The organism is Achromobacter insuavis (assembly GCF_902859645.1).
In the GTDB taxonomy this organism is placed as follows: Bacteria; Pseudomonadota; Gammaproteobacteria; order Burkholderiales; family Burkholderiaceae_B; genus Achromobacter; species Achromobacter insuavis.
In genome coordinates this window covers 56937-114607 of sequence record NZ_CADIJR010000008.1, presented here as the reverse complement: position 1 = coordinate 114607, position 57671 = coordinate 56937, and the positions used below count along the sequence as shown (strand labels likewise).

The 57671-nt window shown below is 67.2% G+C and carries 49 protein-coding genes and 1 tRNA gene (2 of these 50 cut by a window edge); 23 read left to right on the top strand and 27 right to left on the bottom strand.

Features of this window, described 5'->3' with window-relative positions; all coding sequences use genetic code 11:
* Positions 1-971, bottom strand: the 5' portion of a protein-coding gene (locus tag H0523_RS07160; protein WP_156349962.1) for an ABC transporter substrate-binding protein. It extends 253 nt beyond the left edge of the window; 971 of the gene's 1224 nt are visible here — the first part of the coding sequence; the start codon lies at positions 969-971; the stop codon falls past the left edge of the window.
* Positions 972-1109: 138 nt separating this feature from the next.
* Here H0523_RS07160 and H0523_RS07155 point away from each other — a divergent pair, with 138 nt between their 5' ends.
* On the top strand, positions 1110-1886 hold the full coding sequence (locus tag H0523_RS07155; protein WP_231689910.1) for a Crp/Fnr family transcriptional regulator: 777 nt from the start codon (positions 1110-1112) through the stop codon (positions 1884-1886).
* A gap of 12 nt (positions 1887-1898) precedes the next feature.
* Here H0523_RS07155 and H0523_RS07150 read toward each other — a convergent pair whose 3' ends face one another.
* The 6 genes from H0523_RS07150 to H0523_RS07125 all read right to left on the bottom strand — a co-directional run bounded on the left by H0523_RS07150 (position 1899) and on the right by H0523_RS07125 (position 7872).
* Positions 1899-2585, bottom strand: a complete 687-nt coding sequence (locus tag H0523_RS07150) for an RES family NAD+ phosphorylase (RefSeq protein ID WP_054429101.1) — start codon at positions 2583-2585, stop codon at positions 1899-1901.
* A complete protein-coding gene (locus H0523_RS07145) occupies positions 2578-3252 on the bottom strand; it encodes a hypothetical protein (protein ID WP_054429102.1) in 675 nt (224 codons plus the stop codon). Before H0523_RS07145 ends, H0523_RS07150 begins: the two co-directional genes overlap by 8 nt.
* 146 nt (positions 3253-3398) lie before the next feature.
* A complete protein-coding gene (locus tag H0523_RS07140; RefSeq protein WP_082404322.1) occupies positions 3399-4064 on the bottom strand; it encodes a hypothetical protein in 666 nt (221 codons plus the stop codon).
* 119 nt (positions 4065-4183) lie between these two features.
* Entirely contained in the window at positions 4184-5245 is a 1062-nt protein-coding gene (locus tag H0523_RS07135; protein WP_054429103.1) for an RNA methyltransferase, read from the bottom strand.
* 58 nt (positions 5246-5303) lie between these two features.
* Positions 5304-6359: a DUF72 domain-containing protein gene (locus H0523_RS07130; RefSeq protein ID WP_054429104.1), complete on the bottom strand. Its 1056-nt coding sequence runs from the start codon at positions 6357-6359 to the stop codon at positions 5304-5306.
* A gap of 52 nt (positions 6360-6411) precedes the next feature.
* Positions 6412-7872, bottom strand: a complete 1461-nt coding sequence (locus tag H0523_RS07125) for an amidase (protein ID WP_054429105.1) — start codon at positions 7870-7872, stop codon at positions 6412-6414.
* A 108-nt stretch (positions 7873-7980) separates the two neighbouring features.
* On the opposite strand from H0523_RS07125, the gene H0523_RS07120 reads away from it, so the two are divergent.
* The 3 genes from H0523_RS07120 (at position 7981) to H0523_RS07110 (ending at position 10660) form a co-directional block, all read left to right on the top strand.
* The gene (locus H0523_RS07120; RefSeq protein WP_054429106.1) at positions 7981-8601 is read left to right on the top strand and encodes a TetR/AcrR family transcriptional regulator; all 621 of its coding nucleotides are present in this window, start codon (positions 7981-7983) and stop codon (positions 8599-8601) included.
* Between the two features lie 116 nt (positions 8602-8717).
* Positions 8718-9800 carry a hypothetical protein gene (locus tag H0523_RS07115; protein WP_054429107.1) on the top strand — a complete coding sequence of 361 codons (1083 nt, stop codon included), beginning with the start codon at positions 8718-8720 and terminating at the stop codon, positions 9798-9800.
* Positions 9788-10660: a nucleotidyl transferase AbiEii/AbiGii toxin family protein gene (locus H0523_RS07110; RefSeq protein WP_180180044.1), complete on the top strand. Its 873-nt coding sequence runs from the start codon at positions 9788-9790 to the stop codon at positions 10658-10660. The genes H0523_RS07115 and H0523_RS07110 overlap by 13 nt, the downstream gene beginning before the upstream one ends.
* Positions 10661-10837: 177 nt before the next feature.
* Here the strand turns inward: H0523_RS07110 and H0523_RS07105 are convergent.
* From H0523_RS07105 to H0523_RS07085, 5 genes are all read right to left on the bottom strand, one after another.
* Positions 10838-10911 (bottom strand) — tRNA-Gly (locus H0523_RS07105).
* Positions 10912-10989: 78 nt separating this feature from the next.
* Complete coding sequence (locus tag H0523_RS07100; RefSeq protein WP_054429108.1) at positions 10990-11976, bottom strand: Bug family tripartite tricarboxylate transporter substrate binding protein; 987 nt, start codon at positions 11974-11976, stop codon at positions 10990-10992.
* A gap of 66 nt (positions 11977-12042) precedes the next feature.
* Complete coding sequence (locus H0523_RS07095) at positions 12043-13005, bottom strand: hydroxymethylglutaryl-CoA lyase (RefSeq protein ID WP_054429109.1); 963 nt, start codon at positions 13003-13005, stop codon at positions 12043-12045.
* Positions 13006-13045: 40 nt separating this feature from the next.
* Positions 13046-14239, bottom strand: coding sequence for a CaiB/BaiF CoA transferase family protein (locus H0523_RS07090; RefSeq protein ID WP_054429269.1), 1194 nt, complete (start codon positions 14237-14239; stop codon positions 13046-13048).
* A 157-nt stretch (positions 14240-14396) separates the two neighbouring features.
* The gene (locus H0523_RS07085; RefSeq protein WP_054429110.1) at positions 14397-15308 is read right to left on the bottom strand and encodes a LysR family transcriptional regulator; all 912 of its coding nucleotides are present in this window, start codon (positions 15306-15308) and stop codon (positions 14397-14399) included.
* A gap of 178 nt (positions 15309-15486) precedes the next feature.
* Here H0523_RS07085 and trmB point away from each other — a divergent pair, with 178 nt between their 5' ends.
* The 6 genes from trmB to lysM all read left to right on the top strand — a co-directional run bounded on the left by trmB (position 15487) and on the right by lysM (position 25173).
* Positions 15487-16257 (top strand): tRNA (guanosine(46)-N7)-methyltransferase TrmB, encoded by a 771-nt coding sequence (gene trmB / locus H0523_RS07080; protein ID WP_156333443.1) that lies wholly within the window; start codon positions 15487-15489, stop codon positions 16255-16257.
* Positions 16257-17198 (top strand): prolyl aminopeptidase, encoded by a 942-nt coding sequence (pip, locus tag H0523_RS07075; RefSeq protein WP_054429112.1) that lies wholly within the window; start codon positions 16257-16259, stop codon positions 17196-17198. The genes trmB and pip overlap by 1 nt, the downstream gene beginning before the upstream one ends.
* Before the next feature lie 12 nt (positions 17199-17210).
* The gene (gene thiS, locus H0523_RS07070) at positions 17211-17411 is read left to right on the top strand and encodes a sulfur carrier protein ThiS (RefSeq protein ID WP_006391536.1); all 201 of its coding nucleotides are present in this window, start codon (positions 17211-17213) and stop codon (positions 17409-17411) included.
* 295 nt (positions 17412-17706) lie between these two features.
* Positions 17707-18810 (top strand): AraC-like ligand-binding domain-containing protein, encoded by a 1104-nt coding sequence (locus tag H0523_RS07065; protein WP_054429113.1) that lies wholly within the window; start codon positions 17707-17709, stop codon positions 18808-18810.
* A 187-nt stretch (positions 18811-18997) separates the two neighbouring features.
* On the top strand, positions 18998-24478 hold the full coding sequence (locus H0523_RS07060) for an autotransporter domain-containing protein (RefSeq protein ID WP_054429114.1): 5481 nt from the start codon (positions 18998-19000) through the stop codon (positions 24476-24478).
* Between the two features lie 248 nt (positions 24479-24726).
* Positions 24727-25173: a peptidoglycan-binding protein LysM gene (gene lysM / locus H0523_RS07055; RefSeq protein ID WP_025138165.1), complete on the top strand. Its 447-nt coding sequence runs from the start codon at positions 24727-24729 to the stop codon at positions 25171-25173.
* A 176-nt stretch (positions 25174-25349) separates the two neighbouring features.
* On the opposite strand, the gene ffh is transcribed toward lysM, so the two are convergent.
* Entirely contained in the window at positions 25350-26756 is a 1407-nt protein-coding gene (gene ffh, locus H0523_RS07050; RefSeq protein WP_049076369.1) for a signal recognition particle protein, read from the bottom strand.
* A 106-nt stretch (positions 26757-26862) separates the two neighbouring features.
* Between ffh and H0523_RS07045 the strand changes: the two genes are divergently transcribed.
* The 4 genes from H0523_RS07045 (at position 26863) to H0523_RS07030 (ending at position 29297) form a co-directional block, all read left to right on the top strand.
* Positions 26863-27705 (top strand): cytochrome C assembly family protein, encoded by an 843-nt coding sequence (locus H0523_RS07045; protein WP_054429115.1) that lies wholly within the window; start codon positions 26863-26865, stop codon positions 27703-27705.
* 1 nt (position 27706) lies between these two features.
* Positions 27707-27973, top strand: coding sequence for a PP0621 family protein (locus H0523_RS07040; protein WP_054429116.1), 267 nt, complete (start codon positions 27707-27709; stop codon positions 27971-27973).
* A 107-nt stretch (positions 27974-28080) separates the two neighbouring features.
* Positions 28081-28659, top strand: coding sequence for a 1,6-anhydro-N-acetylmuramyl-L-alanine amidase AmpD (gene ampD, locus H0523_RS07035; RefSeq protein ID WP_054429117.1), 579 nt, complete (start codon positions 28081-28083; stop codon positions 28657-28659).
* Between the two features lie 17 nt (positions 28660-28676).
* Positions 28677-29297, top strand: coding sequence for a glutathione S-transferase family protein (locus H0523_RS07030; RefSeq protein WP_054429118.1), 621 nt, complete (start codon positions 28677-28679; stop codon positions 29295-29297).
* A gap of 58 nt (positions 29298-29355) precedes the next feature.
* On the opposite strand, the gene H0523_RS07025 is transcribed toward H0523_RS07030, so the two are convergent.
* The 6 genes from H0523_RS07025 to H0523_RS07000 all read right to left on the bottom strand — a co-directional run bounded on the left by H0523_RS07025 (position 29356) and on the right by H0523_RS07000 (position 36316).
* A complete protein-coding gene (locus H0523_RS07025) occupies positions 29356-29907 on the bottom strand; it encodes a hypothetical protein (protein WP_054429119.1) in 552 nt (183 codons plus the stop codon).
* A gap of 43 nt (positions 29908-29950) precedes the next feature.
* Positions 29951-30487, bottom strand: coding sequence for a hypothetical protein (locus tag H0523_RS07020; protein WP_054429120.1), 537 nt, complete (start codon positions 30485-30487; stop codon positions 29951-29953).
* A 38-nt stretch (positions 30488-30525) separates the two neighbouring features.
* Positions 30526-32547: a hypothetical protein gene (locus tag H0523_RS07015; protein WP_156349963.1), complete on the bottom strand. Its 2022-nt coding sequence runs from the start codon at positions 32545-32547 to the stop codon at positions 30526-30528.
* A gap of 189 nt (positions 32548-32736) precedes the next feature.
* A complete protein-coding gene (locus tag H0523_RS07010) occupies positions 32737-33696 on the bottom strand; it encodes a tripartite tricarboxylate transporter substrate binding protein (RefSeq protein WP_054429121.1) in 960 nt (319 codons plus the stop codon).
* Between the two features lie 107 nt (positions 33697-33803).
* A complete protein-coding gene (locus tag H0523_RS07005) occupies positions 33804-34835 on the bottom strand; it encodes an NAD-dependent epimerase/dehydratase family protein (protein ID WP_054429122.1) in 1032 nt (343 codons plus the stop codon).
* Positions 34836-34840: 5 nt separating this feature from the next.
* Complete coding sequence (locus H0523_RS07000) at positions 34841-36316, bottom strand: aldehyde dehydrogenase (RefSeq protein ID WP_054429123.1); 1476 nt, start codon at positions 36314-36316, stop codon at positions 34841-34843.
* 96 nt (positions 36317-36412) lie between these two features.
* Between H0523_RS07000 and H0523_RS06995 the strand changes: the two genes are divergently transcribed.
* The gene (locus tag H0523_RS06995) at positions 36413-37348 is read left to right on the top strand and encodes a LysR family transcriptional regulator (protein ID WP_082385687.1); all 936 of its coding nucleotides are present in this window, start codon (positions 36413-36415) and stop codon (positions 37346-37348) included.
* Between the two features lie 30 nt (positions 37349-37378).
* On the opposite strand, the gene H0523_RS06990 is transcribed toward H0523_RS06995, so the two are convergent.
* The 8 genes from H0523_RS06990 to H0523_RS06955 all read right to left on the bottom strand — a co-directional run bounded on the left by H0523_RS06990 (position 37379) and on the right by H0523_RS06955 (position 49078).
* Positions 37379-38737: a TolC family outer membrane protein gene (locus tag H0523_RS06990; protein WP_054429125.1), complete on the bottom strand. Its 1359-nt coding sequence runs from the start codon at positions 38735-38737 to the stop codon at positions 37379-37381.
* Positions 38734-40086, bottom strand: coding sequence for an HlyD family type I secretion periplasmic adaptor subunit (locus tag H0523_RS06985; protein ID WP_054429126.1), 1353 nt, complete (start codon positions 40084-40086; stop codon positions 38734-38736). The genes H0523_RS06990 and H0523_RS06985 overlap by 4 nt, the downstream gene beginning before the upstream one ends.
* On the bottom strand, positions 40083-41972 hold the full coding sequence (locus H0523_RS06980; protein WP_054429127.1) for a type I secretion system permease/ATPase: 1890 nt from the start codon (positions 41970-41972) through the stop codon (positions 40083-40085). The genes H0523_RS06985 and H0523_RS06980 overlap by 4 nt, the downstream gene beginning before the upstream one ends.
* A 130-nt stretch (positions 41973-42102) precedes the next feature.
* Entirely contained in the window at positions 42103-42711 is a 609-nt protein-coding gene (locus H0523_RS06975) for a heme acquisition protein HasA (RefSeq protein WP_054429128.1), read from the bottom strand.
* Positions 42712-42849: 138 nt separating this feature from the next.
* Positions 42850-46074 (bottom strand): TonB-dependent hemoglobin/transferrin/lactoferrin family receptor, encoded by a 3225-nt coding sequence (locus tag H0523_RS06970; protein WP_231689911.1) that lies wholly within the window; start codon positions 46072-46074, stop codon positions 42850-42852.
* 346 nt (positions 46075-46420) lie between these two features.
* Positions 46421-47440 (bottom strand): FecR family protein, encoded by a 1020-nt coding sequence (locus H0523_RS06965; protein ID WP_054429130.1) that lies wholly within the window; start codon positions 47438-47440, stop codon positions 46421-46423.
* An 85-nt stretch (positions 47441-47525) separates the two neighbouring features.
* Positions 47526-48035 (bottom strand): RNA polymerase sigma factor, encoded by a 510-nt coding sequence (locus H0523_RS06960; protein ID WP_054429131.1) that lies wholly within the window; start codon positions 48033-48035, stop codon positions 47526-47528.
* A gap of 212 nt (positions 48036-48247) precedes the next feature.
* On the bottom strand, positions 48248-49078 hold the full coding sequence (locus H0523_RS06955; protein ID WP_054429132.1) for an IclR family transcriptional regulator: 831 nt from the start codon (positions 49076-49078) through the stop codon (positions 48248-48250).
* 320 nt (positions 49079-49398) lie between these two features.
* Here H0523_RS06955 and H0523_RS06950 point away from each other — a divergent pair, with 320 nt between their 5' ends.
* The 8 genes from H0523_RS06950 to H0523_RS06915 all read left to right on the top strand — a co-directional run.
* Entirely contained in the window at positions 49399-50415 is a 1017-nt protein-coding gene (locus H0523_RS06950; protein WP_054429133.1) for a 2-dehydro-3-deoxygalactonokinase, read from the top strand.
* Complete coding sequence (locus H0523_RS06945; RefSeq protein WP_054429134.1) at positions 50412-51065, top strand: 2-dehydro-3-deoxy-6-phosphogalactonate aldolase; 654 nt, start codon at positions 50412-50414, stop codon at positions 51063-51065. Before H0523_RS06950 ends, H0523_RS06945 begins: the two co-directional genes overlap by 4 nt.
* A complete protein-coding gene (gene dgoD / locus H0523_RS06940) occupies positions 51062-52210 on the top strand; it encodes a galactonate dehydratase (RefSeq protein WP_006391563.1) in 1149 nt (382 codons plus the stop codon). The genes H0523_RS06945 and dgoD overlap by 4 nt, the downstream gene beginning before the upstream one ends.
* Positions 52211-52242: 32 nt before the next feature.
* A complete protein-coding gene (locus tag H0523_RS06935) occupies positions 52243-53634 on the top strand; it encodes an MFS transporter (RefSeq protein WP_054429135.1) in 1392 nt (463 codons plus the stop codon).
* A 235-nt stretch (positions 53635-53869) separates the two neighbouring features.
* The gene (locus tag H0523_RS06930) at positions 53870-54580 is read left to right on the top strand and encodes an ABC transporter ATP-binding protein (RefSeq protein ID WP_054429136.1); all 711 of its coding nucleotides are present in this window, start codon (positions 53870-53872) and stop codon (positions 54578-54580) included.
* Positions 54577-55965 carry an ABC transporter permease subunit gene (locus H0523_RS06925; RefSeq protein ID WP_054429137.1) on the top strand — a complete coding sequence of 463 codons (1389 nt, stop codon included), beginning with the start codon at positions 54577-54579 and terminating at the stop codon, positions 55963-55965. Before H0523_RS06930 ends, H0523_RS06925 begins: the two co-directional genes overlap by 4 nt.
* A 10-nt stretch (positions 55966-55975) precedes the next feature.
* Positions 55976-57436 (top strand): ABC transporter permease subunit, encoded by a 1461-nt coding sequence (locus tag H0523_RS06920; RefSeq protein ID WP_054429138.1) that lies wholly within the window; start codon positions 55976-55978, stop codon positions 57434-57436.
* A 39-nt stretch (positions 57437-57475) separates the two neighbouring features.
* Positions 57476-57671 carry the start of a TonB-dependent receptor gene (locus H0523_RS06915; RefSeq protein WP_054429139.1) on the top strand. 1988 nt of this gene lie beyond the right edge of the window, so the window shows 196 of its 2184 coding nt (coding positions 1-196); its start codon is at positions 57476-57478; its stop codon lies beyond the right edge, outside the window.

Here is a 57671-nt window from a genome sequence, read left to right as displayed (position 1 = left end):
GCGCGCAGGTACTGGATGGCCGCCGAGTAATCGGCCGCCTGCAGCGACGACGGCATGGCGTTGCGCCGTTCGTAGAACTTCTGCGCCCAGGCCCGCGTCTCGTCCGACGCATTCCAATACCAGCTGTCGGTCAGGTACATGCCCTTCGCCGTCTCCAGGCCCATGGCGTGGATGTCGTTGATGAACATGATCATGCCGGCCAGCCGCATCGTCCGGGTCAGGCCGAACTCGTTGGCCGCCTTGATCGCGTTGGTCGCGTCCGCGCCGGCATTGGCCAGCGCCAGGATCTCGGCCTTGCTGGCCTGCGCCTGCAGCAGGAACGACGAGAAATCGCTGGTCGACAGCGGATGCTTGACCGACCCGACCACCTTGCCGCCGCCCGCCTCGACCACCTTGGTGGTGTCGGCCTGCAACGCATGGCCGAAGGCGTAATCGGCCGTCAGGATGTACCAGCTCTTGCCGCCCGCCTTCACCACCGCCGCGCCCGTGCCGCGCGCCTGCGCCACGGTGTCATAGGCGTAGTTCAGCGTATACGGCGTGCACTGCTCGTTGGTCAGGGCCGGCGCGCCCGCGCCCACCACGATGATCGGTTTCTTCTTGTCGGCGGCCACCTTCGACATCGCCAGCGCCGTGCTGGAATTGGTGCCGCCGATCAGCAGGTCCAGGCCGCGCTGGTCGAACCACTCGCGCGCCTTGGCCGAGGCGATGTCCGCCTTGTTCTGGTGATCCGCCGTCAACAACTCGATCTTCTTGCCATTGATATCGCCGCCCATCTCCTCGATGGCCATCTTGATGGCCTCGGCGCCGCCGGGACCGTCCGGCCCCGAATAGACGCCCGACATGTCGGTAATGAAGCCGATCCGGATCACGTCGTCGGAAATCTGCGCCCGGGCCGCGCCCGCGTGCAGCAGCGCGCCGGCGATGGCGCCGGCCAGGACAGCGCGCGAAAACCTGCGTGGCATTGACAACATACCTGTCTCCTCTTATGGTTTTTTGGCTCTGGGGCCCCGAATATTCTCGGACCGGCCCCCAATGCGGACAGTCATCATGTTGACAAAGCGCCCTAGGGTTTACCTGGGCGCGATCATCACGGCGAAACGGGGAAGACCATGCGAGCACCGGCGGGCGGCACTGGCCACGAAACAGCCAGCCCCAGGCGGCGGCCCAAGCAGGATCCGGTGGACCGGATGCTGGCCGTCGTGCCCTGGTACAACGGCCTGCCGCGCCTGGAACGCGAGGTGGTCCGCGCCGAGTTGCGCGTGGTCACATTGCAGGCGGGCGAACGCCTGTTCCGCGAGGGTTCGAAATCGCTGGGCTGGTATGGCGTGGTGGACGGCCTGGTGAAATGGTCGTCGCGCGGCTCGGACGGCCGGTCGCTGTCGCTGGCCGGCTTCAGCACCGGCAGCTGGTTCGGCGAGGCCACCATGATCCGCCGCGAACCGTTCGAGTACGAAGTGGTGGCGCTGCGCCCCAGCCAGGTGGTGATCCTGCCGCGCGACACCTGCGAACGCCTCTGGAACCACAACATCGAATTCACCAAGGCGCTGATGACGCACCTGGCGCAGCGCGTGAACTGGCTGATGGCCTGCTATACCGGCAACGTGCTGCTGGACGTCGACACCACCGTCGCCCGCGCCGTCGCCGCGCAATTGAACGCCGAACAGCATGCCGGCACCAACGGCCGGCTCAGGATCTCGCAGGAGGAGATCGCCAGCCTGTGCGGCGTGTCGCGCCAGCGCTGCAACACCGCCCTGACCCGGCTGGCGCGGGAAGGCGTATTGCAGACGCATTACGGCGGCATGACGATCCTGGACCGCGAAGCGCTGTACCGGCATGCGAAGCTGAACCGGGAACCGGCGGATCATCCGGCGGACATGCCGGCGTAGGACCGGGATCCTTCAGTTTTTCCCCGACACGAGGTTCACACCTATTTTTTCAGCAAGGTTCAACACATCGTCATAGGCATTTTCATCCTTCAGCAAGCTGCGAGAGGGCCCGGTCTGACTCAGCACGTCGGCAGCGATACGATCTCCGAACAACATCGCTGCCTGTGCGCTGTCATCCTGCCTTGAAGTCCAACACAGGCCCTGCACATCAGGGCACCTTGCATGAATGGCCTGGGCCCATTTTCGCGTGGTAGGGTATCGATCCTTCTCGGTATCGATCAGTTGCCTGCGCGAAATTCCCAATTTTCGCAGCGCTTTTCCACGCAAATCGGCCAACACGAGATCAACGCCCGGCTGGACCTGGGAATGCATGTGCCCCTCAAGCTTCGTTTTGTCATAGCTCTTGAACCCTGGCGCGAACGAAACGTCGTGGAACACGGTTTCCATCGCCGCGCAGTCGAACGAGCTTCCGCCGTAAAGCGTCGGGATCCGCCTGCCTTGAGCATCCATGATCGGGCTGAATCGCGCATTGCCTTTGACACCGGGGTTGAACTCGGCGCCCGCGTACTTGGCCTGATGGATCCGATGCAACGTCATGCCCTGCGGCCACGTCATCCTTGAGACATGCAGTGCTGGCACGGGCGACGGCGTAATGTCAGCAGGCGGAATCGGTGACGATTTTCCAGCTTGTTCAGCCATGCACAATCCCTTCCTGTTCGTCCGCGGCCGCGGCGATAACGCGGTCCGGTTGCTTTGCAAGCACATCCTGTGGACGCGCGCCGCCGAGAAAGCTGTTGGCCGAGGCAAACCAATAAGCCAGGCCCCAGCTGTCTTTCGAACCACCAAGAACCTTGATCACAGCAGCCATGGCCTTGAGTGGCCGATAGCCTGTGTCGGGGTCCAACCCGTAGTCAGGAAAGTAATCAACGCCCAGATGCCGGATCGCGAAAATCAGGCCGTCACGCTTCCACTTGTTGGGCTGAGCGCTGGGATTGCTGGAACTGAAGCCTGCCAGATCGGCGATCTCCGCAGCCGTCAGCCAATTGCCCTCTCGAAGCACGGCGATGCGGGCTTTCGCCAACATCGCCGCCTCTTTGAGTTGAACGGGTGTGGGTGGCGCCTTGGGCACCAAAACTTCAACCAGCGATTCGAGGGTTTCGCGTTCGTGCCGAATGACATTCAGATTGACCAGTTGAACAAAGCGGGCCAACGTTTCGGCAATCATGCCGGCCTCTTTCGCGGATGCGTGCTCCAACCCGATGGCGACGACCTGGTCGGCCTGAACGCGCTTCAGCCGCTGGCCAACTTCCTCGGGAGAGCCCGTCATCACATCAAGCAGGTCTGCCTGTGTGCGGATCGGGGTCATGGCAACCTCATGGTTATGATAGATATAAAAATCATCATAACCAGTATAACCACTCACCACCATCCCACGCCTATTGAAGGGGTGCTTCCGTCCTCTGCCGTCGCGTGCCCTAGCCCATCTAGCAAACATAAGCGCGGCATCCTTCGTCAGACTGACAATTGGTCATCGAAGTTAAACGCAAGCTGTAGGTGAGCGCGACGTAACCGAAACGATCTCCAAGGGCCTGGCGCGAAGTCTTCAGGGATGGGAACTGGAATATGCCTGAGACGGGCTGCCAGCTCTCTGGCATTCGCACAACAGCGATAGGCATAGGAGCGAGATATCCGCAGGTGATCAGCAACACGGGACATCTGGTTGTCGAGCTGACGCAGAAGGTACACGTAGGCGGCCGCCAGTGAGCCGTGCCCCTGCAGGTCGCACTCTACTTCCGTGTCGGTCTCTTGCTCGAGCAATTCACGCAACGGATCGCGTCCTTCATTGCTGACAAGCAGATAGGCCACAGGATGGAGATCTCCGCTGTGGTCGCCCCCGACGGGTGAATGGTCGAGCCGCACAGCGTGTCGGACAGTTTGCTCGGTGTAGCGAACCAACTGTTGGTAGAGATGGCTCAACAGTCTTTCTTGACAAGCCTCGTCCAACATATCCAAGCACTCACTGCTGCTCGTCTGCAGGCGTGATGCCAAGATCCAGGCTTCACTGACGACATCGTCGAATTGACATTCGCCTCGAGTATGACGTGCGATTCGCTGAAGGTCTGCCCTGCGATGGTCGATGAATAGCTGAAAGGCAACGCCGTCGGGAACTTGAAACATGCTTCACCCAGTGCACCACCGGTCTGGATACCGAAAGCTGGCTATTCTGCCCACGCGGGGGGCAAAGCGCCTTGAGCGCACGCCCCTGTTTTTCAAATGTCAGACGCAATACCGCCTCATCACCGAACCGCGGCCTTCAGCCTTCCACTGTGTATGCGGCGCAGCTCCACCACCTGTTCCGCCCCCACCGCGCGGGCCCGCAGCTGGCCGCAGCCGCCGTCCACGTCCTGCCCGGCGCTGTTGCGGATCTTGGTCAGCACCCCGCGGCGATGCAGGATGCGCACGATCTCGCGGATGCGTTCGGTCTCGGGACGCTGGTAGTCATCGCCCTCGAGGCTGTTGAAGGGAATCACGTTGAGCACGCCGAACTTGCCCTTGAGCAGGCGCGGAATCGCGTCCAGCTCATCGTCGCCGTCGTTGATGCCCTTGAGCAAGGTCCACTGGTACTGGATCGGGTAGCCGGTGTCGCGGGCGTACTTTTCACCCAGTTCCACCAAGGCCTCCGGCGCGATCTTCGGCGCGCGCGGCAGCAGGTGCTCGCGCAGCTCGGCCCGTGTCGTATGCAGCGACAGCGCCAGCGCGGGCTTGACGGATTGCCGCGGCAACGCGTCGAACACGCGCGGATCGCCCACGGTGGAGAACACCAGGTTCTTGTGGCCGATATTGCCGTCGGTGCCGAGCAGATTGATGGCCTCGAGCACGTTGTCGAGGTTGTGCGCCGGTTCGCCCATACCCATGAAAACGACCTTCTTCACCGCGCGCAAGCGCCGCGCCAGCACCACCTGGGCCAGGATCTCCATGCTGGCGACCTGACGGATCAGGCCGCTCTTGCCCGTCATGCAGAAACGACAGCCCACGGCGCAGCCGACCTGGGTCGACACACAGAGCCCGTCGCGCGGCAGCAGCACGCTTTCCACCATCTGCCCGTCGGCCAGGTCGACCAGCAGGCGCGAGCCGTCATGTCCGGCGTGTTCGGAGCGCACCCGCGCCAGCCCGTCCAGTTCCGCCGCGAGGGCCGGCAGGGCCTCGCGCACCGCCAGCGGCAGGAAGTTGTCGAAACGCCGCCGCCAGGTGTCGCTGTCGAATGCCTGCCCGGTCAGCCAGGCGCGCATGACCCGCCCGCGATGAGTCGGCTGGGCGCCCAGGGAGGCGAGACGTTGTTGGAAATCGGAGTAGCGCATGGGGAGCGGATTTTACCGCGCCCGGCACCGGCGCCCGGCATGCCGAGCCGGGCTGGCCCTACGCCGCGATGGCCTGGGCCAGTTTCTGGATGGACAGCGGCGCACAGCCCTCGGCATCGTTGCTGATCGTCACGTAGGCCGGCTGGCCCGCGCCCGTGATGCCGCGGATCGTGCGCGCCAGCGCCGTGCGCGTGGCGAGATCCTCGCTGACAATGGCATTGAACGGATCGTGCTTCTTCTGCGCGTCGGCATAGCCATAGGCGCCGAAGACACGGTTCAGGTTCCAGCGGCAGACCAGCGGCCCCGGCCATAGCGCGCGCAGCACCGGCAGTTGCGCGTCGATCGGCGGCATCTTGCCATGCAGGCCCAGGCAGAAAGTGGCCCCATGCGCCCTGAGCGTGTCAACCAGCGCCTGACCCAGCAGTTCCGGGTCCCGCACTTCCACGGCGACGATCACGGCATCATGCCCGGACAAGGCCTCCCGGACAGCCGCCAGCAGGCGATCCAGTTTCTCGAACAGCGATGCCGAGCGGCTCAGCATGCCCAGCGGCAGCGGGCTCAGCTGGAACACCAGGACGCCGAGCTTGGCGCCCAGGCCCTCAAGCGCCGGGCGCACGAATTCCTGGACAGCCACCGACGGATCGAGGAAAAGCGGGTTGGCCTCGCGCGTCCTGCCTGCTTCGCCACGCACCTGGGCGTCGGTAACGCTGGCGGGACATTTGACGACGAAACGGAAATCGTCATCGACCTGCCCCGCGTAGGCGGCGTACTGGCTCGCCGTCAACGGCTGCCAGAAAGTGCGGTCCACGCAAACCGTGCGCAACAGCGGATGCCGATGATAGGCGCCCAGGCCGTGTCGGGATAGCGTGCTCGAATCGTATTCACCGTCCCAGACCAGCCCTTCCCAACCCGGGTATGACCAGGTGGAGACGCCAAAGCGCAATTGGGCCGGCAACTGCTGGGCGAGCGCGCGCCATTCCTCTCCTGCGGGAGCGGGAAGCACCCTGGCCATGCTCCGCAGGGCGGAAAGGTCGGGAGCGGCCCGAGGCGCTGCGGGATCCGGCACGTTGGCCGACGGCACGGGCAGCGCATCGCCGAAAAGATCGTCTTGCATACTTGTGGTTCTGGCACGGGAATGGGCTATAGGGTACTTGAATCACGCCGGTTCACGCGTGCACCGTCGACGCCCACACGCCTGGTTCCCGCCCCGCCCACGGCAGGCTGCGCTCCAACTGGCCGGCCACCTGGAACAGCACATCCTCGCGGCCGGCCGGCGCCACGAACTGCATGCCAATCGGCAGGCCGGTCGCGGCGTCCTGAAACAACGGCACCGACATGGCCGGCAACCCGGCGGCGTTGAACACCGGCGTGAACGGCGAACTGCCGAAGACGCGGTCGGTCCACTGGTGGCCGTCCATCGTTTCGGCGCCGGCGGCATAGGTCCCCAACACCGGCGCCAGGTCGGGCAGCGTGGGGGTCAACAGCAGGTCGTAGCGCGAGAAGAACGCCGCCACGCTGCGGGTCACGGCATTGCGCAGATCGAGGGCATGGACCATCTCGATGGCGCCGATCCCGCGCCCCGTTCGATAGACCGCGAGCGTCTGCGGCTCCAGGGTTGCCAGGTCGGGCTGGCGCCCCATGGCGCCCGCGATTCCGTCGATCCATGTGGCGATATTGGCGGACCACAGCACCGAGCTGGCATGCACGAACGCCTCCCAGCTGACGCCCAGCGGCGCCTCGGCCTCTTCGACCTCGTGGCCGAGCGAGGCACACAGCCGCACCGCCTCGGCAAGGCGCTCCAGGACGCAGGCCTGGGTGCGCTGGCCTCCCCAGGCCTGCGGCATGACACCGATACGCAGCTTGCCGGGTTCGATGCCGACTTGCGCCAGGTAACGGCCAACCGGCGGCGCAATTGCGTACGGCTCGCCACCGGCCGCGCCCTGCACCGCGTCGAGCAGCGCGGCGCTGTCACGCACCGAACGGCTGACGCCAAGCTGGGCCGCCAGGCCGTTGATGGCCTCTTCCAGCGCGAGGCCATTGGATACGCGGCCGCGCGTCGGCTTGAGCCCGAACACGCCGGAAGCCGCCGAGGGAATGCGGATCGAGCCGGCCGCGTCGGTGGCATGGGCCAACGGCACGATGCCAGCGGCAACCGCCGCCGCGGCGCCACCGCTCGATCCGCCCGCGCCGTGGGCCACGTTCCACGGGTTGCGCGTCGGGCCGCACAGCGTGGATTCTGTCGTGCCGCTCCAGGCGAACTCGGGCGTGGCGGTTCGCCCCAGGGTCACCAGCCCGGCCTCGCGAAAGCGCCGCATCAGCAGCGAATCGGCTGCGGCCGTGAAGCCTTGCGCCAGCCTGCTGCCGAACTCGTTTTTCCTGCCGGCCATCGCGACACCCACATCCTTGATCAGGAAAGGGACGCCCGCGAGGGGCGAATTGCTTTCCCGCGCGGGGGCAACGTCGGCAAGGTCCGGCGACCAGCTTTCGATCACCGCATTGATCTTCGGATTGATCTGTGCGCACGCTTGCAGCGCCGTGTCAGCGAGCTCCCGCGGACTCATCTCGCCATGCGCGATGAGGCTGCCAAGCCCGATCGCGTCGTACTGCACGTACTCTGAGAGCTTCATTACTGTTTCCTATCGACCAGGGGTGGCATAGAATCGCCACTGAGTGATACTGATCAGTATCAACAAAATCCGAATGATGATACCGATCGGTATCGTCGTCAAGAACCCATGAAAAGAAAACAGAGCGACAACCAGAACGAGGCCGTGCCCGCTCCCGCGCCCGCGCCGCGTGAACGCGTGCTCGCGGCGGCCGGCGAGCTGTTCTACAACGAAGGCATCCGGGCGACCGGCGTCGAGGCCATCGCCGCCCGCGGCAACACGACGAAGATGGCGATCTACCGCCATTTCCAATCAAAGGATGTGCTGGTGACCGAATGGCTGCGCCAGGTGATCGACGACTATTGGCGCGCGCTCGATGCCATCGAAGCCGCGCATCCGGACGATCCCCGCGCGCAGATCCTCGGATGGGTCACCTATTTTTCGGACGAGGCGCGCGCCTGGTCGCACCGCGGCTGCGCGTTCATCAACTCGATCGCGGAACTGCCCGATCCGGAACATCCCGGCCGCAAACTGATCGAGGAACACAAGGTGCGGCAATGGCGGCGGCTGGCCAGCCTGTGCGAGCGGGCGGGCCTGGCGTCGCCTGAAGAGACGGCGAGCGAACTCACGTTCCTGTTCGAGGGTGCGCAGGTGTCCGCGCAGAACCGGTCAGTCCGCGACGCCGACCGGCAGTTGCGGCGGATCGTCGAGGCCGTCATCGCACGGCAGGGTACGGTCGATCGTCGGTGAATGGAGCGGGTGAAGAGGATAATTTCACTTTATGAAAGAGTTTCAGCAAAAGTTGAAACAACCAATAATAATGAAATCATGCCGACGATTTTCAATAAATATGGTATTTTCAGCAAATGATGAAAGATACTAATCCAATGAAAGCGTCGGAAGCCCGGGCGGGTGAGGCGCTGCGCTTGGTGCTTGAAAAAATCCCGATCCTTCAGATAGAAGGCATCGAAGCCGAAGCCTTATCCGGCGGCGATTGGGAGCCGGACTTGACCGCTCGGCTGCTCGTCAACGGCCAACGGCACCTACTTATCTGCGAATACAAATCGAACGGGCAACCGCGGCATGCCCGGTCCGCGTTGCTGGAGCTACGGAACTACATTGCGGAGCGAGCTCCCGAGGCGACGCCTGTCTTCATTGCTCCCTACCTCTCACCTGCGGTGAGGCGATTGTGCGAAGAGAAGGACGTCAGCTATCTCGACCTGGAGGGCAACGCCCGGATCGCTTTTGGTGGCGTGTTCATCGAGCGCCTGATGGCGGACAAACCGGCGGCCGAACAGCGCGAACTCAAATCGCTGTTCAGGCCAAGATCGGCTCAGGTTCTGCGCGTCATGCTGCGCGAACCTGGCCGTGCATGGCGCGTCACGGAACTGTCGGAAATTTCCGGCGTCAGCCTGGGGCACGTCAGCAATGTGCGCACCGGCTTGATTAATCGGGAATGGGCACGCGCCTCGAACGATGGCCTCATCCTCTCGGAACCCGATGCACTGCTGGACGCATGGCGAGACAGCTACACCGCACCGTCAGGTGAACATCTGCGGTTCTACACCCCCCTGCATGGCAGCATGTTCGAAAACGCGGCCCGTACCGCGCTACGCTCGGACGGTCCTGGACGTGCTGTTTTCGCATCGTTCTCGGCAGCGCAGTGGCTTTCGCCCTACGGTCGTACCGGCACACACTACTTCTTCGCCGACGAGGATGGCCTACACAAGCTTCAGGCAGCGCTGCAGCTCGCGCCTGCCGCAAAGGGCGAGAACATGGTCATCATCGTGCCGAAGGACACGGGATTGCTAGCCGACACCGTTGAACCTGCGCCGGGCGCAGTCTGCACGAGTCTGGTTCAAACCTACCTCGACCTGTCCATTGCCGGCGAACGCGGCGCCGAGGCCGCCGACCACCTGCGCAAGGAAAAGCTTTCATGGCCCAAATGACGCCATCTCAGGAGCCCCAATCGGCCGCCGAATATGACGACCGCACGAACGCGGCCGTGAAATCCGTGCTGATCGAGATCGGTCAGATACTTGGCAGCTTCCAAGGCAAGTTTGCCATCATCGGCGGGGCAGTACCCTGGTTGCTGTTGGCCAACGAGGATATGCCCCACGTCGGCACGCTCGATGTGGACGTTGGTCTGGATGCAGAAGCGCTCGGCGACGGCGAGTACGCAACCTTGATCGGTGCGCTTCAGAGCCACGGATACACCCAGCGCGACGGGCTTCGGCGCTTCCAGCTGGTTCGCCAGGTTCCCGCACGAGATGACGGAGAGGCGATCGACATCGTGATCGATTTCTTGATGCCGCGCGACGCGGAGATCGTCAAGAACACCCCTCCCCTGATCAGCGACTTTGCCGTACAACGGGCCGACGGCGCTGACTTGGCGATGCGGTTCTATCAGCTGGTGGCGGTGGAGGGCCCAATGCCGGACGGAGGGACCAACCGCGTAGAGATCGCGGTGTGCTCCATCCCTGCGCTATTGGCCATGAAAGGTCATGCGCTGGCGGGCCGCTACAAGCAGAAGGATGCCTACGATATCTACTACTGCGTGCGGAACTACCTTGATGGCATCGAGGCGCTGGCGCAAGAATGTCTCCCTCTACTGGAACACGCAAGCGGCGAGCGCGGGTTTCGACACATCGCCGACAAGTTCGATGCCTTCGAGGGATACGGCCCCACCTGCGTGAGGCGCTTCGTCGAAGACACGCATGCGCTGGGAGACCGCACACCCGAACAATGGCAGCAAGATGCATTCGGGCAGATTGATGCGCTGCTGCGCGCCATGGCGCTGCGAACTTGAGTCATGACCCCAGGGGCCAGGCGCGAACCTCGCGGCCTGCCGGAGCCTCCGATCACTGCACTGAAAGACGCTGCCTTACCAGGAACTCAAACGGTAATTCAGGTTGGAGCATCATGTGAGGGAGACGCGGCTCACGCGGATCTGGACGTCAGTAGCCGTCGTTGGCATTCTTTGGAATGGAGCGGGTGAAGGGAATCGAACCCTCGTATGAAGCTTGGGAAGCTGCCGTTCTACCATTGAACTACACCCGCTCGGGTGTCGTGCCCTGGCGCAAGACCAGGGCAGAGGCGAGAATTATAGCCTGGGTTTTACCCCCACAGGCCGCCCCCTCAATTGGCCGTGATGCCCGCCCCCTTGACCACCTTGCCCCAGCGGTCCAGCTCGGCCTGGGTGTAGTCGCCCAGCGCCTTCGGCCCCATGAATTCGGCCTCGGCGCCCTGCTCGGCCGCCTTCTGGCGGAAGGCGTCGGTCTGCATGATCTTCTGGATTTCACCGGCGATCTTGTCCACCACCGGCGCCGGCGTGTCCTTGGGCGCGTACATGGCGAACCACGACGAGACGATCAGGTCGGGATAGCCGGCCTCGGCGGCGGTGGGCACGTCCGGCAGCGACGCCAGGCGCGTGTTGCCGGTGACGGCCAGCGCGCGCAGCTTGCCGGCGGCGATCTGGCCGAGCAGCGGCGGCGGCGTGGTGATGGTCATGTCGACGGCGCCGCCCAGCAGGTCGTTCAGCGCGGGGCCGGTGCCCTTGTACGGGATGTGCGTGATCTGCGTGCCGGCCATCTGGTTGAGCAGTTCGGTGGCGACCTGCTGCAACGAGCCATTGCCGGACGAGGCGTAGTTGAGCTTGCCGGGGTTGGCCTTGGCGTAGGCGACCAGGTCCTTGAGCGACTTGATCGGCAGGTCCGGCCGCACCACCACGACCTGGGGCGCGGACAACACGTTGGCGACGGGCGCGAAGTCCTTGATCGGATCCCAGCCGGAGGTCGGCGTGACATGCGGGGTGATCACCTGGAAGCCCGAATACTGCAGCAGCAGCGTGTAGCCATCGGGTTTGGCGCGGGCCACCGCCTGGGCGGCGATGCCGCCGGAAGCGCCCGGCTTGTTTTCGACGACGACGCTCTGGCCCAGGGCTACGCCCAAGGGTTGGGCGATGAGGCGGGCTGCGATGTCGGTGGTGCCGCCGGGCGCGGCGGATACGATCAGCGTGACAGGACGATTGGGAAAATCCGCCTGCGCGTGGGCGGCGCCGGCGGCGGCCAGGCCCAGCGCGACGGCGCAGGCGCGTAGCGCGGGAATGGAACGGAAGGGGGTCATGCGGTTGTCTCCTTGCTGTTTTTGTATAAAGCCCCCGATGACGGGCGCGTGGGGTAAGGCAAAAATCTAGGCGGCGTCGATGGCCGGTCCGAACCGCTCCGCCAGCCAGGCGGGCGGCGCATGCGCGGCCAGTCGGGGGCCGGCGCGCAGCAAAGCCATGGGCAGTTCGCGGCCGACCAGCCCCGGCAATCCGCGCAGGATGGCCAGCAGCGCGTCGAGCGACACGCCCGTCCGCACGCCCATGCACTCGAACATGTGGACCAGTTCCTCGGTGTTGACGTTGCCGCTGGCGCCCGGCGCGTACGGGCAGCCGCCCAGGCCGCCCGCGGCGGCGTCGAAGCGGGTGATGCCGGCCTGCCAGGCCGTGATAGCGTTGGCCAGGGCCATGCCGCGCGTATTGTGCAGGTGGGCGGTGAGCGCGATGCCCGGCAGGCGCTGCGCGGCCTGCGCGCACAGCTCGCCCACCTGGCTGGGATAGGCCATGCCGGTGGTGTCGCACAGCGTGATGCCGCGGGCGCCGGCGTCGACCAGCCGGGCGGCCAGGTCCAGCACCTGCGCCGCAGGCACGTCGCCATCGAACGGACAGCCGAACGCGGTCGACAGCGAGACATTGCAGGGCGCCCCGGCGCGACCGGCGGCGGCCAGCACCTGGCTCAGTTCGTCGAACGATTGCTGGCGGGTCATGCGCAGGTTGGCGCGGTTGTGCGTCTCGCTGCACGACATGACCAGGTTCATCTCATCGACACCGGCTTCCAGCGCCCGCTCCAGGCCGCGGATGTTCGGCACCAGCGCGGTATAGATCACGCCGGGCCGGCGGCGGATGCCCTGCATCACGGCGCCCGCATCGGCCAGCGCCGGGATGGCCTTGGGCGAGGTGAAGCTGGTGACCTCGATACGGGCAAAGCCGCAGTCGGACAAGGCATCGACGAAGGCGATCTTGTCCTCGGTGGGCACCATGCGCGCTTCGATCTGCAAGCCATCGCGCGGGCCGACTTCGTTGATTTCCAGGACGGGGGAACCGGTATTCATGGATGCATCCTCGCTGCCGGGCAGTGGAAATTGAAATAGCTCATGCGATCACGCCGCGCGCCCGCAACGCCTCGCGTTGCTCCTCGCTCAGGCCCGCCGCCTCCAGTACCGCATCCGTATGCTCGCCCAGCGTCGGCGCGCGCTCGCGCACCGCGCCGGGGTTGGCCGACAAGCACGGAAACACCGCCGGCATGTCCACCGCGATGCCGCTGGCGGCCTCCAGGCGGGTGATGGCGCCGCGCGCCTGATAGTGCGGGTCATGGGCGATGTCGGCCACCGAATAGATGCGGCCCGACGGCACGTCGGCCTCCCGCATGGCCTGCAGCACCTCGTCGATGCCGCGCTCGCCGGTCCAGGCGCCGATGGCCTGGTCGATCTCGGCGACGCGGCGGGCGCGGCCGTCGTTATGCGCCAGGTCGGGATCGCGGCCCAGGTCGTCGCGGCCGATGCGGGCCATCAGGCGGGCGTAGATGGCATCGCCGTTGCCCGCGATCAGCACGTAGCCGTCGCGGCACGGATAGGCGTTGGACGGCGCGATGCCCGGCAGCGACGCACCCGCCGGCTCGCGCACGGCGCCGAACACCGAATACTCCGGCAGCAGGCTTTCGCTGAGGTTGAACAGGCTTTCGTACAGGGCCGCGTCGATCACCTGCCCCTGGCCGCCCCGGGCATCGCGCTGGTACAGGGCCAGCAGCACGCCCAGCGCGCCGTGCAGGCCGGCGATGGTGTCGCCCAGCGACAGGCCGGCGCGCACCGGCGCGCGGCCGGGCTCGCCATTCAGGTAGCGCAGGCCGGCCATGGCTTCGCCAATGGCGGCAAAGCCCGGCTCGCGCGCCTTCGGCCCGGTTTGGCCGTAGCCGGAAATGCGCAGCATGATCAGGCGCGGGTTCAGCGCGTGCAGGGTCTCCCACGACAGGCCCCACTTCTCCAGCGTGCCGGGGCGGAAATTCTCGATCAGCACGTCGGCCTCGGCCGCCAGCTGGCGCACGATGTCCTGCCCCTCGGGCTGGCGCAGGTCCACGCACACGGATTGCTTGTTGCGCGACTGGGCCTCCCACCACACCGAGGTGCCCTCGTGCAGCAACCGCCATTTGCGCAGCGGGTCGCCCTGCCCCGGCGGTTCGATCTTGACGACCTGCGCGCCGAAGTCCGCCAGCGTCTTGGCGGCGAACGGCCCCGCGATGAGTTGTCCGAGTTCCAGCACGCGTATGCCGGCGAGTATCTGCCCTGCCATGTCGCCTCCCGGGCGCATCCAACCAATCATGGCGGGCAGTGTGCGCCATCGCCCACGGCGGTGGAATGGACGATTCGGGAAGGGGGCATTCCCGGATCGAGAAAGCCCCTTGATGCGCCACGCCGCGGCTGAAACCGCGGCGGGCCGTCGCGCCGCCTCAGGCCGCGGGCGGCTCCTGGCCGCCGCGCAGATGCGCCAGCAGCAGCCGCGCCGCCACCGGCAGCGCGTCGGCGTCGCGCACGCCCAGCAACAGCCAGCGGCGCGCCCAGTCGTCCGACAGCGCGATCAGCCGGATCGGCATGGAGCGCGCATGCGGTTCGGCCGCCAGGCGCGGCAGGATGCCGACCCCGCGCGTGGCCGCCACCATGCGGCAGATGGCGTCGAAGCTGCGCACCTGGATGCGCAGCCGCATGTCGCGCCCCAGCCGGCCGCTCTCGTCGGCCAGGCGGGTGGCCAGGGACGTGGCCGGCGGCAGGCCGACGTAGTCGTAGGCCAGCGTATCGGCGAACGCCACCCGCGCCTGGCGCGCCAGCGGATGGCGCTGCGGCACGATCAGCACCAGCTCGTCGAGCCGGTACGGCACGGTGGCCAGCCCCGCCGCCGGGGTGCGGTCGGCGAACACGCCGATGTCGGCGCGGTTTTCCAGCACGGCGGTGACGATGTCGCTGCTGTTCTGCTCTTCCAGGTCGATGCGCACGGCCGGATGCGCTTCCATGAAAGACGCCAGGTCCTCCGGCAGGAACTGGGTCAGCGACGACGTATTGGCGGCGATGCGCACCTGCCCGCGCACCCCCCGGGCGTAGTCGGACAGCGTGCCCGCCATCTGCTCGACTTCCTGCAGCACCCGCAGGGCATGGACCAGGCACGCCTGGCCCGCCTCGGTCAGCTCGACGCCGGCCGCGTTGCGGTACAGCAGCTGGGTGTCCAGCGCGGCCTCCAGGTCCGAGATCCGCTTGCTGGCCGCCCCCACCGCCAGGTGGGACGCGCGCGCGCCGGCCGAGATGCTGCCCTGGCGGGCCACCGAGACGAAAAGCGAGAGCGTGACGAGGTCGATGCGGGCGATATTCATGGCGGGCAGGCGGCGCTAGGCGGACGCCGCGGCTGCACTATAGCGCGTGGGCCCCCGGGCCACGGCCGGGCAGCGCGCCAGCGATAAGTCCCCATTTAATCCCCAATACGGACTGCAGCCCGGCGGGGCTGCCACTACAATCCCGCCTATGACAACGAACAGCTCTGCGAATCCGCCCGTGAACACCCCCGCAACACCCGGCAACCCCGACGCGCCCGCGCCGGTTTCCCCCCAGACCGAGGCCGCGCTGGCCAGCGCCGCGCACGCCCCCAACAGTCCGGGCGCCACGCACATCCGCAGCTTCGTGCATCGCCGCGGCCACATCACCCAGGGCCAGCTGGCCGCGCTGGAACAGCTGCTGGGCAAGTGGTCCATCCCCTACGCCGCCCGCCGCCTGGATCCGGCCGCCGCCTTCGGCCGCGAAGCGCCGACGGTGCTGGAAATCGGCTTCGGCATGGGCGAGACCACCGAGAAGATCGCGCTGGCGCGTCCGGGCGACAACTTCCTGGGCGTGGAAGTGTTCAACGCCGGCGTCGGCTCGCTGCTGCGCCGCATCGAAGACTCCAGCATCCCCAACCTGCGCATCATCCAGCATGACGCGGTCGAGGTCGTGCGCGACATGATCGCGCCGGATTCGCTGGCTGGCGTGCACATCTACTTCCCCGACCCGTGGCCCAAGAAGCGCCACCACAAGCGCCGCCTGGTGCAGCCGCCGTTCATCGCGCTGCTGGCCAGCCGCATCGCGCCGGGCGGCTACATCCATTGCGCCACCGACTGGGAAGACTACGCGGTGCAGATGCTCGACGTGCTGGGCAACGAGCCGCAACTGAAGAACACGTCGGACGGCTACGCGCCGCGCCCCGACTACCGCCCCCTGACCAAATTCGAGACGCGCGGCCTGCGGCTGGGCCACGGCGTCTGGGACCTGATCTTCAAGCGAGTCGCCTGATGCTCTACCCCGCGATCGAACCCTACCGCCACGGCATGCTGGAGACCGGCGACGGTCACCAGGTCTATTGGGAAATGTGCGGCAATCCGCAGGGCAAGCCGGCGGTGTTCCTGCACGGCGGCCCCGGCAGCGGCTGCTCGCCGGTGCATCGCCAGCTGTTCGATCCGCAGCGCTACAACGTGCTGCTGTTCGACCAGCGCGGCTGCGGCCGCTCGACGCCGCACGCCAGCCTGGACAACAACACCACCTGGCACCTGGTGGCCGACATCGAGCGCCTGCGCACCGAAATCATGGGCGCCGACCAATGGCTGGTGTTCGGCGGCTCGTGGGGTTCGACGCTGGCGCTGGCCTACGCAGAAACGCATCCGCAGCACGTCAGCGAACTGGTGGTGCGCGGCATCTTCACGCTGCGCCACGCCGAAGTGCAATGGTTCTACCAGGAAGGCGCGTCGTGGCTGTTCCCCGATCGCTGGGAAGAGTACCTGGCCCCCATCCCAGAAGCCGAGCGCGGCGACCTGGTGGCGGCGTACCACAAGCGCCTGACGGGCAATGACCCCGCCGAGCAGCTGCGCGCCGCCAAGGCCTGGAGCAAGTGGGAAGACAGCACCATCACGCTGCTGCCCAGCCCGCGCCACCAGCAGAGCCACGCCGCCGACCGCGCGGCGCTGGCCTTCGCCCGCATCGAGAACCACTACTTCGTCAACGCCGGCTTCATGGAAGAAGGCCAGTTGATCCGCGACGCCCACAAGCTGCGCGGCATCCCCGGCACCATCGTGCAGGGCCGCTACGACGCCTGCACGCCCGCGCGCACCGCCTGGGACCTGCATCGCGCCTGGCCCGAGGCCGAATTCCACATCGTGCCCGACGCGGGCCACGCCTTCGACGAACCCGGCACGCTGGCGCGCCTGATCGCCGCCACCGACGCCTACGCCAAACGCTGAGGAGACCACGACATGCACATCACCCTGAACGGCGACGCCCGTGAGTTCCCGCTGGACACCACGGTGAACGAACTGCTCGAAACGCTGGGCTATGCCGGCAAGCGCGTGGCGGTCGAGCGCAACGGCGAGATCGTGCCCAAGAGCCAGCACGCGCAGACCGCGCTGACCGACGGCGACCAGGTCGAGATCGTGGTGGCGGTGGGCGGCGGCTGAGCCGCGCCGCCAGCCGGACACCCCGGGGAAAGGGCTGCAGCGATGCAGCCCTTCGTGTTTTCCGGCCCGTGAAACGCCTTCCTTCGGCGCCGGGGTTAATGATCCGCCGCAAACGCCGTCAACCTGTCAGCGGATAACGCTTTCCGGCAACGCCGGGTGTCGTCGATAATCCGCAGCACACAAGCGCCTGGGCCGAACCGGCCCGGCGGAGAAGTCCACTTCCCGGAAGCATCCGGCCTGGTGTCGCGGCCAGGCGGGACGCCTCACAACAAGACCGACCAGGGAGCTTCGACGCGTGAGCCGCAAACCTTCCCCCCGCCCCGACGCCCCGGACCGGGCCGGCGCCCCGCCGCAATTCCACGCGCGGTTCGACAGCCGCGTCACGCCCGACGCGCCGGATATCTGGCGCACGCTGGTCCGCCCCTACGTCGACCTGGAGATCGAGTCGGGTCCGCAGCCGTTCACCGGCGAGATGAGCGGCACCCACCTGGGCGACAGCCTCATCAGCCACAGCACCTGCTCGACCGCCATGCGCCATCGCCGCAGCGCGCTGGACGTGCGCCGCAGCCAGGTCGACCACCTGCTGATCCAGCTGTTCGTGGACGGCGGCACCCAGGGCGACTATGGCAAGCGCCAGGTCAAGGTGGGCGCGGGGTCGATCGGGCTGCTCGACCTGGGGCAGACCATGGACAGCCGCACCGCCTCCTTCTCCACCATCACCCTGACCGTGCCGCGCGACCGCCTGCCCACGGCGCTGCGCGACCGCAAGCTGCATGGCGCCCTGCTCGACCCTTCGCAGGGCGCGACGCGCCTGCTTGCGTCGCACCTGACGCAACTGATGCAACACGCCTCGGGCCTGACGCGCGAAGCCATGTCCGCCTCGGTCAACGCCGGCCTGATGCTGCTCAGCGGCAGCCTGTCGGCGCTGCGCGCTGCCGACAACGACGGCGAGGCGCGCCAGATGGTCAGCGACGGCATGCACCGGCTGGTCCGGCGCCACATCGAGCGCCACCTGGATTCCGACCAGTTGTCGCCGGAGACGATCGCGGCGGCCATCGGCATCTCGCGTTCCAGCCTGTACCGGCTGTTCCTGCGCGATGGCGGCGTCAATGCCTATGTGCAGGGACGCCGCCTGGACCGCTGCTTCGACGAACTGCTGCTGGCCACGGGCAACCGCATCGGCATCGCCGAGCTGGCCTACCGCTACGGATTTTCCAGCGAAAGTGCCTTCAGCCGGGCCTTCCGGCTGCGTTTCGGCGCCAGTCCCAGCGAGGTCCGGGCCAACGCCCAGCGCACCTGGGACGATGAGCTGGCCGGCGTCCGGTCGCACGCGGACGCCATCATGATCCAGGCCTGGCTCGCCGATATCCGCCAGCCCGCCGGAGCCGCCGCCGGCTAGCCGGCGCCTCCCGCCGCGACGCGCCGGACGCGCGGCCCCGCGCAGGCGGAACGACGAGACGCCTGGCCGCTGGGACGCTGGGACGCTGGGACGCTGGGACGCCAGGTATGGTTTTCCGGGACGTGGCGCCAAGGAAAAAAGTCCTGGATCCCGGAAGATTGTCCGCTTTCAAATTGCGGGCAATCCCATGCATCCCACCTGCCGCTCTCCCCTGCGCCTGTCGGCCCTGTCCCTGGCGATCGCCCTCGGTTTCGCGACCGCATCCGGCGCGCACGCGCAGCAGATCCTGTACGGCGGCGGCGACGGCGGCGGCCTGAACTTCAACAGCGGGCGGGGCGGCATCGGCGGCGGCGGCGGCGGGGCCGGCAGCACCCCGGCCAGCCGGGGCGGCAACGCGGTGCAGACGCTCGAACCCTGGCTGCAACCGGAGAACGGCCAAGGACCGGGAGGCGGCCAGGCCGCCTTCAACGGCGTAGCGGGCGGCGCCGGCGGGGGTAGCGACTCCAGTGGCTGGCCCGGCGGGGCAGGCGGAATCGGAACGGTCACCAACCAGGCGTACTTCAGCGTGTTGACCGGGCTGAATGGATCGAACGGCGGCAACGCCGATTCCAGCTCCCCCAACGCCGCGGGCGGCGGCGGGGGTGGCGCAGGACTGGTGTCCCTGGGGCAGAACGCCACCATCGAGCTCAACAACGCTTTCTTGCGGGGAGGCTCGGGCGGCGCCACCACGGACATCTACGCCATCACCAATGGCGGCGGCGGCGGCGCCGGGCTGGTCCTGGCGCGGGGGGGCACCATACGCCTTTCGGGCAACAGCCAGGTCACCGGCGGCGATGGCGGCGCATCCGCCGACCTCATACGCTCCGCCGCTGGCAGCGGTGGCGCGGGAATATTCCTCTACGATGGCGGAACCCTCATCGTGGCGGGCGGCCTGGTACGCGGCGGCGCGGGCGGCAGCAGCCCGTTCCTCGCGGGAAACGCGGCCGCGGGCGTGCTGAGCAACCTCGGACAGATCAGGAACGCGGGCACCATCTCCGGCGGCGCGGCCGCGTCGACCCGCGAGTTCTACGGCCGCCCCGGCGGCGTCGGCATACAGGCCTGGGGCGGCACGATCACCAATGACGCCACCGGCCTGATCAACGGTGGCGAGGGCGGTTCCACCGGCTATGACAGCGCCGCCAGTGTCTCGGGCACCGGCGGCGCGGCGGTCAGCTTCCTGGCCGGCCAGGCGGCCAGCCTCGTCAACGCGGGCAGGATCCACGGCGGCGCGGGCGGCGACGTGTATGCGAACTCAAAGGTCGCCGGCGCGGGCGGCGTCGGCATCTCTGGCGCGGCGACCGGCAATATCTCGATCATCAACAACGGCGCCATTGCCGGCGGCATGTCCAACGACGGCAAGCGCGCCAACGCCATCGAGCTGGCCGGCAGCGGCAACCGCCTGGAATTGCAGCCGGGGGCGATCATCCTCGGCAACGTCGTCGTCGCCGAGGGCGGCGCCGACAACGTCCTGGCGCTCGGCGGCGATGGCGCAACCGGCACGTTCGACGTCACGCAGATCGGCGCCGACCAGCGCTACAGCGGCTTCGACCGCTACGAAAAAACCGGCAGCGGCGCCTGGGTGCTGACGGGCACCGGCAACCAGGACTGGACGGTCAGGCAAGGGGACCTGTCCGGCAACAGCGCGAGCATCGCCGGCAACGTCACCTTCACGACGGGCGCGAACGGCACCCTGACCTTCAACCAGGCCATCGACGGCGCCTACGACGGCGCCATCTCGGGCGATGGCAAGCTGGTCAAGGCCGGCGTCGGCACCCTCACGCTGACGGGCAGCAACGCCTACACCGGCGGCACCGTCGTCGCGGGCGGCACGCTGGCCTTGAACACCCCCAATCCCGCCGGCTCGATCAGCGGCGCCATCGATGTCGGCGCGCGGCTCGAGTTCTACAGCCCCAGCACCGGCATCAGCCTCATCACGATTGCCAGCGGCGCCAGTTCGACGCATTTCTATTCCGACGCCAACGCGGGCGACACGCGGCTGATCAACAACGGCCTGCTGGGCTTCCATGACCACGGTTCGGCCAGCCGCGCCAACGTGACCAACAACGGCAATCTGTTCTTCTTCGACAACAGCACCGCCGGCAGCGCCACGATCACCAACACGTCCCGCGTCAACTTCCTGGGCCACGCCGACGGCGGCAACGCGAAGCTCATCAACGGGGCGGGCGCCATCGTCGATTTCAGCCAGAGCATCGGCGTGGCGGGCGACGGCAAGCTGTCGATCGGCCAGCTCACCGGCGAGGGCAGGATTTTCCTCGGCAGCAACACGCTAACGATCGGCGGCGGCGCCGACGCCACCGAACTCTGGAGCGTCATCGCCGACGGCGGCAACGCCGGCGGCGCCGGCGCCTCGCTGATCAAGGCCGGCAGCGACACGCTGATACTGCGTGGCAGGAACGGCTACACGGGGTCGACCACGGTGCGTGGCGGCACGCTGCAGGCAGGCGTCGCCGACGCCCTGTCCGCCAGCAGCGCCCTCAACGTGGAAAGCGCGGGCACCTTCAGCATCGGCGGCTACGACGTCGCCGTGAGCGCCCTGTCGGGCGCGGGCCTGGTCACCAACACGGACGGCGCGCTGCGCACCTTGACGGTCGACGGCGCGCAAAACTCGACCTTCAGCGGCCGCCTGGCCGACTCCCCGAGCGCCGGCCTGTCGCTGACCAAGCGCGGCAGCGGCACGCTGATCCTGAGCGGCTCCAACACCTATGCCGGCTACGCGCGCGGCGAGCGCGGCCAGACCTCCATCTACGGCGGCACCCTGCAATTCGGCGATGGCGCCAGCGCCAGCGTCAACCAGCTGGGCGGCGACCTCTTCGTGCACGAGAACGGCGACCTGGCGATCAGCGGCAAGACCACGGTCGCCGTCGCCAACGACGTCAACCTGATCGGCAACAACGGCGCCGGCGCCGTGCTGTCGATCACCGCCAACGCGAACGGCCCCTCGCTGACCGCCGACCGCGTCATCATCGGCGCCGACGCCACGTTCAATCTCAGCGGCATCGACGGCCCGCTGGTCCAGGACCGGCTGCTGATCGACACGCGCGGCGGCATCCAGGGAGAATTCGCCACGCTCAACATCGGCGGCTTCGCGGGCGCGGTGGACTACCTCGCGGCCTCGACCCGCAAGTCGACCGATGGCAAACAGTATCTCGCCACCTACGGCCTGAGCTGGACCGCCAACAACAGCCTGGCGGGCGGGACTTTCACCCTCGCCGACGCCGGCAGCCGCTTCACCGTGGGCGCGGCCCTCGCCGACCAGGCCGCCAACGCCGCCACCGGCTGGAACGGCAAGTCGCTGACCAAGGCCGGCAACGGCACGCTCGTCCTGACCGGCGCCAACACCTACAGCGGCGGCACCACCATCACCGGCGGCACGCTGCAGCTGGGCGACGGCGGCAATACCGGCTCGATCAGCGGCAACGTCGTCAACCAGGGCATGCTGGCCTTCAACCGCGGCGATACCTTCACCTTCGCCGGCGACATCTCCGGCAACGGCGCCCTGCGCCAGTCCGGCAGCGGCACCACGGTCCTGACCGGCGCCAACACCCACACCGGCGGCACCCTGGTCGACGGCGGCACGCTGCGCGCCGGCAGCTCGGGCGCATTCGCCGCCCGCACCGCCTACGTCGTCAACGGCGGCACGCTCGACCTGAACAATCACGACCTGACGATGTCCGCGCTGTCCGGCGCGGGCGGCACGGTGGCGCTGGGCACGGCCACCCTGACGGTGGACCAGTCCATCGACACGGCCTACGCCGGCGCGATCACCGGATCGGGCGATCTCATCAAGCTGGGCGCCGGCACCCTGACGCTGACCGGCGTCTCGGCCATGAACCTGCGGCTCGCCAGCGGCGCCATGGTGACCCATGCCAACGCCTTGCGCGGCAATGCCGCGCTGGCCGCCGGCACGTCCCTGGCCTTCGACCAACCGGCCGATGCCGCCTATGGCGGCCAACTGTCGGGCCAGGGCGACCTGCGCAAGCTCGGCGCCGGCAAGCTCGACCTGACCGGCGACTCCTCCGCCTTCGCCGGCGCGACGACCATCCAGGCCGGCACGCTGGCGGTGAACGGCAAGCTCGGCGGCACGCTCGATGTCGGCGCGGCCGGCCGCCTGCAGGGCAATGGCAGCGTGGGCGACACCGCCGTCAGCGGCACCGTGGCGCCCGGCAACTCGATCGGCACGCTCAACGTCGCCGGCAACCTGGTGTTCAACCCCGGCTCGACCTACGAAGCCGAAGTCGACGCGGCGGGGCGATCGGACCGGATCATCGCCTCGGGCACCGCCACGATCAACGGCGGCGCCGTGCAGGTGGTGGCCGGCGCCGGCAATTACGCCAGCCTCACCCGCTACACCCTCCTGACCGCCAACGGCGGCCGCACGGGCGAGTTCAGCGGCGTCACCTCGAACCAGGCCTTCCTGTCGCCCACGCTCGGTTACGACGCCAACAATGTCTACCTGACCCTGACCCGCAACCAGATCGGCTTCCAGGACGTCGGCGCCACGCCCAACCAGGCAGCCGCGGGCGGCGGCGCCGAACGTCTCGGCCAGGGCAACGCGCTGCATGACGCGCTGCTGGGCCTGTCGGCGCAGCAGGCGCGGGCCGCCTTCGACCAACTGTCGGGCGAGGTCCATGCCTCGATCCGCACCGCCTTGATCGAAGACAGCCGCTACCTGCGCGATGCCCTCAACGACCGCGTCCGCGCCGCCTTCGATGGCGGCGGCTACGGCGCCGCCCCCGGCGTGGCTTACGAAAACGGCCAGCCGCGCGCGCTGGCGGCCGGCGCCGAGCGCGCGGCGCTGTGGAGCCAGGCCTTCGGCGCCTGGGCCCAGACCCGCGGCAACACCAACGCCGCGCGGCTGAACCGCTCGACCGGCGGCTTTCTCGCCGGCGCCGACGCCCCGGTATCGCAGCACTGGCGACTGGGCGCGGTGGCCGGCTACAGCCGCACCGGCTTCAATGTCAAAGACCGGCAATCATCGGGATCGAGCGACAACTACCACCTGGGCCTCTACGGCGGCGCCCAGTGGCGCGGCCTGGCCCTGCGCGCTGGCGCCAGCCACACCTGGCACGACCTGTCCACGCGCCGCGATGTCGACTTCCCCGGCTTCTCCGACCGCCTCAAAGGCGGCTATCGCGCCGGCACCACGCAGGTCTTCGGCGAACTCGCCTACCAGATCCGCGCCGGCGGCGCCGGTCTCGAACCCTACGCCAACGTCGCCCACGTCAAACTGCGCACCCACGGCTTCACCGAGCGCGGCGGCGCGGCGGCGCTCTCGGCCGCGGCCGCCAGCACCGACATCACGTTCACCACGCTCGGCCTGCGCGCCGCGACCGCCCTGGACCTGAAGGGCGCGCCGCTGACCCTGCGCGGCATGGCCGGCTGGCGTCACGCGTTCGGCGACGCGACCCCGCTCGCCACGATGCGGTTCGCCGGCGGCGGCGCCTTTGCCGTCAGCGGCGTGCCGCTGGCGCGCGACACCGCGGTGCTCGAGGCCGGGCTCGACTACGCGGCCACCGCCCGGACCACCCTGGGCCTGGCCTACAACGGCCAACTGGGCGCCGGCCTGAGCGACCACGGCGTCAAGGCCAGCTTCACGCTCCGGTTCTAACCCTTTTTTCGCCCCGGCGGCCGCTGGCCGGGGCGATGCCCGTGTTTTTGCCGTCAACTGGCGCGCATTCTTGCGGACTCTGGCAACCGGCTAGCAACCTGTTACACGTTACCCCCTCGTCTCGCGACGATGGGGCGGGTCATAATCGTCGAGGCTGGCGTTGTCGCCAGCGCGGACGGGGGCACCTGGCCGCGCACCCTGAACGCGCTTTCTCTTTTTCTCAACGCAGCATAGATAAAGGAAACACTATGGGTCTGCTCAATTTCATCAAGGACGTTGGAGAAAAACTCTTCGGTGCCAGCGAAGCCAAGGCGGCGACGGCGGATGAGCTGAAGAAGGAACTGGACAAGCACGGCCTGAACGCCGATGGCTTGCAGATCACGGTGGACGGCGACAAGGTCACGGTCGCGGGCGAAGCCGCCAGCACCGAAGCCGCCGAGAAGATTTCCCTGGCGCTGGGCAACACCGTCGGCGTGGCCGCGGTGGACAATCAGTTGAAGGTCAAGCAGGCCGCGCCCGAGGCCAAGATGTACACGGTGCAGAAGGGCGACAACCTCTGGAAGATCGCCGAGGCGCAATACGGCAAGGGCCAGGGCGCCAAGAACACGCTGATCTTCGAGGCCAACAAGCCCATGCTGACCAGCCCCGACAAGATCTACCCCGGCCAGGTGCTGCGCATCCCGCCGCTGTCGTAGGCAACCCAACGGAATGGGCCCTCGCGGGCCCGTATCGCGGCGCAGAACCCCCTGCCTGCCGCGATGATTTGGCCAGGCGCAATGCCTGGCCATTTTTTTGGTGACGATCACGGGCAGGGGCCGGCGGTCATCGGCGAGCCCGAGGGTCGGGCCCTGCCGCCGGACACCCGTGCCGATCAGCCCTTCATGAAGCGGCCCATGCCCTTCATGCCGCCCATGGCGCGCATCATCTTGGCCATGCCGCCCTTCTTCATCTGCTTCATCATGCCCTGCATCTGCTCGAACTGGGCCAGCAGGCGGTTGACCTCCTGCACCGGCACGCCCGAACCCGCCGCGATGCGGCGCTTGCGCGAGGCCTTGATGAGTTCCGGCTTGGCGCGCTCGGCGGCCGTCATGGAATTCAGGATGCCCTCGGTGCGGCGCAGCTGCTTTTCAGCCTGGCCGCCCTGCAGCTGGCCGGCGGCCTGCTGGAACTGGGCCGGCAGCTTTTCCAGCAGCGAGCCCATATCGCCCAGCTTCTTGACCTGGCCGAGCTGGTCGCGGAAGTCGTTCAGGTCGAACTTGTTGCCCGACTTGATCTTGGCCGCCAGCTTCTGGGCCTCGGCGATGTCGATGTTCTTCTGGGCCTGCTCGACCAGCGAGACGATGTCGCCCATGCCCAGCACGCGCTGCGCCATGCGCTCGGGGTAGAACGGCTCCAGGCCGTCCAGCTTTTCCGAGACGCCGACGAACTTCAGCGGCTTGCCGGTGACGTGGCGCACCGACAGCGCCGCGCCGCCGCGGGCGTCGCCGTCCAGCTTGGTCAGCACCACGCCGGTCAGCGGCAGCGCCTCGGCGAAGGCGCGGGCGGTGTTGACCGCGTCCTGGCCCTGCATGGCGTCGACCACGAACAGCGTTTCGACCGGCTTGACCAGGTCATGCAGCGCGCGGATCTCGCGCATCATGGCCTCGTCGATGCCCAGGCGGCCGGCCGTGTCCAGGATCAGCACGTCGTAGTGGTGACGACGGGCATGGTCGACCGCGTTGCGGGCGATGTCCTCGGGCTTCTGGCTGGGATCGGACGGCAGGAAATCGACGCCGACCTGCGCCGCCACGCTCTTCAACTGGTCGATGGCGGCCGGGCGGTAGACGTCGGCGGACACCACCAACACCTTTTTCTTGCCGGTCTTGCGGCCGTGCTGGGTGTGCTGGCCTTCGCTCAGCCAGCGGGCCAGCTTGCCGGTGGTGGTGGTCTTGCCCGCGCCCTGCAGGCCGGCCATCAGGATGACGGCGGGCGGCTGCACCGCCAGCGACAGTTCGCCGGAATCGGCGCCCAGGTCGCCGCCCATGAGGGCGGTCAGTTCCTTGTGGACCACGCCCACCAGGGCCTGGCCGGGGCTGAGGCTGCTGGCGACTTCTTCGCCCAGCGCCTTTTCCTTGACCCGGGCGACGAAATCGCGCACCACGGGCAGCGCCACGTCGGCTTCCAGCAGGGCCATGCGCACTTCGCGCAGCATTTCCTGGGTGTTGGCCTCGGTCAGGCGGGCTTCGCCGCGCAGCGTCTTGACGACGCGCGACAGGCGTTGAGTTAGGTTATCGAGCATGAGGGGCGTTTCCGCTTAAACTAGTTGATTGAACGGTGGCCGCAGGCGCGGATTCCGCACTGTCGGGCGGCATGCGCCCCCAGGCCCCATCCAGACAACGGTTTCTATGTCACTAGGCATTGTATTTCACACAGCGGCCGCCTTGGCGTACGCCGTGCTCGGAGGGTCCCTCTGGATCCGCCTGGCCGGCGCCGGGGAAGTCGAGCAAACGGGCAAGATCGCCCGTCTGTGCCTGCTGGGAGCCCTGGTTCTTCATGGAATCGGGCTGCAGCAATCCATGCTGGGGGCCCCGCACCTGTTCATCGGGTGGGCGCTGGCCCTGTCGGCCGCCATCTGGCTGGGCATGGTCGTCTTCTGGCTCGAAAGCCTGCTGGTGCGCATCGACGGCCTGCAGCTGCTGCTGCTGCCCGCCGCCACCCTGGCCAGCGGCCTGGCCGCCCTGTTCCCCCAGGGCCAGTTCGTGCCCCACGCCGACAACGCCTGGCTGCGCGTCCACCTGCTGATCGCCCTGGCCGCCTATGGCCTGATCACCATCGCCGCCCTGCACGCCATGATGATGGCGCTGCTCGACCGCCACCTGCACCGCCCGCTGGACGCCCCCGCCGAACGCAGCATCATCGGCCGCGTGCTGGACTCGCAGCCGCCGCTGCTGGTGCAGGAACAGCTGCTGTTCCGCATCATCTGGATCGGCTTCGTGGTGCTGACCCTGGCCGTCGGCTCGGGCTCCATCGCCTCCATGAAGCTCACCGGCCAGATCCTGCCGTTCGACCACAAGACCGTCTTCACCCTGCTGTCCTGGCTGACGTTCGGCGTCCTGCTGGCCGGGCGCCACATCTGGGGCTGGCGCGGCCGCGTCGCCCTGCGCTGGACCCTGACCGGGTTCGGCTTCCTGATCCTGGCCTACACCGGCAGCCGGTTCGTGCTGGAAGTCATTCTGCATCGAGGCTGACGTGGGCAAGCTGCTGTTCTGGATCGTCATCATCATCGGCGTGCTGTTCGTGGCGCGCATCGCCGGCCGCATGGCCGCCGCCCGCCAGGACGGCCCCGCGGGCGCCAGCCCCCAGGGCAAGACCGGCCAGCCCGCCGCCCGCGCCCCGGAAGCCATGGTCCGCTGCGCCCACTGCGGCATCCACCTGCCGCGCTCGGAAGCCCTGCTGCAGGGCGGCCAGACCTGGTGCAGCCAGGAACACGCCCGGCTCGGCCCGGCGACCAAATAACCCGCGCCGCGGCGAGCCGCCCTCGCGGGAATAAGCGCCGGGGCATCACTATGTCCCTTTTTCCAGGCACGGCATAATGCATGTTGGATACAACCTGCTTCCTTCCCATGCCCTTGCTCCTGGATCGACATGGCTGGCTGGCGCCGGCCCCTGGTGTTTCCCGTCTGCCCTCCCCCAACTGCGACGCCCGTCCCCGTGACGCGCAGGTCTCGCTGCTGGTGCTGCACAACATCAGCCTGCCGCCGGGCCAGTTCGGCGGCCCCGAGGTCGCCGGCCTGTTCCTGAACACGCTGGACTACGCCTCGCACCCCTGGCTCGAACGCCTGCGCGGCCTGCGCGTATCGGCCCACTTCTTCATCCGCCGCGACGGCCGCATCGTGCAGTTCGTCTCCACCGAGGCGCGCGCCTGGCATGCCGGCGTCTCGCGCTTCGCCGGCCGCGAGCGCTGCAACGACTTCTCCCTCGGCATCGAGCTGGAAGGCACCGATACCCTGCCCTACACTGACGAGCAATACACCGCGCTGCGCCGGCTGACCCCGGCGTTGCGCGCGCGCTACCCCCTGGCGGCCGCCTGGGGCCACGAACACATCGCCCCCGGCCGCAAGACCGACCCGGGGCCCGCATTCAACTGGACGCGCTTCGGGCGCGACAGCGGCTTTGCGCGGCGGCAGTTGCCGCCCGCCTGACCCTTAAAGGACCGGTTATGTTGAAGATCTGGGGACGGCTGACGTCCGTCAATGTGCAGAAAGTGATGCTGGCCGTGCGCGAACTGGCGCTGCCGCATGCCTTCATCGAGGCCGGCGGTCCGTTCGGCGTGGTCGACACGCCCGAGTACGCCAGGATCAACCCCAACCGCACCGTGCCCGCCATCGACGACGGCGGCTTCGTGCTGTGGGAATCGAACGCCATCGTGCGCTACCTGGCCGCCCGCTACGGCGCCGGCACCCTGTGGCCCGAGGACGTCTGCCTGCGCGCCGACGCCGACCGCTGGATGGACTGGCAGACCACCGAATGGCAGGGCGCCATGGTCCCGGCCTTCCTGGGCCTGATCCGCACCCCCGAAGCCAAGCGCGACCACGCCGCCATCGAGCTGTCGGTCAAGCGCAGCAACGCCCGCGCCCAGATCCTGGACCAGGCCCTGCAAGGCCGCGAATTCATCGCCGGCCGCCACCTGACCATCGGCGACATCGCCCTGGTGTGCTCGGCGCACCGCTGGCTGGCGCTGCCGATCGAGCGGCCGGACACCCCGGCGCTGTCGGCGTGGTACCGGCGCGTGATGATGCGGCCGGCGACGCAGGGGGTGTTGACGTTGCCGTTGGAGTAAGGGGAAAGCGCCGCGACATCTCCGGACGAACAGAATCGCGGCGCGGAACCGGCCTGTCTCACTTCCTCCGGTCTTTGAGCCAGGCCCTGACACGGCGCACCGACATCGTGACCTTGACGGACAACATGGCGGCGCTGAACAACCATCCCAAAGCCCCGCCAGCCAATGCTGCCCACGACAATATCGGCTTGGTATCGGGATCATCCGGGCTGCTCCAACCTATCCACGCAAGCGCTGGGCAAACGAAGATCAGGCACAAGACCGGCACGAAATAGGACATGTCCACGCTTATCAAAACAAATCGCCGTCTGAACCCCGGCGTGCAGTGGAGCGTGGAGACCGGCAGGTCCTTGACGAGCTTTTTGTGTTGAACGTGAGTCACGGCGACCAGAAGGATCCCCAGCGCCAGCGACAGCCATAAGAAGCCGGCGCGAAACAGAGCCGGAATGGTCAGAATCGCCGTACCGGTCGACGCCGCAGTCAGCCTCTGGATCGCCCTCATGGTTGCTTCGTCGACGATGTAGCCGGGCTTGTTCCAGCCCATTCTGCCGTAGTAGATGATGGTGCCGTCTTCCAGGGTTTCGAACAGCCCTCTCGGTCCCAAGTTCATGTCCCATCTCGATGGACAATTCGTCCGCACGGTCGTGGCACGACTATCTCCCCCGCCCGCCGACCCGCGCCTTGATCTTGGCAAACAGGAAGGCGAAATTTACTGCCCACGCCGCAAACGCGACGATGACGACCGACCATATCAAGGCCGGGCTCAATCGGGATGCGCCATCAAGCTTGGAAAATGCCAGGGCGGCGACAGCGGGCAGCAGAAAGATGTTAGGCACGATCAAGGCATAAGACATGCTTCTGCCGATCAACATCACCCTCTTACTGAACCGGGGCCGTGGATATAGCGAAACCGGCAGTGTCTTGATGAGCCTGTTGTGCCGAACATAAAAGGAAGCGGCCGCCACTGCTGCAAGCAGCATCGCCGTCCAGCGATACCCCGCGGTGAACGCAGGAGAGATGCCAAAGGCCGAAGCCGCAAATAACTCCACGTACAAACGCCGGATGGAACGCATGGCGGCCTCGTCCACGTGGTATCCGAGCGCATGACCATCCCGTCTACCGTAATAGTAGATAGTCGTGCCGTCTTCCTTGGTCTCGAACAAGCCGGTGTATGTAAAACCCGAACGCATCACTATCTCCGAAAGCCGTGATTCCGAGGCTCCCTCGCTTAGCCGAAGAAGAAATTGTCACTATCGAGATAGGGGTAAATAACGCCCACCAACACAGAAAACATTGATCCATATGGAATAGATGGATCGGCGTAGTTTGTATATTCGATGAAGAAGTCCGCAATCCCACCGCCGGTTCTATCTCCCTCCAAACATACGGTGGTGGCTCGCCACCCAACGCCGTCCTCATCATGAGTGGCGGGCAAATCCAGTCCGTAATGGTCCTCGGTCACATATCTGAGTTCTCCAGCATGCCCGGTGAACTGCCCTGTTCCGATAAACCGCATGGCTTGGTGCCCCTCAGTATTCAGGTCGCCATCCAGGTTTGAAAAGTCCAGTACATCGGGCTCGATACGCAGCCCTCCATAGCCTCCCAGATAAGCCGGCTGGTAGTTCTTGAGATTGAAATCGCGGGCCTCGCGAGCCGTGGTCAGCCCATGAATGTATTTCGTCGTGATTTCCCCAGAGTCCGGATCGACGAAGTCCCCGTCGTTGAAGACGATGCGATTACCGCCTCCGTGCACAACGAAGGTATCGTTGCCACCGCGGCCAGTGAACGTCATTCCTCCGAGCACGTCGCCGACGAGGATGTCGTCATAGTCGCTACCGATCAGATAGTCGATATTGCGATATTCCCCCGGGCACCAGTCGCCGTAAGAACCGGATGTCAACTCCACTGGTGCGTACCCGCGAAGTTTCCCCAGGGCGCTTTCATGGGTGAGGAAATGGCGATTGACGTCATAGTCCTTGAGTCCAAAGGTGCTGGCCCGATCCGCAATCCACTTGTCCATGCGATCGTTGCCGCTTACAACGATGTCGACGCCCCACCCGTTCAAGGAGAAGTCCAGGACGTTGTAGCCATCGGGATTACCGACAACCTTGTTGGACCAGTCGTAGGCGTTTTTCGGCATGAACCAGTTGATTGCATTGCCCCCCACCATTTCACTCGGCGTCTCGTCGCCGATGAACAGGTAGGACTTCCCATCCTCCCCCACGAATGACTTCACGCCATTCTCCGGCTCGATGTCGGCATAGTGCACAATCTCTGGCGGCGTCCGCAGGACTGAACCAGTACCGTTGGCCTCAATACCTGGGTCATTGCCACTCACGATCCTGTCTGCGACGTCCGCAAGAATTGCGGGCAGGATCACCGCAGCATCTGGATAGTCATCCGGATGCGCGCCTATTTCCTTCATAGCCAAATAAAGCTGGTAATCGGAAAAAATCGTAACGCCATCATTGAAGGGCTGTACCTCGCCTTGCGCCGGCGAGCCAGCCTCAACGTTTGCTGGAGGCGCCTGATGATCGCCTTCATCAGGTGATGGCGTTGTCGCCGTGGGGGTCTCCCCTGCGGCCGATATATGCTTTTCGGCACCAGCAAGGGCATCGTTGATGAGCTTGGCGGCCTCCCCTTTCAGTCCAAGCGTATCCAACAGCGTCGAAACGCCGATGTTGATGGCAATGGTCGCAACGGCGGCGGGCCCCTCGATAGCAATGAGCGCACCGGCCAATCCGGCCAGCGCACCGGCGATCATCGCGCTGACCGCTACGGATGCCACCTCCGAGCCCACTGCAACTTTGGGATCCGTGCCAGAGGCGATATCTTTTTGGATTGCGCTCCAACTGAAGACGCTCTGCATAAAGTAAGCATGGGTACGCGCCATCGCCTTGAGAATCTTGAAGGAGGACTCGTCCAGACTGCTTTTCAGCAAGTCTTGCATGTACCCCAACACTTTTCCCGTCTCCGGAATCAGCGCATTGACCAACGGCTCGACCATCCCGCGCGTCGTCTTCGGATCGTGGTAATACCTGGATTCCTCGCTGTAGTGCGAAAAGTAATACGCTTCCTTTTGGTTGAGAATCTGCGCGATGTACCAAGCGGGAACGATCCGTGGCGTCGAGAAGTAGGACCATCCGATACCGTCCCAGAGGCCTGATCCCAGCCCGCCGCCCCCCAAACCTGACGGCTCCGGAGGCCAACTTCCATAAACGGTGATGCTGCCAAGCGTGGGCGTAGCCATGATGCGGCTCCTGATCGCAGATCAATCAATAGCCACCCACCACCACGCAGGCGACCGTCTATAGACATAAACGGTTGAGCCGCGATTTACAGTAAAAAAAAGCCGCAATTCAGACCAGTTCTCATACTCCGATTCGCGTCCCGCGATTCGGAGCATGTCGCCGCCCTCGCGGCGACAGCGTCCGGCGGCCTACTCCACCCAGGGCGTGCTCGCCCAGATCTGCCGCAGCCGCCCATCATCCTGCTTCAGGCGTTCCTGCCACTGCGGCCCATCGAGATAATCCATCTCGGTGAACTGCTGCTTCATCTGCGCCTGGAATTCCGGATTGGCGGCGACCTTGCCCAAGGCCTGGCGCAACTTCTCGGCGACATCCGCCGGCAAGCCCTTGGGCGCGACAATGCCGCGCTCGGAGGCGAACACCAGGTTTACGCCCAGCTCCTTGAAGGTCGGCACATCCGGTCCCAGCGGCGAACGCGTCTCGCTGGCCTGCGCCAGCACGCGCATGTTCTTGCCGTGATAGGGCATGACTTCGCCCAGGTTCAGGCCGCCGATCACGGTATGCCCGCCCAGCACCGAACTGCGCAGCGGCCCCGCGCCGTTGTAGGGCACGTGGTTGAGCTTGGTACCGGTCAGGTTCTGGAACAGCACCAGCGCCAGATGGTCGTCGGTGCCCACGCCGGTCGAGCCGTAGCTGATCGCGCCCGGTTTCTCGCGCGCCGCCTTGATCAGGGCATCCAGCGTCTGGTACGGACTGTCGGCCGCGACGCTGAAAGCGCTGGGGTCGCGCACCAGATTGGCCAGGTACGTGAAGTCGGCGGTGGTGAAGCCGGCCTTGCGCTCGATCGGCAGCGACACCAGCCCGGGCATGTTGGTCATCGCCAGCGTATAGCCATCGGGCTTGGCGCGCGCCACGTACGACAGCGCGATGGCGCTGGACGCGCCCGGCTTGTTCTGCACCACGATGGTGGCGCCCAGCTCCTTTTCCAGGAACACGGCCAGCGAGCGCGCCGTCAGGTCGGTGCCGCCGCCGGGCGCGAAGCCCACCACCAGTTCGATGGGATGGTCGGGCCAGGCCCAGGCCGGCCACGCGGCGCACAGCGCGGCCACGGACAGCGCGGCGCGAGCGGCCGCCTTGCGTGTAAAGAACATGGTTGTCTCCTGTTTGGGTACTGCTGTTGTTATGCGTTGTGATGGGCCGGACACGCCGGCCAGCCACGCGGGACGGCTGCGACGGCCGCCCCGGGTCAAACCGTTCCCTAGCCGCCCTGGCCTCCTTCCTGCGCCTCGCGCCACGCCAGCAGGCGCGTCACGCCTTCGGCCATGCCCACTTGCGGCTGCCAGCCGATCTGTTGTCCCGCCAGATCGTGCGGGATGTGGAAAGCCCCGCCCGAGGTCAGGCGCACCGTGCCGGGCGGGTCCGGCCGGATCTCCGGTTCCAGGTCGCTCTTGCAGTAGTCCAGCACCAGCCGCACCAGTTCACCGGTGGTGATGGGCGCGGGGCCGGATACGTTCACGGCCACATCGGTGGCGTCGCTCTGGAACGCGGCGACATTGGCGCGCGCCACGTCCGACACATGCACGAAGTGCTTGGTATCGCTGCCGTCGCCGGGCAGCACGGGACGCTCGCCCTGGCGCACGCGGTCGTAGGTCTCCATGATGTACAGCGAATTGGCGGCGCGGTAGTGTTGGCGTTCGCCGTACACGGTGGAATAGCGCAGCACCACGTAGTCCAGCCCGGCCTTCTGGTGGTACTGGCGGCACAGCTGTTCGCCCATGATCTTGGAAGCGCCGTACAGGATCGCGGCGGGCGGCGCGCCGACGGAATGGAACGGGCCGTTCTCGGCCAGCGCGCCGGCAATGCCGCTGCCATAGCCATAGACGGCGTTGGACGAGGCGAACACGAACTTCTTCACCTTGTTGGCGCGGCAGGCTTCCAGCATGTTCTGCGCGCCGCGGATGTTCACGTCCACCGCCTGCCAGGGCGTCTGCGCGAAACCCAGCGTCATGTAGGCGGCCAGGTGCAGCACGCCGTCCACGCCTTCGGTCGCGGCCAGCAGGTCTGGCAGGCGCATCAGGTCGCCACGCACCACTTTCACGCGCGGATTGCCCTGCAGGTGGGCGATGGCCTCTGGCGTGCCAAACGCGAAGTTGTCCAGCAGGATCACTTCGCGCACGCCGGCGGCCAGCAGCGCGTCGGCGGTGTGCGAGCCCACCAGGCTGGCGGCGCCGGCGATCAGGATGCGGGCATCGGCCAGCGGCAGCGCCGCGCTTTTCTTGTCGGTCGTCATGTGATTCACAGTCCCATCGGTTGATTGTGCATGCCCCAGTACAGGCTCTTGACCTGGCTGTAGAGGCGCAGGCCATGCAGGCCCTTCTCGCGGCCGATGCCGCTGGCCTTGAAGCCGCCGAACGGCGTGGCGATGTGCGATTGCTTGTAGGTGTTGATCCAGACGGAGCCCGCCTCGATCTCGCGCGCCACGCGCCAGGCGCGGGCGTAGTCGCCGGTCCACATGCCCGCGGCCAGGCCGAAGGGCGTGTCGTTGGCCTGCTGGATCACGTCGTCCTCGTCGTCGAACGGCAGCGCCACCAGCACCGGCCCGAAGATCTCTTCCTGGCAGACGCGCGCGCCGTTGCCCAGGCCGTCAATCACGGTGGGCAGGTAGAACCAGCCGTTGGCCAGCTCGGCGCGGTCCGGCGCGGCGCCGCCGACCAGCACGCGGCCGCCCTCGGCCCGGCCGATGTCGACATAGCCGGCGACCTTGTCGCGATGCGCGCGCGACACCAGCGGCCCCATCTGCGTGGCCGGGTCATCGGGCAGCCCCACGCGCACCTGGCGCGTGCGCGCCACCAGCGCCTCCATGAAACGCCCATAGATCGATTTCTGCACGAACAGGCGCGAACCCGCCACGCAGCTCTGCCCGGCCGAGCCAAAGATGCCCGACACCACGCCGGCCACGGCGCGGTCCAGGTCGGCGTCGTCGAACACGATGTGCGGCGACTTGCCGCCCAGCTCCAGGCCGACGGGAATCAAGCGCTGGCCGGCAATGCCGCCGATGGCGCGGCCAGTCTCGGTGCCGCCGGTGAATGACACCATGCGCACGCCGGGATGCCTGACCAGCGCGGCGCCGACGTCTTCGCCGTGACCCGGCAACACCGTCAGCAGCCCTTCGGGCAAGCCGGCCTCGGCGCATATGCGGGCCAGTTCCAGCGCCAGCTGCGGCGTCTCCTCGGACGGCTTGAGCAGCACCGCGTTGCCGGCCGCCAGCGCCGGCGCGGCCTTCTGCGCCTCGTTCATGATGGGCGAGTTCCACGGCGTAATGGCCGCGATCACGCCGAACGGCTCGGCCAGCGCCATCGAGAAATACTCGCCGCGTGGCGAGGTCATCTCGTTCTGCCAGGTCTCGCACACCGCGGCGTAATAGCGGAAATGCCCGGCCGCGCTGTCGACCATGTTCAGGCATTCCTTCCACGGCTTGCCGCTGTCGATCATCTGCAGCCGCGCCAGCGGCTCGCGCTCGGCGGCCAGGCGCCGGCCGATCTCGTACAGCGTGGCGGCGCGCTGGTCCGGACGCAGCTTGCGCCACGGCTGGCGCTGGAACGCGTCCCAGGCGATGGCGACGGCGGCATCCACGTCGCGCGGCAAGGCGCGCGTGACGATGCAGGCAACGCTGCCGTCGGCGGGATTGATGGAGGTGATGACGGCGTCGCCGTCTTGGCTGTGGCGCCAGTCGGCGCCCAGCCGGAAGGGTTTGTGGCTCGATGCATTCATAACGTCGTGGAATCCGGGGACTGCGGTAGACGCATCATCGGCCGGCCGACTATTAGGAACAATTCGATATTTTTCTTATATTCTTAGCCCATGGCTATGAATATCAAGTACCGGCCGCTCAAGGCCTTCCTGCTGGCGGTCGACACCGGTTCGTTCACGCACGCCGCCAACCAGCTGGGCGTGACGCAGCCCTCGTTCACCGCGCTGATCCAGGACCTGGAGGACGTGCTGGGCCTGCGCCTGTTCGAACGCACCACCCGCAGCATCAGCCTGACCTCGGCCGGACAGGATTTCCATGCCCGCGTGCAGCGGCCCATCGCCGACCTGGAGGAAGCCTATCGCGGCCTGGCCGACCTGGCGGCGGTGCGGCGCGGCAACGTCACCCTGGGCGCCCTGCCCTCGACCGCGCTGGCGCTGCTGCCCGTGGCGGTCGGCGCGCTGCGTCAGCGCCATCCGGCCTTGAAGGTGCGCGTGGTCGAGGCGCACAACGACGAGCTGGTGGCCATGCTGCGCACCAACCAGATCGAGTTCGCCGTCGGCGCGCTGGCCGAGCCGGCGCCGGACCTGTCTTTCACGCCTCTGGCCCAGGATTGCTTCTGCGCCATCTACCCCGCCGGCCATGCCCTGGGAAAAAAGCGCGGACCGCTGCATTGGCGCGACGTACTGCGCTATGACCTGATCCTGCTGTCGCAGGGCTCGAACGCGCGCCAGCAGTTCGACCGCGCGGTGCGCGAAGAGACCGGCGCGCCGGCCACCGCGCTGCGCTACGACGTGACCAACATGGGCACCGCCGCCGGCATGGTGCGCCAGGGCCTGGGCGTGAGCGTGCTGCCGCGCCTGGCGCTGCCGGAATTGAACCTGGCGGGGCTGCGCGCGGCGGCGCTGTGCGATGCCTCGGCTCGCCGCGCCATCGGCCTGCTGCACCGGCGCGACCGCTCGCTGTCGCCGGCCGCGCAGGCGTTGGCGGTGCAGCTGGAAACGGCCATGGACGAGATCGCCCGGCGGCTGCTGCCGCTGCCGCCACTGAAGTGACCCGGCCGCGGCTTCCCTCCAAACGCCGACTCATCCCGCCGCGAACAGTGCGCCGATGCGCGCCACATCGTCGTCGCTCAACACCCCCGCCTGCCACCGCAGCGTCAGCCACGCCAGCAGGTTGTCGTAGCGCGCCCGGTCCAGGTCGCGCAGCGCCTCGAAACGCTGGCGTTCCGCATCCAGCACATCCAGGTTGGTGCGCTCGCCGCCCAGCACGCTTTGCCGCGTGGCCTGCACGCGCTGCGCGGCCGCCTCGGCGGCCTGCCGGTAGGCGCTGATGCGCTCGCGGCTGCCGGCAAAGGTGTGGAACTGCCGCGCCAGGTCATTCAGCAGCGCCCATGTCGCGGCCTCGAGCTTGTGCTGCGCTTCTTCCTGCTCGGCCAGCGCCTGGCCGCTGGCCGCCGAGGTCCGCCCGCCGGAATACAGCGGAATGCTGACCTCGATGCCCACCGAACCGGTGTCATAGCGCTGGCCGATCTGGTTGTCGCCGTTGGAATTGGTCAACTGCTTGCGCGCCACCAGGCGCGCCGTCGGCAGATGCCCGGCGCGGGCAGCCTGATAGCGCTGGCGGCTGGCTTCCAGCAGGTGACGCTGGGCCAACAGTTCCGGATTGCCATCCAGCGCCAGTTGGCGCCATGCCGGCAAGTCACGCCCATCGACAGCCAGGGCGCCCAGGGCCGCTTCCCGCAAGGGCGCCAGCGGGCTGTCGGCCAACGCCGGGCCGACGATCGCCCCCAGCGCATTGCGGGCGTCGCGCAACTGGTCCTGCGCCTCGATCTCCTGCGCCTGCACCACGTGGGCGCGGGCCTCGATCTCCAGCTGATCCGTGCGCGTGCCCTGTCCCGCCGCCACGAAGCGCGCGCTGCGGCGCGCGTCCTCCCGCAACGAACGGCCCTGTGACTGTGTCAACGCCAGGGCCTGCTGCGCATAGAGCACGGCGGTGTAGGCCTGCAACACTCGCACCGCCAGCGCCTGCCGCGCGCGCTCCAACGTCAATCCCCCGGCCTCGGCGCGTTCGCGTCCGGCGCGGTATTGCGCGAACGCCGCCGCGTCGAACAACGGCTGGCTCAGCGTGAAACCCGAGGCATAGCTGGCGTAGCGCGAGCGTTGCTCCAGCGCGCCCCACCGGGTCTGCTGGCGCGATGTCGTGTCGTTGCGGGCGCGGCTGTAGTGGTAACCCAGGTTCGGCAACAGGCCGCTGCGCCCCAGCGCCGCTTCCTCGGCGTCGGCCCGCTCGCGCGCCCGCGCCGCCTGCCAGGTGGGGTCGGACGCCAGCGCCATCGTGTACGCCTGCTGGAAATCCAGCGCCTGCGCCGCGCCCATCCCGGGCAGGAGCAGCGCCACCATCACGACCCAGGCCGCCGGCAACCGGTACTGGCAACGGCTCATGCGTCACCCCACGCCAGCCGCGCGCGGTCGAGCAGGGGCTTGAACAGGTAGTTCAACAGCGACCGCTCGCCCGTGCGCACGAACACCTCGACTGGCATGCCCGCGCGCAACGGCGCATCGCCAATGCGGCGCAACTGGCCCGGCGCCACGTCGGCGCGCAGGCGATAGTAGGGCCGGCCGTTATGTTCGTCCTCGAAGCGGTCCGCCGACACCAGCGTCACCGCGCCCTCCAGCCGCGGCGTGCTGCTGGCGTCGAAGGCGGTGAACATCAGTTCCACCGGCAGGCCCGCATGCACCTTGTCGATGGACTCCACCGGCAGGCGCCCCTCGACCACCAAGGGTTCGTCCTCGGGCACGATCTCCATCAGGCGCGAGCCCGGCTGCACCACGCCGCCGACGGTGTGCGTGGCCAGGGCCACCACGGTGCCGCTGGCCGGCGCGCGGATCTCGCTGTGCGCCAGGTCGAACTCCGCCGTCGCCAGCTTCTGCGTCAACTGTTCGCGCTGCACGCGCGTTTCCGCCAGGTCGGTGCGCACCTCGCGCTGGAACGCGTCGCGGCGCTGCTGGCCGCGCAGCGCCAGTTCCGCGATCTGCTGGCGGGTCTGGCCCAGGGCGCCCAGGTCCGCCGCCATGTCGCCGTCCAGTTGCGCGAGGCTGCGCTCCAGCTCCAGCACGCGATTGCGCGGCACGTAGCCTTCGCGCGCCAGATCGCGCAGGTTGCCCAGTTGTTCCCGCAACAGGGTGCGTTGCGTGCGCTTGTGCGCCAACGTCGATTCCAGCCCGCCGGCCAGGGCCCGGCTGCCGGCCAGCGTCGCCTCGATGCCGGCCAGTTCCCCCGCCAGCGCCGCGCGGCGGCTGGCAAAGAGCTGGCGCTCCATCGCGTAGGCGGCCGCCGCTTCGGCATTCGCGTGCGCGTCTGGCGGCGCAAGATCATCCTGGCCATCGCGCTCGGCCAGCAAGCGCGCTTCGCGCGCCATGACGGCCGCCTGCTGCGCGCGCAGGCTCTGCGCCTCGCCACGCACCCGCGTATCGTCCAGCCGCACCAGCGTCTGACCGGCCCGGACCGGGTCGCCTTCGGCCACCAGCAGCGCGCTCACCACGCCGCCCTCGATACTGTCCACCGCGCGCCGCTCGCCCGTCACGACGACGATGCCGGGCATCGCCACGCCGTTGTCCAGCGGCGCCCACGCCGCCCAGGCCAGGAAGCCGCCAAAACCCACCGCCAGCACCCACCAGCCGAAACGGGCCGACCAGCCGCCCTGCTCGTCGCCATCGACCGCGCCGGCATCATCCTTGTCCAGTTCGGGCCGCAACACCACCACACGATTGCCCTCGGCGCGCCCCGTCATGCCTTGCCTCCGAAGTAGTGTCCGGGAAAGGCGCCGCCCGCCAGGGGATACACCTGCGCCGCCGTTGCGGAAGGACGCGGCGGCGACGCGGTTCCGGTCGGACGCCCGCCCGCCGTGGCAGGCGCAGCGGACTGAGACGCCGCCCTGGCGTTCCCCCCGGCCGCGCCCTCCGGCGGCGGCCGCAGCACCTCATGGGTCGCCCCAAAGCGCTGCGCCTGGCCATCGCGCAGCAACAGCAGGTGCGTCGTCGCCGCCAGCACCTTGGGCCGGTGCGTCACCAGCACCACCGTCGCGCCCATCTCGCGCAGACGGCCCAGCGCGTCGAGCAAGGCCTGCTCGCCGACATCATCCAGACTGGCGTTAGGCTCATCCAGCACCACCAGTCGCGGCGTCCCATACAACGCCCGCGCCAGCGCGATGCGCTGGCGTTGCCCGCCCGACAATCCCTGGCCGCCAGTGCCGAGCGGCGTGTCATAGCCGCGCGGCAGGGCCAGGATCATGTCGTGCGCGCCGGCCAGCCGGGCGGCATCGATCACCCGCCGGGCCAACACCTCGCCATCGCTGTCCGGCCCGGGAAAACGCGCGATGTTCTCGGCCACCGTCCCGGAGAACAACTCCACGTCCTGCGGCACATACCCCAGCCACTCGCCCAGCCGCGCGCGCTCCCATTGCCGCAGATCGGCGCCATCCAGCCGCGCCGTGCCCAGGCGGGCCGGCCACACGCCCGCCACCAATCGCGCCAAGGTCGATTTGCCCGCGCCCGACGGGCCGACCACGCCCAGCACCTGCCCCGGCTCCAGCGCGAATGACACATTCACCAGCGTCGGCTGCGCCGCGCCCGGCGGCGTCACCGTCACCCCTTCCAGCCGCAGCGCGCCCTTCGGCTCGGGCAACGTCAGGCCCGCGGCGTGCTTTGGATACGTCGCCAGCAGGTCCTGCAGGCGCCGCCACGCCAGGCGCGTGCCCGCCCATTGCCGCCACGCGCCGATCACCTGATCGATCGGACTGAGCACGCGTCCCATCAGGATCGACCCCGCGATCATCATGCCGGCGCTGACGTGGCTCTGCAGCACCAGCCACGCCCCCAGGCCCAGCACCAACGATTGCAACGCCATCCGCACCGTCTTCGACAGGCTCGCGATCATCGCCGAGCGCTGGCTGGCCATGCCCTGACGCCGCACATAGCCCACGTGCAGCCGCTGCCAGCGCGCCCGCAACCGATCCAGCATGCCCATGGCCTGGATGGCCTCGGCGTTGCGCAGTTGCCCTTCGGCCTCGACCCCCGCCCGTACCGACAGCCCGCCCGCCTCGGCCAGCAGCTTGCGCGACACCTGCTCGTTGAGCCAGGCCAGCGCCACCAGCACCACCGCGCCCGCCAACGCCAGCGTTCCCACCCACGGATGGAACAGGAACATCACCAGCAGGAACAACGGAAACCACGGCGCATCGAAGAACGCGAACACCGCGCTGCCCGTCAGGAACTGACGCAAGGTATTCAGGTCATTGACCGCCTGGGAGGCATTGGCCGGCACGCCCGCCAGGCCGCGCTCGAACGCCGCCCCGTGCACACGCCCCGCCAACGCCGCGTCAAAGCGCGCGCCGATCTGGATGATGACCACGCTGCGCGCGTAATCCAGCGCCCCCATCAGCGCCAGCAGGCCGACGATCATCAGGCTCAGCATGACCAGCGTGAAGACGTTGCCGGACGCCAGCACGCGGTCATAGACCTGCAGCATGTACAGCGACGGCGCCAGCATCAGCAGGTTGGCGGCGACGCTGAAGGCCGCCACGCTGTACCAGCCCGTGCGAAAGCGCGCCAGGAGCGATTTGATCTCCAGGGCGTCCCCGTCCTGTGCCGCGCCCGCGCGCGTCTGGGTTTGCTGCATCGGTTTTCCTTGTCCGGATGACTGCCGGAACACGCAGAATGAAGAAACAAAAAGACGGTCGCGGCAGGGATAGGCCCGCCGCGACCGCAGCCCACGCGCCCGAGACAGCGCGGGAAAACTCGCGGATGGGTTACGCCGCCAGGGCCAGGTCGGTCTCGGTGGCGAAGTTGTGGCCGACGAGGTCGGCGATGGACATGCTGATGTCCATGTCGTTCTGCGCCAGAGCGCCGAACAGACCGCCATGGGACATGACACCGGCCTTGGCATCGTCCAAGCCATCGACATGGCCGTTCATCAGTCCCCATACGATGTCGTGCACATCGTTGGCACGGCCGTCCGAAACATCACCATAGACCGGCAGGTCGAACGTAAACGTGATGAGCGGATCGACTGCATGCCCGGTCTGATCCACCCCACCGCTCAAGGTAATGGAGTCCAGTACGCCCCAGACGGTGTGGGGCGTCGCGCCTTCGACCTTGGGGCCACTGTACGGCGGGAAGTAGTAGTTCAGCTCACCCGAGGCAACGAAGGCATAGTGGGCAACGTTTTTGCTGGCATAGCCATAGTCGGTGCCGCTGAAGGGGCCGCCACCGAAGAAGCCTCCAAAGTTCTTGCCGACGGTGTGTTCACCGGCGACGCCGTCGTTCTCGAAGACCATCAACATGGATTCCAACGAATCCTCCATCGAGACGCCTTGAGGAAGGTGACTTTCGTCGATAAAGCTGATCGATACAGACATTTTCATGCTCCATTAACTACGGATTCAGTCGAGTAACCCCGACTCCCTTGGCGCCGCGTCACGCAGGCGCCAAGCATGCGAACCATTCGCATGTTCTTTCGAAGAACCGCCATACGCCGGTCCTGGTCAATGCTTGCCCTAGAAGCGCACCTCCATGCCCAACGTGACGGTGCGCCCGGGCGCGAACGTGCGCGCCAGCGCGTCGGAATAGCCTTCCACGTACATGCGATTGGTGATGTTCTCGACCGCCGCCATAAACTTGACGTTGTCATTGGCCTGATAACTGGCATACCAGTCCCAGGTGGTGTACTTGAACCAGACCTGCGCGCCGCCAGTGTCGCGGTTGTACCAACCCTCGCCGCTGTAGTTGAGGCGCACACCCGTATCCAGCTTGCGCTCCAACAGGCGCGCGCCAATCAACACCATGCCCTTATCGACCGGCTTGGCGATGGCGCTGTTGAAAACGAAATTGCCGCATGAGGTCCAGGCATCGGCCCAGGCCTGCCAGGAGTCGTACCCCGCCTCAAGCGCTTCATCGTGCGGCTTCGGATAGCTGCCATCCGACTTGGGCACGTCATACTTGTTTGGCCCTGATCCCAGCGGATACACGTTTTCGCAGAACTTGTTCGGTCTCCCGAGGTAATGCGTGTAACTCACGGCGCCATAGACAAAACCGGCGTCATAGCGCCCTTCCAATTCGAGACCGCGAAACCGGGTGCGAGTGAGGTTGTTGGTAAAGAAGGTCGTGCCCAGTAGCGGGAAGTAGGTCCCCGGGCTGGTCTCGCTTCCCGGCAGCAGACCCATCATCGAGGAAAACAGATAGTTGTCCGCCCGCGTGTCGAAATAACCGGCCTTGAGCGACAGATCGTCGCCCTGCGCCACGACGTCCTTGAAGATGGCATTGACGCCCACTTCCCAGGTTTGCGCGGTCTCAGGTTTCAGGAAGGGGTTGGGTACGATCGTTTCGAAGCCTTCCGTGGGATGACCGCCGGCCATCATCAGTTCATTGATGGCTGGCGGACGCCACGACTTGCCCCAACTGCCATACAACTCCAGCCAGCGGGCGGGGCGGATGGCGGCGGACAGCGACGGCAGCAGCTTGCCGCCGCTGCGGTCGACGTCGTACTCGTACGTGGTGGGCTGATCGTCCCACCAAACGTCTATAAATTGATCCTCAAACTTTCTGCGCGAGAGGTTAATGGGTCTCCGAGTCGGTACTTTGCTGTACATGATCTCGCCCGTGTTCGGGTCACGCCTAAGGGGGTATATAAATCGGCCTGGCTTCTTTGGGTCCGGCACACGGTCGTGCAGAGCTTTGTAGTAGCTATAAGCAGGATTGGAATCCCACCATGCTTTCAAGGCTGCCAGGTCACCGCTTCTCGCCATGCGGCAGCCTTCCCCATAAACCTCAGCCTTGTCCACCTCACCAGGGAGATTGTGCGTATAGCTGCAAAGGTTTTTTTCGGCCGTCCTCAACGAAGTTTGGTGATACGGCGCGGTTCCAGGCATATGTGTCTTGCCTTTGACCCAGTAGCGTTCATAGCGCAAACCCGCTGAGACCGTATAGAAATCGTCTTCCAGCTTCAAATTGGCGAAGATGCTTCCCATGTTGCGGCGTCCTCTCGGGTTGAGAGAGTCCTTACCATCCGCGCCAAAAGGCCTGACTTCACGCCCCTGGTTATTCCAGCGTTGGCTCGAAGTTGCACTATCAGAGAAATACTCGATACCGTAGTGGGCACTGAGCAGCGAGTTCGTACCCAGCAGGAAGCGCGAGGTATTGTCCACCTGCACGCCATGGGTCCGGGTGCGCAAGCGGGTTTCCTTACCGACGCCGTAGTGGCTGCAAATGTCCGTCGTATAGTCGGAGACGTACCCCCCATTATCGGTTTCACATTTGCCGGTGCCGTCGGACTTCCAGTGCTCGAAATGAATGGCCTCTCGAATCGCCACAGGATCGGTTATCCAAGAGCCTCCTCCCGGAGTTAAGACTTTCGGATAATTCGGTTCCGTGTAGTTGCTGACACGGGTATCGACGGCATAGAGCTTCACGTTCAAGTCTAGCCACGGGTTGTCCGCCGGCTTGAGCTTGTAGTCCAGCGCGAAGCTGTCGGACTGCGCCTTGGACGCTCCCAGCGTTCGCCAGGGGGAGCCGCTGTTATCTGGACTCGCCAGCACGGATTCCGCAGTGTACGAATAGTTCACCCGCGTGCCGACATAACTCAATTGCAGGGACGATGCATCATTCAACTTCCAGCGCGCCTTGAACAGGCTGGAATCCTGCTCCTGAGCGGCGAATTTCACATCGTTGAATTCCACCTTGCTGCGCCGGCCGTCGCTGTCACGCACCACTTCCTTGTTCCAGTCGGATTGCCCGCCCCGCAACCCAAACCGATAATCCCCGATAGATCGCCGCGACACCGCCGCCATCACTTCCAGGTTCTCACCCGCGCGCGCCGCGCCCGCCGCGCTGCCGATGAAATTGGTACCGTTCCCCTGATAGCCCATCCCGGACGTGCCCCGCAGCTTCAAGCCGATATCCCTGCCCTCGCGCAGCACATCCCCAAAATCCAGCGTGCGGAAATCCACGCTCCCCGCCATCGCGCCGGTGCCATGCACCCCATGCACCACGCCTCGCTCCACCACGGCCTCGGACAGGAGTTCCGAATCGACATACATTTCTCCATTGCGTTGCATGTGCCCGTTCTGTACGAAATCCTGGCGCATGCCGTCGATCATCATGTTGACGCGGCCGAAGTCCTGCATGCCGCGGATGTTGATCGACAGGCCGGGGTTCTGGCGGTTGACGGCGCTGGCGACGCCGGGGGTGTCCTGGATGAGTTCGGCGGCGTGGCGAACCGGCACGCGGTCCATTTCTTCACGCGTGATAATGCTGACGGCGCGGGGGGCTTGATAGACGCGCTCGTTGACATCGTTGCCGCGAACCACAACGGGCGCCATCGAGTACACCCGCGCACGCGCGCCGGGACCGTTGTCGACCAGTTGCACATTCGGACGGACAGCCCCCGCCGTCCGGCGATAGCGGTAGCCGATGGGGCTGTTTCCCAACAACCTGGTCAGGCCGGTCTCGATGCTGAAGCTGCCCTTCAGCGCGACACTGGTATAGGCCGAGAGATCGACGTCGTTCATGTACAGGTCAACGCCGGACTGGCGCGCGAATGCCAGTACGGCCTGCGCCATCGCTTGCGCCGGGATGTCGAAGACAAACGTCCGCTGACGCTCATCGTCCTTCCGATCAGCAGGCGCCGAGATGCCTGAGGCACGCTCCTGCGTTTGCGCGACTGACACGCAAGGTAGGACTAATGCGCCTGCGGCCAGCATGCGACCCGCAGCACGGAACTTCACCTGTCTTCTCTTCACTTTCGTCTCTGGTTGCCATCGATGCAAACGCGCATCATTACCATTAACGGTTGAGAATCGAACTACAGTAAAAAAAGTTCGGAAAAGACAGTTGCCAGAGGGAGAGCGGCGCGGAGGCGTCCTGACTTCGTCTTACTCAGGACCTGGCGATGGCGCTGCACGCGCCTCGCGATGGATCGCATCGCCGACGCTTTTGGGCCACGGCTGTCGCCCACCATCCAGAGCGCCGTCGGCAAGCGGAAAAGTGCCGAATACAGACCAGCGTTTGTTTTTCCGTTTTACAAACCAGGCTTTGTAAAACCGCACCCGGCGCGCAAGGACTCGACGCTTTTCAGTACAGCACCGTCACCCCCGGCAACCGCAGCTGCGCAAGCTGCATCTCGCCACAGAGCGTGGCCAGTGCGCCGTCGAGGTTATCCAGATGGAACAGCGCGTTCACCGGCCTGCGCGCCGCCGCGCGGTTCGCCAGGATCAGCCGGCCCGGCCGGAAATCGCCGATGCGTTGCAGGACCTGCTCCAGCGGTTCGCCTTCGAAGATGAGATAGCCGTCGGCCCAGGCGGCCCCGCGCGCGGGCGCGACGGCGCTGCGCGCAACGCCACCGGCATGGCTGAAAGTGGCGCTGTCGCCCGAGCCCAGTGTCAGGCTCGCCTCGCCTGACGAGGGCGGCCGGTCCAGCGCGAGGTCTACGCGATGCTGCAACACACCGACCCAGCCATGGCCGGCATCCTGGCGCCGCACGGCGTAGCGCGTGCCCAGCGCGGTCATGCTGGCGCCCGCGCTCGTCACCACGAAACGGCGCGGCTCGGCCGCTCCGGTGGGCGCTGGCGAAAACACCGCTTCGCCGCGCAGCAGGCGCACCCGGCGGGCCATGGCGTCGTATTCCACATCCAGCGCGCTGTTGCTGCCCAGCAGCACGAGGCTGCCGTCGGGCAACGCGAAGGATCGGACTTCGCCGACGCCGCTGCGGTAGTCGGCCAACCAGGGCGCGACGATGTCCGGACCATTGACCGCGCCGGCCGCCACCAGCGCCAAGGCCGTCAGCGCCAGTGCGCGTCGCGATGGCAGCAGACGGCCGGCCCGCCGCCACGACGCGACACAGGCGCGCCAGGGATCGCGCCCAGACCGAGACGCCGGCTGCGCGCAGACCGCCGCGTCGCGGCAGGCGCCTGCCAGGGCCCAGACCATTTCGGCATCGGCCAGAGCCGGGCCATGGCGCGCGTCGCGCGCCAACCAACGATCGAGGCGGCGCTGTTCGGCCGGCGCGAGCGCGCCCGCCTCCAGGCGCACGGCCCACCGGCTGGCCTGGCGGCGCAGGCGCCGTTGGCGGCCGAAGCGGTTCAGCGGATACATGATGGGATCTTCATGAAAGGAATAAACGGCCCGGACGCGAAAGACAGTAAAAAAAGCGCCCAAAGCGCGTATTCATTGCGCGGGCTCATGGATCGTTCCCCAGGCGTTCGCGCATCAGTTCAAGCGCCATGGCCAGGTGCTTCTGCACCGAGCTGGGAGAGATGTCCAGATAGCGCGCGGCCTGCGCATGGCTCAGGCCCTCGACGCGGCAGAGCTTGAAGATCTGGCGCGTGCGTGGCGGCAGTTCAGCCAGGGTCGCGGTCAACCGCGCCAGTTGCCGGCGGACGTGCACGTGCACGTCGGGCGCGGTGCGCGGATCGCGCACGCCTTCCAGTACGTCATCCGACGCCATGTCGGTGCGGGATTGATGATGATTGCGGCGATGGTCGATGAGCAGGCGATTGGCGATGGCGTAGAGATAGGCCAGCGCGGTGTCGTCCAGCGGGACGTCTTCCTGGTGGGCAAGGAGGCGGGCGAAGCAGTCCTGCACCAGGTCGGCGCTGAGTTCGGCTTCGCCGGTCTTCAGGAACAGGTAACGACGCAGCCGCTCGGCATAGGCCGCATACAGGCGCTCGACATCAGGTTGGGGCGCCACGTGCTCGTCGCCGGAAATCTACTCAATCGTGATGAGCGTCAGGGATGGTTGAGCAAGAGACTAGCACCGATAGGGTGCCCTGCCGGTAGCGGCGGCATATGAATTGGTCGGAGATTTGACCTGGACCGGCGTAGCCGTCGGGCGCCCCGCGTCAGGGCCCCGGGGTCGCGCGCAATGCGAGGATCGCTCGCGGTATTTACCGATGTGTTGCCCTACTGGTCGGCGTCGCGCGGCTTGGAGGGACCGCCCTGCACCTTCCAGCCCAGTTCGGCCGAGATGCGCGCCGCCGCGTCCTGCACCACCGTGACCATGTCGTGCATGCGTTCCAGCGACATGTACGGCACCGTGCTGGACACGCTGATGGCGGCGACGATGCCGCTGGAGGCGTCGCGCACAGGCGCTGCCACGCAGCGGATCGACGGCTCGTTGTCTTCCAGGTCGAAGGCGTAGCCGTGGGCGGCGTAGTCGCGCATGCGGTCGCGGAAGGCCTCCCAGGTCTGGCGGCCGCCCGGCGCGCGCGAGGACACCGGCGCGCCGACGCGATGCAGCGCCTTCCATTGCGGTTCGTCGGCATCGAGCAGCAGCGCCTTGCCGACGCCGGTGGCGGCCAAGGGCATGCGATGGCCGACGCGCGAGCGCATCTCCAATCCCTTCTTGCCGGGAATCTTTTCCAGGTACAGCACTTCGTCGTTGTCGCGCACGGCCAGGTGGATGGTGTCGCCGGTCTCGGCGGCGAGGCTGTCCAGATAGGGCCGCGCCAAGGTCGCCATGGGGAAGGCTTCGCGCGCCTGGAAGCCGAGTTCGATCAGTTTCGGGCCGAGCACGTAGCCGACGCCGGGCAGCGAGCGCAGGTAACGCTCCTGCACCAGGCAACTGGCGAGCCGGTGCGTGGTGCTGCGCGCCACGCCGATATGGGCGCAGATGTCCTTGAGATCGCGCGCGCCCGCGGCGACGGCCTGGATCACGCCCAATCCGCGCATCAGGGTCTGCGTGCCGGCGGGGGCCGCGGCGTCGGGATCGTAGGCGGGGGAAGAATCGGACATGGAGGAACAGGTGCTGGAAATCGGGAACGGGGAACGGGAAGCGAGAAACGGGAAGCGAGAGACGGGAAGCTAGAGACGGGAAGCTAGAGACGGGAAGCTAGAGACGGGAAGCTAGAGACCAATCCCTGTATATGGGATTTAATTCTATATTTTGAGATTTTTCAAGCGCTGATCTAGAATTTTTCCCAACCCGCCCCCGCGCCGTCCTGGCGCCGTCGCGGGCCTGACGACAACAAGGTCGACCAGCTCCTGCCGCGCGCGAACGCCTCCCCGCGCCCTCGCCCGCAGCGCGCCGCCGGCCCGAGACGAGACAGATTCTGATGACAACCGGATTGCCTGCCCGCGCGGCCCTGATAGCGCTGGATTGGGGCACCTCTTCGCTGCGCGCCTATCGCCTCGATGGCGCCGGGCGCACGCTGGATACCCGCCATCTGCCGTGGGGCATCATGCGCCTGCCACAGCCCTTGCAAGACGGCGCCGCCACGCCCAGCGGCCAATCGGGCTTCGAACTGGCCTTCGAGCAGGCCTGCGGCGACTGGCTGCGGGCCGAGCCGCACCTGCCCGTGATCGCCTGCGGCATGGTCGGCAGCGCGCAGGGCTGGCAAGAGGCCGCCTACCTGGATGTGCCGGTCGACCTGGAACGCATCGGCACGCTGCTGACGCGCGTCGAGCGCAATGGCGCGACGCCGGTGCACATCGTGCCCGGCCTCATCCAGCGCCACGGCCTGCCCAATGTGATGCGCGGCGAAGAGACCCAGGTCTTCGGCGTGCTGTTCGACCAGGGCAACGATCCCGCCGACAGCGTGCTGATCGGCCTGCCGGGCACGCACTCCAAGTGGGTCAACGCGCGCCGCGGCCAGGTCACGCATTTCGATACCTTCATGACCGGCGAGGTCTATGCCGCGCTGCGCGGCCACACCATCCTGGGCCGCACCATGGTCGAGGCGCCGACCTCCGACATGGCGGCGTTCGAGCGCGGCGTGAAAGTGGCTGGCGTGCCGGCCGGACGCGCCGGCGTGCTGTCGACGATCTTCAGCACCCGCGCGCTGGGGCTGACCGGCGAACTGGCCGGCGTGTCGCAGGCCGATTACCTGTCGGGCCTGCTGATCGGCCATGAAATCTGCGCGCTGGCCGACATGCTGCGGCTGCAGGGCGAGCTGCCGCGCATCGTGCTGTGCGGCGACGACGCGCTGTGCCAGCGCTACATCGTGGCGCTGCGGCACTACGGCCTGGGCACGCCGCAACTGGCGCAACACGCCACCGAACGCGGCCTGTGGCACCTGGCGGTTTCCGCCGGACTGGTGCCCGCACCCTCTTCCTCCGAGACCACATCATGACCCATACCGGACTGCAAACCGCCATGGCCCATTGCGGCCTGATCGCCATCCTGCGCGGCATCACGCCCGCCGAGGCCGTGCCCGTCGCGCAAGCGCTGTACGAGGCGGGCTTTCGCCTGATCGAAGTGCCGCTGAATTCGCCGGATCCGCTGGCCAGCATCCGCGCCATGCGCGACGCGCTGCCGGCCGACTGCCTGGTGGGCGCCGGCACGGTGCTGAACCCCGATGACGTGGCGCGCATCAAGGACGCCGGCGGCGAGCTGATCGTCATGCCGCACAGCGACCTGGCCGTGGTGCGCGCGGCCAAGGCCGCGGGCCTGGCGTCGTGCCCCGGCGTGGCCACGCCGACCGAAGCCTTCGCCGCGCTGGCGGCCGGCGCCGACGTGCTCAAGATGTTCCCCGCCGAACAGCTCGGCCCGGCCGTGCTCAAGGCCTGGCGCGCGGTGATGCGCCCGCCGATCGCGCTGGTGCCGGTCGGCGGCATCACGCCCGACAACCTTTCCACCTACGCCCAGGCGGGCGCCAGCGGCTTCGGCCTGGGCTCCGCCTTGTACAAACCCGGCCTCACGGCCAACGAAGTCGGCCAGAACGCGCGCGCTTTCATCGCCGCCTGGCAACGCGCCTATCCCGCCCAGGAGACCCAAGCATGAAGATCACCAAGCTCACTACCTACATCGTGCCGCCGCGGTGGTGCTTCCTGAAGATCGAAACCGACGCCGGCATCGTCGGCTGGGGTGAACCGGTCGTCGAGGGCCGCGCCCACTCGGTGGCCGCCGCCGTCGAAGAACTGTCGGACTACCTGATCGGCAAGGACCCGCGCAACATCGAGGACCACTGGACCGTGCTGTACCGCGGCGGCTTCTACCGCGGCGGCGCCATCCACATGAGCGCGCTGGCCGGCATCGACCAGGCGCTGTGGGACATCAAGGGCAAGGACCTGGGCGTGCCCGTGTCGCAACTGCTGGGCGGCAACGTGCGCGACCGCATCCGCGTGTATTCGTGGATCGGCGGCGACCGGCCGGCCGACACCGCCGCGGCCGCCAAGGGCGCGGTCGAGCGCGGCTTCACCGCCGTCAAGATGAACGGCACCGAGGAACTGCAGTACATCGATTCGTTCGACAAGGTCGAGAAGTGCCTGGAGAACGTGGCCGCCGTGCGCGACGCGGTCGGCCCCAACGTCGGCATCGGCGTGGACTTCCACGGCCGCGTGCACAAGCCGATGGCCAAGGTGCTGATGAAGGAACTGGACCCGTTCAAGCTGATGTTCATCGAAGAGCCGGTGCTCAGCGAACACTACGAGGCGCTGAAGGAACTGGCGCCGCTGACGTCCACGCCGATCGCGCTGGGCGAGCGCCTGTTCTCGCGCTGGGACTTCAAGCGCGTGCTGGCCGACGGCTACGTCGACATCATCCAGCCGGATCCGTCGCACGCCGGCGGCATCACCGAGACGCGCAAGATCGCCGCCATGGCCGAGGCCTACGACGTGGCGCTGGCGCTGCACTGCCCGCTGGGCCCGATCGCGCTGGCCACCTGCCTGCAGATCGACGCCGGTTGCTACAACGCCTTCATCCAGGAACAGAGCCTGGGCATCCACTACAACGCCGCCAACGACCTGCTGGACTACGTCAGCAACCGCGAGGTGTTCGCCTACGAGAACGGCATGGTCGCGATTCCCCAGGGCCCCGGCCTGGGCATCGAGGTCAACGAGGAATACGTGAAAGAACGCGCGGCGGTGGGCCACCGCTGGCGCAACCCCATCTGGCGCCACGCCGACGGCAGCTTCGCCGAGTGGTAAGCCGGTAGAAAAAAGCGAAAGAGGAGACCCCCTTGACCACCGCCACCCACCCGGGCCTGCAAAGCGCCCAGCGGCCGACGCGCAGCCGCTATCTCATCATGGTGATGCTGTTCATCACCGTCGTCATCAACTACCTGGACCGCAGCAACCTGTCCATCGCCGCGCCCGCCCTCAAGGACGAGTTCGGCCTGGACACGGTGCACGAAGGGCTGATCCTGTCGGCCTTCGGCTGGACCTATGCCGCCATGCAGATCCCCGGCGGCTGGCTGGTGGACCGCGTGTCGCCGCGCGTGCTGTACGCGGCCGCGCTGATCCTGTGGTCGGCGGCGACGTTCTTCATGGGCTTTGCCGGCAGCTTCGTGATCCTGTTCGTGCTGCGCCTGGCCGTGGGCGCGCTGGAGGCCCCGGCCTATCCGATCAACAACCGCGTCGTCACGACCTGGTTCCCGGAAAAGGAACGGGCCACCGCCATCGGCTTCTACACCTCGGGCCAGTTCGTCGGCCTGGCGTTCCTGACGCCGGTGCTGGCCTGGCTGCAGCACCACTACGGCTGGCACATGGTGTTCGTCAGCACCGGCCTGCTGGGCATCATCTGGGGCGTGCTGTGGTACCTGATCTACCGTGAACCGCGCCAGTTCAAGGGCGCCAACGCGGCCGAGATCGAGCTGATCCAGAAAGGCGGCGGCGTGGTCGACCTGGACAAGCGCGTCAATGAAGACGCCCCCACGGCGCGCCCGCAAGACGGGCTTCCTGCCCCCCAAGGGGGCGCCTTTCACCTTGGGGCGGCCCGGCGGCGAAAGAAGGCGCCGTTCAACTGGAACGACCTGGGCCTGGTGATGAGCCAGCGCAAGCTGTGGGGCGTGTACCTGGGCCAGTTCTGCCTGACGTCGACGCTGTGGTTCTTCCTGACGTGGTTCCCCACCTATCTGGTGAAGTACCGCGGCATGGACTTCATCAAGTCGGGCTTCCTGGCGTCGGTGCCGTTCCTGGCGGCGTTCATCGGCGTGCTGTGCTCGGGCGTGCTGTCGGACTTCCTGATCCGCCGCGGCGCCACCGTGGGCCTGGCGCGCAAGCTGCCGATCATCCTGGGGCTGCTGATCTCGACGTCGATGATCGGCGCCAACTTCACCGACTCGACGCCGTGGGTGATCTTCTTCCTGGCGGTGGCGTTCTTCGGCAACGGCCTGGCGTCGATCACCTGGTCCCTGGTGTCGGCGCTGGCGCCGGTGCGGCTGCTGGGGCTGACCGGCGGGGTGTTCAACTTCGTCGGCAACCTGTCGTCGATCTGCACCCCGATCGTGATCGGCTTCCTGGTGTCGAAGGACAGCTTCGCGCCGGCCATCGTGTATGTGTCGTCGCTGGCGCTGCTGGGCGCGCTGTCGTACATCCTGCTGGTGGGCAAGGTGGAGCGCATCGAGGCCTGATCCGCGCGGCATCGCCGCCGCACCGCCACCGCAACGAAGGGCGCCCACGTGGGCGCCCTTCTGCTTTGTATCGTCGATTCGAGCAGAGTTCCGCGCGAGGGATGGCGATATAATCACGTTATGTTATATCATAACTATTGGTAGCCATTCCCAACTCGGCCGGCAACATGCCCGACCGGCCCGCCCCGCCCCTCCCATTGACTCCCCCGCATCTTCGGACGAAGAAGGACTCGCAGTGCTCGAAGCCATCGGCCTGACCAAACGCTACGGCGACCAGATCGCGCTCCACCCGCTGGACCTGCGCATCGAGCCGGGCGAAATCTATTGCCTGCTGGGCGCCAACGGCGCCGGCAAGACCACCACCATCAACCTGTTCCTGAACTTCATCGACGCCGACGGCGGCCAGGCCCTGATCCACGGCCTGGACGTGGCGCGCGAGCCGCTGGCCAGCAAGCGCCACGTGGCCTACATCCCCGAGCAGGTCAATCTGTACGGGACGCTCAGCGGACTGGAGAACCTGCGCTATTTCGCCGCGCTGGCCCTGGGCGAGGCGCCGCCGCGCGCGCGCCTGCTGGAACTGCTGGCCGAGGTCGGCCTCGATCCGGCCGCGGCCGACAAGCGCGTCGCCGCCTATTCCAAGGGCATGCGGCAGAAGGTCTGGATCGCCGTGGCGCTGGCCAAGGACGCGCGCGCGCTGCTGCTGGACGAGCCCACCTCCGGGCTGGACCCGTCCGCCGCCGCCGAATTCACCCGCCTGCTGCAACGCGCCAGCGAACGCGGCGTGGCCATCCTCGCCACCACCCACGACCTGTTCCACGCTCGCCAGACCGCCACCCGCGTCGGCATCATGAAGCGCGGCCGGCTGGTCGAGAGCCTGGACAGCCGGCAGATCGACGACACCGACCTGCAGGCGCTGTACCTGGCGCACATGAGGACCGGCGCATGATTCTGCTGATCGCCCTCAAGGACCTGCGCGAACGCCTGCGCGACGGCCGCTTGTACTGGGCCGGCGGCATCGTCGCGGTGCTGCTGCTGACCGCGCTGGCGGTAGGCTACCTGCACCAGCAGGAAGCGCGCGCCGAACAGGCCGCGGCCCAGAACACCGACTACGCCGACTGGCTCAAGCAAGGCGCGCGCCATCCCCACGACGCCGCCCACCAGGGCATGCACGTCTTCAAGCCCGACACCACCCTGGCGCTGCTGGATCCGGGCATCAATCCGTATATCGGCAGCACCGTATGGCTGCAGGCGCACCGCCAGAGCGAGGTCAAGTTCCGCCCGGCGCAGGACGCCACCGGGCTGCAGCGCTTCGGCGACCTGTCGGCCGCCTGGATCCTGCAGGCGCTGGGGCCGCTGCTGGTGATCGTGCTGGGCTTCAACGCGTTTTCGGGCGAACGCGAGCAAGGCATCCTGCGCCAGACCCTGAGCCTGGGCATCGCCCCGTGGCGCCTGCTGTGGGGCAAGGCCACCGCCCTGGCCATGAGCCTGGGCCTGCTGCTGGCGCCGGCCGCGCTGGCGGCCGGCGTGGCGGTGTGGCTGGCCGGCGGCCGCGCCGACGCGCTGTGGCGCTTCGCCGTGCTGGCGGGCGGCTACGCGATGTACCTGGCCGTCTTCATCTTCGTCACGCTGGGCGTATCGGCGGCGGCGCGCTCGTCGCGCGTGGCGATCACGGTGCTGCTGGCGCTCTGGATCGCCAATACGGTGATCGCGCCGCGCGTGATGGCCGAACTGTCGCGCGGCCTCTATCCCAGCCCGACTCGCCTGGAATTCAACCAGGCGCTGCAGGACGACCTCAAGGCCACCTCCGACCGCGTCTGGATGCAGGCCTTCGGCACCACCGAGCGCTGGAGCCGCGACGTGCCGCTGAACAAGTGGGGCCTGGCGCTCAAGCTCGACGACCAGTCCAGCTACGCCGTCTACGACCGCCACTTCGGCCGCCTGTGGGACACCTGGGAGCGGCAGCAGACCGTGCAGGAAGCGGCCGGCTGGCTGATGCCGCTGCTGGCGGTGCGGGCGCTGTCCGCCGCCATGGCCGGCACCGACTTCGCCCACCACCGCGACTTCACCACCGCCGCCGAACAGCAGCGCCGCGTCATCCAGGACATCGTCAGCGCCGACCTGGTGGCGCACGCCGACACGCAGGAACACCTGCATTTCTCGTATCAGGCCAGCCCCTCGCTGTGGGCGCGCGTGCCGCCCTTCAAGTACCAGCCGCCCGCGGCCGGCTGGGCATTACGCCAGGCGCGCCTGAGCCTGTTGATGCTGGGCGCCGCGCTGCTGCTGAGCCTGCTCTTTGCCTGGCGCGCCGTGGCCCGCCAGACCGCCCTGTAGGAGACCCCTGGTGCACGATACGCAATTTCGCCGCTTCGGGATGGTCCTGCGGCACGAACTCCGCCTGCTGACGCGCGAACGCGCGCTGTGGCTGTGCGGCCTGCTGTTCCTGCTGCTGGTGGGCTACGCGGTCTTCAACGGGCTGCTGCAGACGTCGCTGCGCGACGAGGCCCAGGCCGCGCTGGCGCGCGCCGACGCGCAGAACCGCGCCAGCCAGCTGGCGCAGCTGCAACGCATCATGGACGGCAGCGAAACCCCGACGCCGTTCGGCAACCCGGCCAGCCCCGCCAACATGGGCGGCGGCCTGGGCGCGCACTACGCCATCATGCCGAGCGTGCCGCTGGCGCCGGTGGCGCTGGGCCAGACCGACCTGTTCCCGTCGCAGTTCAAGGTGACCTACGACAGCAAGGTCAACTTCATCCACAACAACGACATCGAGAACCCCTGGCACCTGCTCAGCGGCCATTTCGACCTGGCGTTCGTGGTGGTCTACCTGCTGCCGCTGCTGATCTTCGCGCTCGGCCACAACCTGCTGTCCGGCGAGAAGGAAGACGGCACGTTGCGCCTGCTGCTGTCACAGCCGCTGGCGCTGCTGACCCTGATCAGCGGCAAGATCGCGCTGCGCGCGGCCGTGCTGCTGGGCGCCGCGGTGCTGCTGCCGGTGGCGGCCCTGCTGCTCGCCCGCCCCCAGGCCTTGCAGGCCGCCAGCGCCACGCTGTGGTGGGCCCTGCTGGTCGGCGCCTACGCGCTGTTCTGGTTCTCCGCCGTGGTGGCGGTCAACGCCTTCGGCAAATCCTCGGCCGCCAACGCCATGATCCTGATGGTCGGCTGGGTCCTGCTGGTGCTGGTGGTGCCGGTGCTGCTCAACCTGGCGGCGGCCTACGCCAGCCCCGCGCCGTCGCGCGCGGAGCTGGCCACGCGCACCCGCGTGGCGACGGCGCTGGCGATGCGCGACCACGCCGCCCTGCTCTCGACCGACTACGGCCACATGGACAAGCCGGATGCGCTGATTCCGCGCGACGGCCGTCTGGAAATCACCGGCCGTCCGCTGGGCCATGCGCGGGTCGAGCGCCAGGTGGACGCGGCGATGCAGCCCGAACTGGACCGCTTCGACGCGCAGATGGCGCGCCAGCAGGCGCTGGTGGCGCGCTACAGCGTGCTGTCGCCGGCGGCGGTGGCGTTCGAAGGCATCACCGCGCTGGCGGGCACCGGACAACGCCGCCACGCCGACTTCATGCGCCAGATCGACGCCTATCACCGGGCCTGGAAGGATTTCTTCCTGCCCCGCATCGAGGCCAGCCGCGCCATCGCGCCGGAGGACTTTGCCGCCATGCCGGTCTTCCACTGGCAGGAAGAGGATCCCGCCGCCGTCCGCGCGCGGGCCGTGCGCGCGCTGCTGCAGCTGCTGGCGCCCGTCGCGTTGCTGCTGGCCCTGGCCGGTTGGCGCCTGCGCCGCTATCGCGTGGTCTAGACACAGGTTTTTCACCCCATCAAGTTTCGGGAAAGCGTCATGAGAAGAGTCGTATCCACCGCCGCGCTCGCGGCATGCACCGCCGTGCCCAATGTCCAGGCCCAGGAAGTCCAGGCGCGCGAGGCCGAACTGCCCAGCATCCGCGTCGAAGCCGCCAGCGATGCGGACAGCCTGCACCTGGACAGCCGCAGCAGCAGCGCGTCGCGCCTGGGCCTGACCGTGCGCGAAACGCCGG

Coding starts and splice junctions, on each gene's coding strand:
- H0523_RS06955 (WP_054429132.1), bottom strand. CDS start 49,078: ATGTCCGATTCTTCCCCCGCCTACGATCCCGACGCCGCGGCCCCCGCC.
- H0523_RS07020 (WP_054429120.1), bottom strand. CDS start 30,487: ATGCGTTCGGGTTTTACATACACCGGCTTGTTCGAGACCAAGGAAGAC.
- H0523_RS07015 (WP_156349963.1), bottom strand. CDS start 32,547: ATGGCTACGCCCACGCTTGGCAGCATCACCGTTTATGGAAGTTGGCCT.
- H0523_RS06925 (WP_054429137.1), top strand. CDS start 54,577: ATGATTCTGCTGATCGCCCTCAAGGACCTGCGCGAACGCCTGCGCGAC.
- ampD (WP_054429117.1), top strand. CDS start 28,081: ATGCCCTTGCTCCTGGATCGACATGGCTGGCTGGCGCCGGCCCCTGGT.
- H0523_RS06965 (WP_054429130.1), bottom strand. CDS start 47,440: ATGTATCCGCTGAACCGCTTCGGCCGCCAACGGCGCCTGCGCCGCCAG.
- H0523_RS07025 (WP_054429119.1), bottom strand. CDS start 29,907: ATGAACTTGGGACCGAGAGGGCTGTTCGAAACCCTGGAAGACGGCACC.
- H0523_RS07005 (WP_054429122.1), bottom strand. CDS start 34,835: ATGACGACCGACAAGAAAAGCGCGGCGCTGCCGCTGGCCGATGCCCGC.
- H0523_RS07030 (WP_054429118.1), top strand. CDS start 28,677: ATGTTGAAGATCTGGGGACGGCTGACGTCCGTCAATGTGCAGAAAGTG.
- H0523_RS07140 (WP_082404322.1), bottom strand. CDS start 4,064: ATGTTTCAAGTTCCCGACGGCGTTGCCTTTCAGCTATTCATCGACCAT.
- lysM (WP_025138165.1), top strand. CDS start 24,727: ATGGGTCTGCTCAATTTCATCAAGGACGTTGGAGAAAAACTCTTCGGT.
- H0523_RS07060 (WP_054429114.1), top strand. CDS start 18,998: ATGCATCCCACCTGCCGCTCTCCCCTGCGCCTGTCGGCCCTGTCCCTG.
- H0523_RS07100 (WP_054429108.1), bottom strand. CDS start 11,976: ATGACCCCCTTCCGTTCCATTCCCGCGCTACGCGCCTGCGCCGTCGCG.
- thiS (WP_006391536.1), top strand. CDS start 17,211: ATGCACATCACCCTGAACGGCGACGCCCGTGAGTTCCCGCTGGACACC.
- dgoD (WP_006391563.1), top strand. CDS start 51,062: ATGAAGATCACCAAGCTCACTACCTACATCGTGCCGCCGCGGTGGTGC.
- H0523_RS07010 (WP_054429121.1), bottom strand. CDS start 33,696: ATGTTCTTTACACGCAAGGCGGCCGCTCGCGCCGCGCTGTCCGTGGCC.
- H0523_RS07000 (WP_054429123.1), bottom strand. CDS start 36,316: ATGAATGCATCGAGCCACAAACCCTTCCGGCTGGGCGCCGACTGGCGC.
- H0523_RS07150 (WP_054429101.1), bottom strand. CDS start 2,585: ATGGCTGAACAAGCTGGAAAATCGTCACCGATTCCGCCTGCTGACATT.
- H0523_RS07090 (WP_054429269.1), bottom strand. CDS start 14,239: ATGGCAGGGCAGATACTCGCCGGCATACGCGTGCTGGAACTCGGACAA.
- H0523_RS06985 (WP_054429126.1), bottom strand. CDS start 40,086: ATGACGGGGCGCGCCGAGGGCAATCGTGTGGTGGTGTTGCGGCCCGAA.
- H0523_RS07110 (WP_180180044.1), top strand. CDS start 9,788: ATGGCCCAAATGACGCCATCTCAGGAGCCCCAATCGGCCGCCGAATAT.
- H0523_RS07045 (WP_054429115.1), top strand. CDS start 26,863: ATGTCACTAGGCATTGTATTTCACACAGCGGCCGCCTTGGCGTACGCC.
- H0523_RS06975 (WP_054429128.1), bottom strand. CDS start 42,711: ATGTCTGTATCGATCAGCTTTATCGACGAAAGTCACCTTCCTCAAGGC.
- H0523_RS07135 (WP_054429103.1), bottom strand. CDS start 5,245: ATGCGCTACTCCGATTTCCAACAACGTCTCGCCTCCCTGGGCGCCCAG.
- H0523_RS07085 (WP_054429110.1), bottom strand. CDS start 15,308: ATGAATATCGCCCGCATCGACCTCGTCACGCTCTCGCTTTTCGTCTCG.
- H0523_RS07115 (WP_054429107.1), top strand. CDS start 8,718: ATGATGAAAGATACTAATCCAATGAAAGCGTCGGAAGCCCGGGCGGGT.
- H0523_RS07130 (WP_054429104.1), bottom strand. CDS start 6,359: ATGCAAGACGATCTTTTCGGCGATGCGCTGCCCGTGCCGTCGGCCAAC.
- H0523_RS07155 (WP_231689910.1), top strand. CDS start 1,110: ATGCGAGCACCGGCGGGCGGCACTGGCCACGAAACAGCCAGCCCCAGG.
- ffh (WP_049076369.1), bottom strand. CDS start 26,756: ATGCTCGATAACCTAACTCAACGCCTGTCGCGCGTCGTCAAGACGCTG.
- H0523_RS07145 (WP_054429102.1), bottom strand. CDS start 3,252: ATGACCCCGATCCGCACACAGGCAGACCTGCTTGATGTGATGACGGGC.
- H0523_RS06945 (WP_054429134.1), top strand. CDS start 50,412: ATGACCCATACCGGACTGCAAACCGCCATGGCCCATTGCGGCCTGATC.
- H0523_RS07120 (WP_054429106.1), top strand. CDS start 7,981: ATGAAAAGAAAACAGAGCGACAACCAGAACGAGGCCGTGCCCGCTCCC.
- H0523_RS06990 (WP_054429125.1), bottom strand. CDS start 38,737: ATGAGCCGTTGCCAGTACCGGTTGCCGGCGGCCTGGGTCGTGATGGTG.
- H0523_RS06950 (WP_054429133.1), top strand. CDS start 49,399: ATGACAACCGGATTGCCTGCCCGCGCGGCCCTGATAGCGCTGGATTGG.
- H0523_RS07125 (WP_054429105.1), bottom strand. CDS start 7,872: ATGAAGCTCTCAGAGTACGTGCAGTACGACGCGATCGGGCTTGGCAGC.
- H0523_RS06995 (WP_082385687.1), top strand. CDS start 36,413: ATGAATATCAAGTACCGGCCGCTCAAGGCCTTCCTGCTGGCGGTCGAC.
- H0523_RS06980 (WP_054429127.1), bottom strand. CDS start 41,972: ATGCAGCAAACCCAGACGCGCGCGGGCGCGGCACAGGACGGGGACGCC.
- H0523_RS07095 (WP_054429109.1), bottom strand. CDS start 13,005: ATGAATACCGGTTCCCCCGTCCTGGAAATCAACGAAGTCGGCCCGCGC.
- pip (WP_054429112.1), top strand. CDS start 16,257: ATGCTCTACCCCGCGATCGAACCCTACCGCCACGGCATGCTGGAGACC.